Here is a 51,798-nt window from a genome sequence, read left to right as displayed (position 1 = left end):
GCCACGCAATCCGTCTTCCACCTGCACCTGCATCTGGTGCCGCGCGCCGAGAATGACGGGCTCGCGCTGCCCTGGTACTCCGGCCGGTCGAAGGCGGGCACCCGGTGAGCGTCTACGGCACCACCTGCGGCCACAGCAACTACGACCACGCCGACACCGAGGAGCAGCCGTGACCAACCCGCCCGGAGGTACAGGGGAGCTGCTCCCCGTCCTCGTGCGCGCCGCAATCCGGCCGCACCTGACCGGCTACACCTCCACCGCCTGCCAGACCGCACACGCCCTCGCTGAGGCCACCGCCGACAAGCTTGAGCGGGCCGCCGAACTCCAGCCGTGGCGCGAACGCATGCACCGCCGCTGCCGGCTCAACCACAAGTTCACCGGGCAGCCGTGCGACTGCCGATGCCACACCACCACCAAGGAGCCGTCATGACCGGAACCGTGGCCCTCGGCCTCCTCCTTGCCCACCTCGTCGGCGACTACCTGCTGCAATCCGACTGGATGGCCAACGAGAAGACGAAGCGGTGGTGGCCCGCATGGGCGCACGCGCTCACTTACGGCCTGCCGTTCCTCCTCGTCACCCAGTCCCCGGCCGCGCTCGCCGTCATCGTCGGAACCCACGCCGTCATTGACCACTACCGGCTCGCCCGGCACGTGGTGTGGGCGAAGAACCTGCTGGCACCGAAGGCGTACCGGCATCCGTGGTCGGAGTGCACTGCGACCGGCTATCACCAGGACCGGCCGCCCTGGATGGCGGTCTGGCTGATGATCATCGCTGACAACACCATCCACCTCGCCATCAACGCCGCCGCCGTCACCTGGCTCTGACACGCGTCGGGGGCGTCCCATGGCCCGGCAGTCGAACACCTGGCGGAGCCAAAACAATCCGTCGGCCAACGCCCCCGCACCCCCGCAGCACCTACCAGGAGAACCCGATGAGCTACGACATCAGCCTCCACCTCACCGTCGACACCGGCGGACCCCAACCCCACGAAGCCGGTTTCGACGTCGGGAACTACACCAGCAACGTCGCCCGCATGTGGAACCGCGCCCTCGGCTACCGGCTCGCCGACCTCCACGACCGCATCGCAGGCGACGCCCTCCGCGACCTTCAGCGGGCCGTCGCTGCGATGGAGGCCGACCCCGACGTGTACCGGCGGATGGAACCCTCGAACGGCTGGGGCGACTACGAAGGCGCGCTCGCCTGCCTCACCCGCCTGCGCAACCAGTGCGCCACCGTGCCCAAGGCCCGCATCTACATCAGCCACTGACCCCGGGCAGCATCGTGCCCCCTGCCAACACCCGGCAGGGGGCACACGTGCGCGCGGGCTACTGGCGCCGCGCAGCGCCCACCAACTCCGCGTCCAGATACTCCTGCACCGGCCCGAACAGGCCGTACGGCACGTACTCCGGGATGTCGCCGTGCGCGACCCACGCCACCTCAGCCAGCTCGTCAGCGTCGGCGACATGCGCCTCGCCCTCCACGACCGAGCACGCCGTGTACGACATGAGCCGGCCCGTCTTCGGATGCACCCGCTCCCCAAGCACCTTCACCGCCTCCACCGTCAGCCCGGTCTCCTCTGCGGTCTCGCGCACCGCCGCCTGCTCCGGCGTCTCACCCGCCTCGATGCCGCCCGCGGGGAACTGCCACATCAACTCGCCCTCGCTGATACGGCGGCGCACCATCAGCACGCGGCCCGCCTCCACGATGACGGCGGCAGCAATGCCGGGCAGTTCGGTGGTCTCGGTCATGCCAGCGCCTCCAAGATGGGCGGGTAGATGCTCTGTTCAGGGATGAAGCGGGTGAGCGCGGTCCGCGGCACCCATGCCACGTCCGCGTTCTCGATCTGGTCCCGGTTGACCGCCTCGCCCATCAGGTATTCGCAGGCGTGGTACTCGGCGACCACCCCTGTCACCGGGTGGACGCGGGACCCCAGGTGGTCGCGGACCGTGCAGCGCACGCCCGTCTCCGCGTGGGTCTCCTCGACCGCGACGACGGCCGGTGTCGCGTCCGGCTTGACCACGCCCGCGGGGAACTGCCACGTCAGCGACGACGAGCCGCGACGGCACACCAGCAGCACGTCATCGCCGCGGGTGACGACAGCGATGGCAACCCGAAGCGCCTGAGTCTCAGCCGTGCCAGCCGTGGGCCGGGTCAGGGCGGCGAATCTGCGGAGCACGGTCGGGTCGGCCCTTCCGTAGGCGGTGTCGAGGAGCTGCTGGGAGTCCATGCGGGGGACGATGGTCGGGTCGGCGTGCCAGCCCGCGACGGTGCGCACGGCGATGTCGAGGTGTTCGGCGTACTGCTCGTTGGTCATGCGGAGCGCGGCTTGTAGGGCGGTTGCGGTGCGGCCGGTCCATGTGCCGATGACGTCCACTATCGGCCCTCTGCTTGGTCGTTTCGGGCGGTCTGCATTGTGGGTGCATTGCCGCTGCATCGTGGCCGCATCAGGGGTTCATGGTGGGCGGTTCGTGGCGCGGCTTGACTCGGCGGCATGGAGAAAACTTCATCGCCCTCTGGCGATTTGCTCCGCGCGGGAGCCGGACATGCCGAGGGCTTCGCCGACTTCCCGCCAGGGTCTGCCTTCCTTCAAGTCGTTGACGGCAGCTCGTTCGAGGGCCTTGACGGCGCGGTCGCCGGCGGCGAGGGCTTCGCGGATTTCGCGGGCTGCGTGGAAGCGCTCGGCGGGGTCGGGGATTGTGGCGAGCCGCCCCGTTTCGGTCTCGATGGCGGAGGTGAGCGCTTCTGTCATGGACGTAGCGTAGGGCCGGTTTGTCGCCACTTCAAGAGTCCCCTTGACAGCGGGGGGTGGGCGGCTACAGGATGTACCTCAGCGGCTACAAGGACCCCCTTGAAGTCGTCACGGCTGTCCACTCCACCGGACCCAGTCCGCGGACAACCACCACAACCGAAAACGGGCCGACCTGCGACTCCACATCGCTGGCCGGCCCTCACCACCAGGCCTTTCGAGAGGACCCCTGATGGCTACCGCCAATCGTAGCGGCATGATCGACCGCGCCGTACCCCAGCCGGGCAACGGCGACTGGGACGACAACGGCCCCGTGATCCCCCGCATCCCCCGACCCCGCCCCGCCACGCCCGCCTCGGTCGTCGGCCCGTTCGGGCCGCAGACCCGGGCCGCGCTCATCGCCGAGTTCCGCACCGCCCGCGACACCCACAACGTCATCCACGGCCGCGCCGTCTACCGGGCCGCCGCCGCCCACGACGACGCGTACCCGGGCGAGCCGTCCCTCGTGGACGAGCTGATCGGCCACCACATCGACGCGCTCACGGCGGTGGCGTGATGCTGCCGACCCGGAACGCGGACGCTCCGAACCCCTACAGCGAGCAGCAGCGCGGCGACAACACGGTGCAGCGCATCGTCGAACGCCTCGACACCGGCCAGCCCGTGCAGCAGTGGCAGGCCGCGGCGCGTGACGCCTACACCAACGCCGCCCACGGCACCACCCAGCCCAAGGCGGTGGCGTGATGGGACGCCTCGCCCGATACGCAGGCGACCGGTTCGCCCGGCAGCGCGCCAACCGCGAAGCCCTCCGCTACCAGAACACCGTCGAGGTCGGCGACGTCCACTACGCGGTCGTCGTCTGCGCCTCCCCGGTCGGCGGCGAAGAGCTGCGAGTCCAGGAGTACCGGTACAACCGGCGCGCCTGGCTCGGCAACACCCCGATGTGCGGCCCGCACTCCGCCGCCTACCTGTGGCTCAACCACGGCCCGCTCCTCACCAGCCCGCCGCCCGGCCTGCGGGACCTGTTCGACCAGTCCGGCGGCGACAGCCTCCCCGTGGACGACGCGACCGGGAAGCGGCTGCTGGACCAGTTCGCCCGTGAGGCGGCCCGGCAGTTGGAGCGTGCCCGATGACCGCCACCGTGCTGGACCTGTCTCCGGCGGATGTGGCCCGGCTGCACGAGGAGATCGGGCAGTACCTCGCCCAGCAGGGCACGCCCACCGCGCACCGGCTCGTCACCCGCACCACCGCCGACCTGGTCGCCGAAGCGCTCGCCAGTGTCCCGGCCCCGGCGCCCGTACTGGACGTGCCGCCGTCGTACCTGCGCTGGCTCCCCGACCGGGTATGGCGGACGGCAGGTCACGCCCGCGCCGTCCGCCCCGTGTCGGTGCCCGAGTACCTGGCGTTGACCGCCCGCGTGTTGGAGCGGCACGGCTGGACGCAGGGCGCGTACCGCACCCGGTCCGGTCGGCGCTGTATCGCCGGCGACTTCCAGCTCCTGCACTGGCTGGGCTACGGGGATGAGGCGACGGCGGACGGTGCGGCCCGCGCGGTCGCCGTGGTCCTTGCCTCCCGGGGGGTGACGGTGCCGTTCGCGGAGTGGCAGGACCGGTCCGGCATCCGCCGTGAGCACGTGCTGAACGTGCTGAACGACGCGCAGGCGGTGGCGTCATGAAGTTTCTCAGCCGCTGGCGCCGCCAGCGACGGGCCTGGGACTGCGACGGCTGCCCGACCATCCCGACCACCGTACTCAAGGACGCTGCCAAGGAACTGGACGGCGGTGACGACCGGAAGGCGCAAGCCCTCGTCGCGAAGGCCGGGCCCGACCACGAGCAGTGCGTGGCCTTCGCGATCCTCGGCCACTGCCAGGTGCTGCCGCCGGACTGACGGCTGCCTGTCCGCCCCCGCACACCACGGGGACGGGCGGGGAGCCGGGACAGCCCCGGGCCACCACGACAAGGAGACGCCGCATGTTCGGACGGACCACCGCCAAGAAGCTCGACGCCGCCGCCGAGAGGCTGCACGACGCCGGGAAGCGCGTCGCCGGTGACCGCGGCGGCCGGGTCGGCGACGCCATCGCCACCGCCACTCTCGGCCCCCTCCGCGACCGCTGCAACACCCCCTGCACCCGCACCGACTGCACCCACGACTGACCCGAGAGGACGTCATGGACAAGCAGACCGCCATCACCCGAGCCCGATACGCATCCGAGCGCGCCGACAAGGCCGTCCGCGACTACGGCCTCAACTCGCCCGTAGCCGTCCGAGCCATCAAGGACGAGGACGACGCCATCGGCCTCGCCCTCAAGCACGGCGCGACCCGGCGCGAGATCAGCCTCGTCGCCGCCCACCGCTGACCCAAGGAGCCCCGGTGCACGCCTACCAGATCACCTCGCAACCGTCGTGGCTGCGGCGTGCGGCCCGCCGGGTGTGGGCGTGCACCCTCCACACCCTCACCGTCGCCCTGTGCCTGCTGCTCGGCGTCGTCGTCCTCACCATCCGCATCACCCGGCCGGTGGTGGAGCTGCTGGCCCGTGCGGCGGTGAGGGCGGAGATCGAGGCCAGCATCCGCACAGGGATGCCGCCCCTCGCCTCCATCATCGGCCGCCGCCTCGCCGAGGAACTGGCCAAGGAATTCCGCACCGGCTGGCGATCCGCCACCGCCCGACCCACCGAAGGAGCACCCCGATGACCCACCCCATCGGCTCCGCCGCCGACAAGGCCGCCACGACCCGCGACCTCCAGGCCGACATCCAGGCCGCCCGAGCCGCGCAGCGCGACCACACCGCTGCCGGACGACACGCCGCCGCCGACCGCACCGCCACCACGGTCAACACCCTGCTCGACGAACTGTCCCGGTGGACCTGACCCCCGACCGAGAGGAGTACGACATGCCGAAGGAACTCCACCACGCGCCCGACCGCAGCAGCCAGACCTGCGGATACCAGATCCAGATCGGTAGCTGGCACAACTCCGGCAACCGCTTCTGCGGCGAGCCCAAGGCGCCCGGCCGGTACTTCTGCCGCCCGCACCACGACTGGGTCCTCGGTGAGTACGGCGAGATCCGTATGGCGCCCGGCAACGCCCCCGGCCGCTAACCCACCAACAGACCACCCCCGCCGAGAGGACCCCGATGAACACCTACGACACCTGGAACGGCAAGCCCCTCCCCGTCCGCCGACAGGCCATCACCCCCGAGATCCACTACCGCATCCACGACCAGACCGGCCAACTCCTCTCCTTCAACTCCACCAACAGCCTCGACATGCTCGCCGCCGACGTACTCCACACGCAGCGCGCACACCCCACCGCCCGACTCCGCATCACCACCTACGACGGCCCCGCCTACTAACCGTCACCCCACCCCGACCAGGAAGGAGACCCGCGATGAGCGGCTGGACCGTCACCGACCGCCCCCGACTTCTCAACAAGGGCTGCACCACCACCTGGTGGGCCCTCAACGGTTCCGGGTTCGCCGCCTCCGCGATCACCCTCGGCATCGCGTTCGGCTCCCTGCCGCTGTACCCCGCCGCGCTGGTCGCCGCCGTCGGCTACGGCCACGCGGCGTGGCGCACCGGCCTGGTCGTCGCTCACAACGGCTGGTGTCGGGGCTGGTGGTGGTGCGACACCCACCACCGGTGCGACGACGGGCCCGGCGACGACGAGGACGACCCGCATCCGCACCCCGACTGCCCGGACGACCAGCTCGCCGCCGAAGTCGAGCAGTGGCTCCGCACCCACAGCACCCACACGACCACCGTCTGACCAGGAAGGACACTCCGATGGGTACCGCTACCGGACACGCCAACGGCACCGAGGTGCCGGGGGCTTCGCACGCGGAGTCGTGGGCGCGGGCCGGTGTCGTCGACGCCGAAGCCGACGCGATCCGCGCCCGCACCGCCGCCGAGGTCGAGGCCAAGCGCATCGCCGCCGAGGCCGCCGCCGAAGCTGTCCGTATCAAGGCCCGCGAGGAAGCCGAACGCCTCCGCATCGCCAACGAGCGGGCCGCGATGCGACTGGAGAAGGAGAAGGCCGACAACGCCGCGAAGATCGCTGAGGCGAACCGCCGCGAGCAGGCAGCCAACCGTGCCGCCGCCGAAGAGCAGGAAGCCGCCGAAGCCGAGAAGGCCGAGAAGGCCGACGCCGAGCAGGCCGTCGACACCGCGACCACCAGGTGGCGCCGGACCGCGAAGAGCTTCTACGGGCTGTGTGCCGCTGTCGCCCTGCCCGTCCAGATGGCCGCGTTCTACCGGCCCGAAGCGAAGTACCTGCTCGTCGCCCCGATCTTCATCGAGGTGATCGCGCTCGTCGCCCTCATCGGCGCCGCCGCCGCAGTCACCGCCGGGCGCCCGCACTGGCACTACCGCGCGGTCGCCTGGGCCGGCGCCCTCACCGCCGCCACGATCAACATCGTCCACGGTCTCGCTGCGTTCGATGTCGCGACCGCGTTCGGCACCGCCCTCGCCTCCGTCGCCGGGCCGGGCATGTGGGACCTGCACGAGCATGGACGGATCGCACGCCGCGACGGCAAGCCCACCTGGCGGCAGCGCCGCGCCGACCGCAAGACGGCCAAGGCCGAGGCCGAGCGACAGGCCGCCGACAAGCTGCTGGCCGCCGAGCGCGAGGCGTACCAGGAGAAGGCCCTGCGCGAAGCCACCGAGCAGCTCGCGGCGCAGCGCGCCGAGCTGTTCCCGAAGGTGTGGCCTCACGCCGTCGTGCTCGCCGCGGCGCTCGGTCAGACGACCGTCACCGACGCGATCTGGAATCGCGCGCACATCGACATTGAGGGCTGCCCGCCCGGCGAGACCGTCGACACGATCCGCACCCGCAACAGCGCGCAGCGGCGCCTCGTCGCGGCCCGCTCCGAAGCCCCCGGAAGCACGCCCAGCAAGGTCACGAACGCGCAGCGTGCAAACCAAATGCCCCGTGCCCAGCGAGGCCCCGCCAGGAAGCCCCCGATCCGCCGCAAGGGCGACACCCAGAAGTACGTGAACGCCGCCCGTATCGCCGCCGCCGAGACCGCCCGCAAGACCGCCCCGAGCGGTAGCTGACACACCGCCGAGGAGACCACCGTGAGCACCGACGTGCAGACCCCCCGCGACACCGACGACGCCGACCACATCGACGACGAGCTCTGGGCCCTCGCCCAGCGCGTCGGTGACCGCATCCCCGTCCCCGCCAAGAACGGCCTACCCCCCGGCGACATCGTGGTCGTCCACGCGAAGCAGCACGCCGCCGACGAGTGGCGCGTCCGGCTCCGTGAAGCCGGACCGGCCATGGTCGTCCTCACCTACACCGGGCGGGCCGTCGGCCTCACCGCGCGCGGCATCGGCACCGTCTGCGGCTGGACCGCCACCGGGGCCGGCGCCGTCACCGTCCTCGCCTGGGAATACCTGCGGGCCCGCGACGAATGGGTACGCGAAGGCGGCCACATCGACAAAGACGGCAAGCGGCGCATCGAAGCCGCCGGCCACCGCAAGGTCATCGCCATGCGCCGCCAGCGGTGGAGGTTCCTCGCCTGGGCCGCCCCGTCCAGCCTCACCGGCGTCGTCGCCGCGGGCTGGTCGGCGTTGGTGTTCGGCGCGAAGATGACCGCCGCCGAATCCATGTGGATCACCCCCACAGTCATGACCGCCGGACTCCTCGCCACGCTCACCGTCTACGGCCGCTACCGACGCCAGTACCGGGTCACCGCCGGCGACGTGTTCGCCCCCGAGCACCACAGCGAACTGGAGGCCGGCGCAGCCGAGGAGGAGGACGACGGCGAGCCGTACCCGCTCAAGCACGCCACCGACACGGCAGACATCGAAGAGTGCGTCCATCGCGCCCTCACCGCCGAAGGCATCGGCGTCCGCACCCTCAGCCTGCGCGGCCAGCACGCATGGGGCTGCGAAGTCGACGTCACCCTCAAGGGCAAAGGCTCCACCCCCGCCAAGGTCAACTCCCTCACCGGCAGCATCGACACCCACCTCGGACTCCCCAAGGGCGGCACCCTCGTCGAGCCCGACATGGACGAGTCCGACCACATCACGCTCCGCCTCGTCCAGTCCGACCCGTTCGCCGGCATGCCCGACCCCGTAGTGCACGTGCCCGGGTCGCTGTCCGTGCGGGACCTCGTCGCCTACGGGCGAGGCATGGACGGCGCACCGCTGGAGTTCCGCCTGCGCGGCATGTCGATGCTCGTCATCGGCTCCTCCGGGTCGGCGAAGACGAAGGGCGCCCTGCGGTCCCTGCTGGAGGCCATCACCGCGAGCAGGGACGCGGTCGCCGTCGAGATGGACCCCGTCAAGGACGGCCTGACCGAGTTCTCCGGCGTCATGGCGGCCCCGCCCATCCGCGGCGGCGAAGCCTGCACCGAGTGGCTGCGGCACCTGCGCGACATGGCGTCCGCCCGCAACCGGGTCAAGAACCGGCTGGACATGGGCGACCTGTGGGAGCCCAGCCCCGAGCACCCGAGCATCTACGCCGTCGTGGACGAGTTCATCTACCTGCCGCAGGAAGCCAAGGACCTGGCGATCGAGCTGCTGCGTGTCGGTCGTGAGACCGGCGTGCACCTGATCTTCGCCGCGCAGGAGGCCACCGAGGACGCGCTGGGTGACGCCGTCGCGTCGGCCGTGACCTACCGGATCATGCTGGCGTCCCGCTCCGAGGACGTCCGCCTCGTCTTCGGCCAGGGGGCCAGCGGCGACGGATACCGGCCGGACCGGCTGCGCCCGGCCGTGGACGACGTGCGGGTGTACGACGCCGGGAAGTTCTACATCAAGGGGCCCGGCTTCGAGCGGCCGATCCTGTGGCGCTGGCACCGCATCAGCCGCGACCAGGTGCAGCGGGCGGTCGCTGACCGCACCGCCCAGGGTCGGCCGTGGTTCGACCACGACACCCTCGCCGCGGCCGGGCTGCTGCACCTGGAGAAGCTCCGGCCGGGCGCCGGCCCCGCCTCCGGCCGGTCGGTTGTCGCCGACGCGATCGAGGCCATGGCCGAGCTGGACGTCGACCGGATGCAGACCGACGCGCTCGCCGCGGCCCTCGCCGACGCGTGGCCCGACGCCTACGACGGGCTGGACGCGGAGGGATTGAAGACGGCGATGAAGGGGGCCAGCGCCGGTGCGCCGATCCCGCTCGGAGTGAAGGGCGAGGACGGCAAGTGGCAGCGCGGATACAAGCGCGAAGCCCTGGCCGCTTTGCCCCGATAAGTCTGCCGATCAGTGGCCGATCGGCGCCGATCAGTGCAGGTCACAGCCGTTCAGGCCACTGATCAGGCGCCGATCAGCCCCACCCCTGATCACCCGCTGATCGGCGCCCCGAACAGCTGTGACCTGCGGTGATCACCCGCCGATCGGCCGCTGATCACCGCCCATACCGCCACAAAATCCGCACCGCCTGGAAGGGGGCCGACATGGCCGGCAAGACCGTCGCCAAGCGCGCCAGCACCCGCAAGACCCGCACCGCCCCGGCGAAGCGCCGCACCACCGCCGCCAAGCGCGCCGCCACCCGCAAGACCCGCAAGGCCAGCCTCACCGGGCGGCTCGCACGGAAGGCCGGCACCTGGGCCGCCCGCGCCCACACCCGCCGCCGCACCGACCGGCACGCCCGTGTCGACGCCGCGATCCTCCGCCGCACCCACGCCGGCTGCGCTAAGTGCGGCGGCCGCGGCGTCATCACCAAGCAGAAGAAGGACGGCACCCTCGCAGGGTCGAAGCCCTGCCCCGCCAAGCCGACCACCACCCGCGCGCCCCGGCTCAAGGTCGCCATCGAAGCCCGCTACGGGCAGGACAAACGCTCCGGCCTCCACGGCTGGTCCTGCCCCTGCGGGAAGCGGGACCGCCCCCGGTACCGCACCCCGAAGGACGCCACCAAGGTGCTCCGCGAGCACGAGAAGAAGCGCCACGGCGGCCAGTCCATCGGCGGCACCTGGTACGTGCAGATCCCCGCCACCGCCACCACCCCACCCACCAAACGCCCGGCACTCGCCGCCGCCTGACGAAGGAGAACGACATGGCCTACACGCGCACCAGCAGGATCTCCGAGACCCCAGACGGCCAGTGGGTCTACGCCGAAACCGATGAGCACACCAACACCCACCGCGTCGTCTGCTCCGGCTGCCCCGACCTCAAGGACGTGCCTCACAACTCCCGCGCCGGAGCGATCCTCGCCGCCTCCTACCACGCCGAACACGACCCCAACCAGCAGCACGTCCCCACCCGCAAGCAGTAACCCGCCACCTGACGAAGGAGACCGAACCATGAGGCGCAAGCACGTCCAGCAGGAGTGGAAGGACGCCCGCACCCTGCACGACCTCGGGCAGCTCATGGCCCGCTGGCTGGAGGGCCGCATCCGCTGGTGCCCCGGCTACTGCGGCGACCGCATCGACGCGGAGACGCTGCCGCTCGTCCGGCACCTCGCCGCCTACAACCGCAGCGGGTGGCTCACCGTCGACTCCCAGCCCGGCGACACCTCCGGCCAGTGGCGGCAGCGCGCCGCCGTCCAGGGCTACGCGCCTGCTCCCGTCGCTGACCGCATCGCGCGCACCGCCCAGCAGGCCGGGCTCCTCGTCTCCCTCGGGCAGCCGCTCGACGCCACCACCCGCAACGGGCGCACCGTCGCCTGGTACGGCGAGCCCCTGCCCGACCGGGACCTGCGCGCCCAGTGGGGCAAGGTCGGTGCCGGCGCCTACGACGAGCTGCGCCGCGCCCGCCACATCACCGTCGCCGCACCCGAGTTCGGGCCCGCCGGCAACCGGATGTGGCCGCTCCTCACGGACGCGCTCCGCTGACCGCACACCCGACCGGCCCCGCCCGACCACTCCCCGGGCGGGGCCCAACCGCGAGAGGATGAACCCATGAGCTACCGCCCGTACCCGAACCCCGACCGTGCGCTCCGGCAGCTCCAACGGGGCCGCGTACGCCAGCCCGCCGCCCTCGGCGTCGCCTTGAACGACTTCCAAGCGGGCATGCGATCACTCTGTGAAGCCGTAGCCCGCGCCGCCCAGTCGAGGCAGGACGACTTCCGCCTGCTCCACTGACCCCGCCGCCGCTACGCTGGATCTGCGCGTCGGGACACCGGCCGGAACCAGGCAACTGGATCCCTCCCGCCACCGAGCGGGTTGAGGCCCCCACGCACAGCACGACCCCGCCACCGATACCCCCCGGGCGGCGGGGTCGACTGCTGTCTGCGGTCAGGCGGGGTCGGCGGTTCGGCGGGGCCGGCCGCCCTTCCGTGCCCGACGTTCGGCGAGTTCACGCTCCGAGGCTTCGAGTTGGGCGAGGGCTTCGGCGTCGCCGTGGTCCTTGATGTAGGCGCGGACGTGGTCGACCAGGTCCGCGGTGCGGTTGGTGCCCTGCTGTTCGGTGACTTGGCCGTAGGCGTCCCACATGCGTTTGGGGATGCGGAAGCGGGTGCTGAAGGTGTGGTCGTCGGTGGCTGCCATGGTCCTCATGTTCCCACACGGATTACTTGGCGCCACCCCTTGTGTACCCACATAGTTTCTGGTTACTGTGTACCCACAAGGTTCGCAACGAGGGGGCACACCATGAAGCACACCAACCGCCAGACCACCACCCACTGCCTCCGCTGCGGACGCCCCCTCCGCGCCGCCCGCTCCATCGCCAACGGCTACGGCCGCACCTGCAAGGCCAAGGTCGCCGCCGCCGCCAAGGCCGAGATCGTCGCCCAGTACAAGGCGCACCTCGTCGCCAAGGCCGAGGAACTGATCGAGCAGGGCGGCATCGTCGCCATCCGCGCCCGCCGCGTCTTCCGCACCGTCAGCAGCGACGGCACCCGCACCTACCTCAGCGCCCCCCAGGGCTGCACCTGCAAGGCCGGCCTCAAGGGCCGGCACGCCTGCTTCCACCGGATCGCCGCCCACATCCTCAGCCTCGCCGCCTGAAACCGCCCAAGCGCCACACCCTGAAGGAGCACCCCATGCAGGTCATCACCCTCACCGACGACGGCACCCTCCGCATCGAGTTCACCGCCGAGGAAGCCAAGCAGATCCGTGAAGACATCGAGGCCAACTGGACCCACGCGACCGCTGCGGGCAAGGAACTGATCCGCTACATCGACACCCTGTACGGCGCGCGCCGCCCGCGCCACCACCGTCCGACCTTCCCCGGCGGCGGCTTCTGACCCGTCAGCCCACCACCCGCACCGCCCTCGCCGCCTGATCGGAGACCCGCCGTGCCCACCGCCACTCAGTCCCTGCCCGCGTGGGAGGAGACGCTGGCCGAGGCCGCCGCCCGGGACCGCGCCTACTACGACAGCGACGACGACTTCGAGCCCGACGACAACGACGACTGAGGAGCACCCGTGCCCGACACCAACCTCCCCGACCCCGCCCCCCGCTACCTGGTCGAGCACTCCCGCGCCAGCCGCAAACTGTTCACCCTGCCCGGCGACGCCCGCGAGTGGGCCGAGAAGCAGACCCACTTCCACTACCCCCGGTGGTCGACCCGCTGGGTGTCCGGCGGCGAGCACGGGTGGGAGCAGCTGCGCCTCGGCGACGGGACCACGGCCGCCACCGTGTACACGCTCCTCCTCGACGAGACGCTGGAGGACTCCCGCTTCGCCAGCTACTGGGACGAGGGCTGACCACCCGTCGACCGCCGCGCGCCGGTGAGGGGCCTGCACCTGCCACACGGCAGGTCGGGCCCCTCACGCACGTCACCATCCCGTCACGACCCGCCCACACACCCACACCCCGCGCTCCACGGCTGATATCCACTCACCACCACACCCAGCCACGGAGTACACGATGAGCCACTACCCGCCGCCACAACCACTGCCCCCGCAGCGGCCGAAGAAGAAGGCCGGGAAGATCGCCGGGTTCAGCTGCCTCGGCATCCTCGGCGTCTTCATCTTCTTCGCCATCCTCGGCAACATCATCGGCGACGACACCCAAGAGACCGCCAAACCCGCCGCCACCCCCACCGCAACCAGCAGCCCCGACCCAGAACCCAGCTTGCCCGCGCCCGAGGAGAGCGAACCGCAGAAGACCCCGGAGCCCAGCGAGACGCCACAGCAGGAGCCGACCAAAAAGCCCGACCCCGAAAAGCAGCTCGCCGCCTCCATCAAGAAAGCCCTGGGCAAGAGCAACCGCGATGCCGAACGCTTCGGTGGAATCGACTACAACCGCGACGGCGCCACCGAGATCACGCTCGCCGCCAACAACAACCTCACCGAGAACTTCATCAAGACCGCCGCTCGTCGGGACGTCGTCACCGTCATCGACGAGGTGAAGAAGTCCAAGCTGGCCGTCACCAACGTCGTCATCAGCGTCACCTTCTTGATGACCGACGCGTACGGCAACAGCGAGGAGTCGCAGGTGATGCGTCTCGGATACTCAGCCGACGTCATCGACAGGATCAACACTGGCGCTGTCGACCGGGAGAAGATCGAACACCTTGCTGACGGCGCCAACCTCGTCGTCCCCGCCTTCCGCTACTAGCCCCACGCCTGGGGCGCTCTACCGCAGCGGTAGGCATCAGCGCTGTAAGGCCGCTGGTTGGTGCACAATTGGGATCACCGGATCGGTTGATCGAAAGCGAGCCCGTGATGCAGCAAGCCCCCGCCCGACGCCGAGGCCGCCCCCGCCCCGCCAACGTGATCGCCCGCGACGAGGAGGTCTACGGGCTCATCGCGGGCGGCACAGGATCCCGCGCCGCGCTCGCCCGCGCCACGGGCCTGGACCGGCCGACCGTCGCCCTGTGCGTGCAGCGACTGAAGAAGGCGGGGCGGATCCGTACGTGTGCGGACGGCGGGGCGATGGTGTGGATCGTCGACAACGGCGCACCCTGCCCCTGAGGAGCCCGCCGTGCCCCACCCACAACTCGGCCTCCTCGAAGCCGTACGCACACGTGACCCAGAACGCTTCCGGTACACCGATGTCGGGACGTTCGCCCGCCCGGATCAAGTCATCGTCGAATGCCTGCATCGCGACACGACCCCCGTGGAGTCCGCAGTGCTCGGCACGCCCGTTGCCGAGCTGTGCGTGACCTGCGATCAGCAGCTGCCCGTCCCGTGGCCGGAGGACACCCTGTGAGCACCGTTGAGTTCTTCTCAGTCGACGACGTCGCCTGGCAAACGGGCGCCCCCTGCGCGACCGCCAACTTCGACTTCATCCCCGACGAAGAGACCGACGCCGGCCTCGCCGCGGCCCAGCGCTGGTGCCACGCCTGCCCCGTGCGTACACGCTGCCTATCCTGGGCCATGCTGCACGGCGCGGAGGGCTACTGGGGTGGGACAACCACCTACCAGCGCAACCAGCTCCGCCGTGTCCGTACGCGGGCGAAGTGCCCGCTGTGCCTGGCCACCCAGCTGGTGTACGCCGACCCGCACGAACTGTGCCTTGCCTGCGGGGTGTCGTGGGTGCGGGACGTGCGCGAGCAGCCGATCGCCGCTACGCCACTACCCGCGAACGCGGCGTAGCCTGCTGGATCTCGTACGCCCGCTCCCATGCCTCCCGCCAACGCCACGTGTGGTGAGACAGCCGTAGCCCCTCGGCCACCGCGCGACCCATCCCCGACATCTCCTGCCGCAGCGCAGCCGACTCCCGCAACCGCTTCAACTCCCGATACCAGACCCGAGGCCGGTCAGCGAGCACACCCGCGCCCATCGCATGCAGCCTGCGGTACTCCGCCCGGGGCGACGCCACCCACGGCACGCCAGCCGCCGACATCTCCAACGGCTTCAACCAGGACTTGCTGGCGTTGAAGCGGGTGTCCGCCAGCGGCGCGATCCCGATCCCAAGCTCGGCGACCGCCCGCGGCCACTGATCGATCGCTACCCCGCCACCCGGAGGATCCTCGCTCAGGCCGAACGCCCGCCCCGCACCCTGCGGATCGCCCCGCATCACGAACGCGGCGCCCTCATCCACCAGCCGGGCCACCGCACCGCCCACCACCTCCGGATCATTCGGATGCGAGTGATACGACCCCGGCCAGCCGACCACATCCGAGTCCGTACGCGGCAGCCCGTAGTACATGTCCGGCAGGTAGTTGTGCAGCACCTGGCCGCGCCCATGCCGCGCATACACCCCCAGCAGTGCCGGAGTCGACACCGTCACCAGCGTCGCGTCCCGGCACGCCGCCGCCAGGTTCCGCCACGAATGCCGCCGCGGCGCCCGACCCACACCCGGCCGCATCTCGTTGGTCGGATGCATGTCCGTCCACGCCGGGTTCGCCGGGTGGATCGCGCTCAGGTCGTCGTCCACATCGACGACCACGGCGATGCCTTTCGCTCGCATCACCGCGACCGCCTGCGCCATCCACCGGTGCGTGGTCCGCTGCAGCACCACCACATCGGCATCGACGAGGACGTCCTTGACGGTCTCGTCCTCCATCACCAGCTGCACCCGGCGCCGGTCCGTGCGCACAACATCCACGTCGTGCCCGGCCGCCGCCAGCATGTCCCCGACCCAGATCATGCGGAAGTGCCCGCACCCGTACCTGTCCGCCGGGTACAGGACGACCCTCACGACTCGGTCGGCTTCCGCCGCCCGCCGGCACGCCGCGACACCGGGCCCGACTCGGACTCAGGCGGCGCCGTCGTCGCAGCCGCCTCCAGTGCCGTCACCCGGCCGGTGAGCTGCTCGACTCGGGTGAGCGCCCGGTGCAGATGGTCGTGCAGATCCTTCAGCTGCGCCTGCTGATCGGCGACCAGCCTCTCCAGCTCGGCGCGGCCCGCCGTCGAGGCACCGTCACCGCCGCCGCCACCCGCCGCCGCGACGGCTTCCTCCGCGATCTTCCGGATTCGCGCATCAAGGGACATGTCGTTCTCCGCTTCCGCTCGTACTCGGTGGCTGTCAGATGTCCCGACGCGCCAGTTCCTCTACCCCGCCACCCGGTGCCTCGCCGGGCCGGTTGGGCACTACGTAGGTGATGCCGAGAGCGGAGAGCACCGCGAGAGCGATGCCCACCCACTCCGACCCGGTGACCACCATGTCGTCGTTCATGGCGGTGGCCAGCGTCCCGAAGAACGCGGCGCCCGCCGCCGCGACCGCCTTCCAATACCGGCTTATCTTCACCGTGTGCCTCCGTGCTCGCTGATGCGCAGCTCATCGCCTGGATGGATGAGCTGCGGGTTGAGATCGATGAGCTGCGCCAGTGTCAGGCCGTGCGCGGTCGCGATGCGGTACAGGCCGTCGCCGCGCTTCACCACGTACGCGCCACCCGCCGGCCCGCTGCCCCCCGGGTTCCACCCGGCCGGATGCTCCAGCCGCTCGGCCACCCGCGCCCGCAGCTCCGGCATCGCCACATCCGACCCACCCGGCGCCGGACGCGGATCGACCTTCCCCTTCTGCCACTCCAGATGCCCGACGACGGACTTCGCGCCCCATGCCGTCTCGCTGGTGGTGTGGGCCCGGCAGATCGCCGTCGATGCCCGCACCATCGCCTCCACCTGCGCCTCCGGCCACGGGTCGCGGCCGTCGCCGAGGTTCTCGCACTCGAAGCCGTAGAAGTGCCTGTTCCCATCGACGCCGTTGGCGTTGGTGCGGGTCGACGCGGACGGGCGGACACCGTAGGACTCCGCCCGCACCTGGGCGAGGACCCGCGGGTCTCCGCCCCCGGCGTGATTCGTCCGCCCGGAGCCCACCATGTGCACGCGCCCGGCCTTGTCGATGACGCCGTGGCACAGCGGCCCCGGCAGCCCTGCGTAGCCGTCACGGCAGATCCGCACCGTGGCCGCAGTGCCCTGGGTGACGGTGTGGTGCAGCATCACCCCGTGCACCTCGCCCCACGGGCGGGACTCCGCCGTGCGGGTGTGGGTGCGCCACTGGCCGACCTCGACCACAGTCAGGCCCTCTGCCTCCAGTGCGGCCAGGATCCTGGTGGGCGTCAGCGGGGGAGCCATCACAGCCCCCCGGGAGTAGGGGGGACTGCCACGTCGTCGTTGACGACCAGCTTGAACTGGGCGTGGGTCACCGTCGCCGCCGAGGTGCCGTTGTGCCGCACCCGAACCCCCAGCGACGTGACCGGGTTGACGAAGATGCCCCAGCTCTTCGACCGGAACTGCCCGCCCACATTCGCGTGATGATCCTCCGTGCACGTCGTGTCCGGCCCAGCGGCCAGACCCAGCGGGTCGCGGATGAGCTGGGAACGGACCTCCGTGTAGCCGCCACCAGCGGCCCAGTGGATCGTCGCCTTCAGCTCGCCCCAGCCCTTCACCGCGGGCCAGATCAGCGCCGACCGCACATCCGGATGGATCGACACCAGCCCGTCGGGCTGCTCCGCCGGATGCATGTTCCACGCGTCGTACGACTCGTCCTCCCCGTAGGGGAACCGCAGCAGGTGGTACTGGCCGTCGGCCGGAATGACCTGCTCGGCGTTGGAGATGAGAGAGCACACATACAGGGACACCACGGCCTCCTACAGGGGGAACACGAGAATCCGGCGGGCCGAGAACGTCCCCGTCCCCGACGACACCCGATACTGGGAAGTGAATGTGTTGGAGCCGGGCGTGAGGCCGACATGCAGGACTGTGGTCCCCGCAACGACCGTCCCGCCGGCCAGTCCGAAGAACCCGATGCCGCGGTTATCGGCCGGGGTGGACGAGGTAGCGCCAGAAATTTCGTAGCCCATCCGGGATGATCCGCCGCCGGAATTGGACAGGGTGCAGTGGACCACGATCAGCGCCCGGGGCCCGGTGGTGACGGTGACCGCAGGACCAGCCGCAGCGGGCGCATCCAGGTTGCCGTAGGAGGTGGAGGTGGTGGTACCTGAGCCCAGGTCGGCGTTGGTGTCAGAGGTGCGTTCGGCGATCTCATTCACGTCGGACACGGCGAAATGTGAGCCTGCGGTCGCCGCTTTGGCGGGCGCGGTCTCGACCAGGTTGTCGCGCAGGAACGTGTTGAACTGGGCGGCCGTGAACACCGAAGTGGCGACCGCGGTCATGGGCGCTGACCAAGCGATTTTGATGCACCCCCTTTCAGAATGGCAGGACGATGAGGCGGCGATTCGAGAACGTGCCCGTCCCCGAGCTGACCCGGTATTTCGCCGTGAACGTGTTGGAGCCGGGCGTCAGTGAGAGGCCGCCGGTGTACAACACCGCGTCGCCGACTTCGATCGTCGTGCCCGCACTGCCGAAAATGCCGATGCTGCGGTTGAGGGCCGTAGCGATAGACGAGGCGCCGGAAACCTCCACGCCCATCCGCGACGATCCGGCGCCGCTGTTTTCGAGCTGGCAGTGGTAGAAGAGGATTGCTCGCGGCCCGGTCGTCAACGTCACCGAGGGGCCCGCGCTGGCGGGGGCGTCGAGATCCGTGAAGGCGGTCGCCGTGGTGGTGCCGGATCCCAGATCCGCGGCGCCGGAGGTGACCCGTTCGGCGATCGAGTTGACCCCGGTCCCGGCGAAGTGCGTACCGGCCGTTGTGGCCTTGGCGGGCGCGGTCTCGTTGAGGTTGTCGCGCACGTACTGGTTGAACTGCGCGGCGGCGAACACTGTGTTGGCGACCGCGGTCATGGGCGCTGACCACGCCATCTCAGGCACCCCCTGTGGGTACGTTGTGGTCGGCGTTCTCGGCGCGCAGTTCGGTGATGCTCTGCCCGTGCGGCACCCGGTGGCGCACGGCAGTGTCATGGCCGGCCGGGTACCAGTTGCGGGTGTGAGGGACCGGGCGCAGCGCGAGGACGGCGGTGATGTCGGTGAGGTTCGGCGGCCAGTCGATCGGGGCGGTCTGGTGGCAGTAGGAGCAGCGGAATTCGGGGAGTGGCACCGTGCGTGGACTCGCGGGGTTGCGCGGGTTGGCGTGGGCGTAGAGGTGCTCGACGTTGCCGCAGGCGCGCGGGCAGTCGGCAACCCAGTCTCCGCAGTAGACGTAGGCGCGAGCCTTGGGCACGATCAGCTGGACCATGCTGCGGACGGTAGACACCCCCACGCCATGATCATTCCGGAGGTCAGGTGCCGAACCGTCCGACGCCGAACTGGCCCTGCGTCGGGTGGTCGAAGATGAACACCTCGGCCGGGTTGTCGGCGGCCGTCGGGTCGAACACGCCGTCGTCGAAGCCCGCACCCGTCTTGTCGAAAATGAACGGGTTCGCCGGGATGTCCTGGCCGCTGCTCTCGCAACCCAGCTCCGCATAGTGCACCGGCCCCGGACACGCCTCCACGTCCCGCATCCGCCGGATCGTCTGACTGATCCGCTCCACGAAGAAGTCCCGGTCCAGGCCCAGCTCGCCGTTGCGGATCGTGATCCGGTCCGACAGTGTCCGCGTCACGATCTGCAGCAGATGCGACAGATCCGACGACACCAGCCTGAGCTGCACCGTCGGACTGCGCTGCGCGTAATGGGCCAACAGCAGCTGCCCGATCGCGAACGCATCATGCTGCCCCGCCTGCCCCGCACCCTCCCCGTAGGACCGCCGCCCGTGCCGGGCGATCGACACCGAATCGTCCGAGGTCACCTGGACCGTGCGCGCCACCGGCACCGGCCGCGCCCGCACCTGCAGCCTGGTGATCGACACTGCGCCGCCGGCCGCCGTGATGTTGATGATCAAAGACTGGCCCGAGCGGCGCGACAGCGACGTCACCGCCACCCCCGCACCGGAGACGACGATGTCCACCCCCAGCACCAGATCCTGGGCATCGAAGAACGGGTCCTCAGCCTGCGCGTGGATCTGCGTGGACTGCCCCTGAGACAGGGAGATCGTCGACTCCGACTCCCAGACCACCTGCACCCTGGACGGCCGCCGCTCCTCGACCTCGAACGTGACCGCGTTGACGATGTCTTTCCAGCCGATGCTGTAGTCGAACGGGGGCAGGTAGCTGTGGCTGCCCGTGACGGCGGGCGCGTCGCAGGTGATCGCCCTCGCCGCGAACGACGCCTGCGAGGTGACCGACGCTGGGCGCAGCAGCCGGTGATGCCGGTCCCGGAACGTGAAGGTGCCATCCGGGGCCACGTACGCGATGCTCGGCGGGCCCTCCGCCTGCAACAACTCCACGACCTTCGAGAACGCGTCGTCGCCCTCTGCCCACCACCACGGGACATGCGTCGCACCCACATCGATGTCCCGTGGCCCGTCCCAGCCGACACGGTCCAGCACCACGTGCATCAGCTCGCCCGTGCGCCGCCACTCGTACAGCCCGGTGTAGATCCGCGCACCCTCCAGCAGCGACAGGTCATCCAGCACACCGATGTCCACCGACTGCTGGTCGCGGTCCGGGTGCACCGTGAACTCGTTGATGCGCCCCGCGAACAGCGGATACAGCGTGTCGTTGATGGCCACCTCGACCCTGACCGGCGACGCCGGGGACACCTCGTCCGAGATCGGGGAGTCCGGATTCTCCGGGGAGTAGATGCGCTGCGCGTTGCACAGCCCGAACTCGCCACTGCCCACCATCGGCGGCGACAACTGCCGCGTCTGATCCCGGCCGTAGGCGAACGTCACCGGCCCCCGGTCGAGGACGTCGGTGGTCACATTGTCATCGGCGCCGTCGAAGTCCCCTGACCCGGCCCAGTCCACGGCCACCAGGTACCCGCTGGCGAGGACCGGGGTGATGTTGAAGTCGTCGAACTCGGCGAAGTTGTCGCCGCCCGCGTCGCGGTGGGCCAGCAGCTGCAGTTGCAGGTCGGTGTCGGCGACCCATCCGGGGGATACGTCTGTGTGCAGGACGGTCCACGCGCGGCCGTCGGGGGATGCCTCCCAGTACAGAGTGCCGGCCTCTTCGCGGATCCTCGCCCAGGCGTGCGCTTCCGGGTCGTAGGGCACCGTCCGCCCGCCCTCGTCGATGAATCCGACGTGAACGGTGAGGAGCACGATGTTGAGGGCGGTGTTGATCTCCCACACGATCTGTGTGCCGACAGTGCTGGACAGCACCAGTAGCTGGGAGAAGCTCTCGTTGGTGGCGCCGTTGCGGGCGGCTGGGAACATCCGCACCCGCGCCTGCGACCCGGCGAGGGTGTAGATGTTGGCGGAGGCGTATGCGGCGAACCCAGTGCTGCAGGGGACGCGGGCGCGCCCGGCGGGCTGGTCCGGCAGTGGCCCGGCGGTGTTGTAGTTGCTCGGCCACCGGGCTGCGTCAACCGCGGGGGCGTCGAAGTTGTCCTGGAGGGTTTCGGTCAGCGGCATCAGCGGCCCCCGAGTCCGGCGGGCAGCCGCCGCTGCTGCGCCGCCCGGCTCAGCATCCCAGTGAACCAGTCGTCCAGCTCGCGCTGCGACCCGATCACGCCGTGGTTTTCCAGGGTGATGGCGACGTTGGTGACGGCCGGGGCGCCGCTCCCTCCGCTGCCGCTCATGATCCGGTCTAGGGAGCGGCTGGTCTCGATCCCCTCAGCGGCCCGGCCCGCCAGTACCGACAAGGTGCGCCACTGGGGCGGAGTGAGGACCGCCTCCGGGCTGCTCAGGCCGTTGTACGCCATCCGGCCCGGCATCAGCCAGCCCCCGGTGTCGAACAGCGACTCGGGGTTGATCAGCTTGCCGCCGCGACGGGCCTCAAAGTGCAGGTGCGGACCCGTGGAGTTGCCCGTCGATCCGACCGAGCCGATCCGGCGTCCGCCCGTCACGCTCTGCCCTGCATCGACCGCCATCCTCGACAGGTGCGCGTACAGGGTCGTCAGGCCGCCCGCATGCGACATGCGGATGTGGTTGCCGTACGGGCCGGCTGAGCTGGTCGAGGTGACGCGGCCGGTCAGCGCCGCCCGCACCGCCGTACCCACCGCCGCGGGGAAGTCGGTGCCGGTGTGGAATCCGGAGGCCCACATCTTCCCGGGCACCCCGTACCGGGTGCCGATCGCGGCGTTCACCGGCTTCACGAATTTGCCGACGACCTTGTCGCCCTTATCGCCGGCGCCCAGCAGCCGGTCCACCATGCCGCGGGCGCCGCCCTTCAGCGCGGTCGAGAATCCCGACTTGCCGGGGATGAGGCTGATCATCGGGTCGATGAGCGCCTTGACGCCGGCCTTGATGGCGCCACCGAAGGTGTCCTTCAGCCAGGACGCGCCTTGCTTGGCCTTGTCCCAGGCTGCGGATGCGGCGTTGCCGATGCCGTCGAAGATGCCGCCCAGCGCGAAACCGCCGCCGTGCCCGCGGCCGTCGCCCTCCATGTGGTGGAACGGTGCCAGGCTGCGGCCTGCCATGGCGGCCCGGTTGACGGCGTGCAACCTGGCCCGCTCGTAGGGGTCGCGCATCGCCTCGGACACGTAGACGCCCTCACCGCGGCGCATCGGCACGAGCTGGTCGTCACCGCCCCGCCACGACGACATCCCAGGGAGGATGCCGCCTCGGGCCAGGCCGTCGATCGGGTCCAGCTTCTTGCCGCCGAACGCATCGACCACGGCGTTCCAGACGGCGCGAATCCCCTTGTTGTACACCGTGTTGATGATGAAGTTGACGGGGCGCCGGGTGATGCCGCGCAGCTGCTCCCAGGCCTTCCTGATCCCGTCTCGTGCCGAGCGGAAGGCGACAGCGACGGCGGCGACGGCGGCTCGCACCGCGGTGAACGCGGGCCGGATGCGGCGCTGCCACGTGCTGGTGATCGCCGATCCGATGACGCGGAATACGGGCCGGATCACGCTGTCCCGCAGCCACCGGAACACGCTACCCAGTGGGCCGCGGATGAACGACGTGACCGCTGCGAAGATCGCGCGGGATGCTGTCCACCATGTGCGGATCGCGCCGCCGATACCACGGAACACGGGGCGTACGACGGTGGTCCACAGCCACCGGAACACGGCCGCCAGTACACGGGTCTGCGCCTGGACCGCCGTGAACACCGGGCGGATCGCGGCCTGCCACAGCCACCTGGCGGCAGCGCCGATGCCCTGGAACGCTGGGCGGATCGCGGTACGCCACAGCCAGCCGAAGATCGCACCGAGGGTCCGCACCGCAATGACGATCGGAGCGATCACCACGACCAGCAGCACCGTCGCCAGCAGCCGGGCGGCCTGCCCGATGAATTTGAACGCGGGTGCGATTGCCGTGGTCCACAGCCACGACACCCACCGGCCCAGCGTCACGAACGCCCGCCCGGCGGTGACGAGCCAGCCGATCAGCGTGCCGATGAATCCGATCGCCATCCCGATCGCCCGGAACAACGCCGTGAATATCGGCCCCGCCAGGCGGATCAGGATCGGGACGACGGTGCCGATGATCCGACCCGCCATCTGCGCCAGCCACGTCACGATCGCCGCGATCACCTGAATCACCGGGCGCGCCTTGGTGATCAGCTCGGACAGCCGGTCGCCGATCATCTGGACCGCAGGTATCACCCGCTGCCGCACGAAGTTCGCCAGGGCCTGGAAGACGGGGACCAAGGCGCCGACGATCGCCGCATAAACTTTCATGATCGCCGGGATGACGATGCTGGTGAAGATGCTGGAAATCTGGCGGGCGATCGGGATCACCCTGCTCGCGACCGCCTGAATCAGCGCGCGGAAGGCGGGCAGCAGATCCTGCATCACCACCTGCCCCAAGCGCTGCAGGGCAGGCAGGAGCGTCGTCACGAACGAGGCGCGCAGCTGCTGGAACGCGGCGACGGCGCCCGAGCGAACGGTGTCGGCCAGCGCCCGCACGCCGTCCCGGAACGTGCTGCTGTAGCGCCAGGCCACCACGAACGCGATGCCGAGCGCGGCGACGGCGGCGACCACCAGCGCGACGGGGGAGAGCAGCACGGCCAGCGCAGTGGAGATGCCGGTGATCGCGAAGCCGAGCGCGGCCAGGGCGGGCCCGGCGACAGCAGCGACGATCGCGACGATCGACCCGATCCGCATCAACTCCGGGCTGGTCCGCGCCAGACCGGACAACAGACCGGTGATGCGCTGGGCGAAGTCGGTGGCCCAGTCGAGGAGCCCAGCATCACCGATCTCGATCATCAGGCCCTGGAACGCGGACTGCAGGGACTTGACCTGCCCGACGAAGCCCTCCATGCGGATGTCCGCCATCTCCTTGGCGGCACCCTCACTGTTCTTCAGGTCCTTCGCGAACTCCTCCAGACCCTTCGAGCCCTGCCCGATCAGCGCCTGCAGCTTCGGCCCGGCCTCCAGGCCGAAGATGGAGATGACGTCGGCGACATCGGCGCCCTTCGTCGACAGGTCCTCGATGATGTCCACCAGCGGACGCGTCTGCCCGTCGGCGCCCTGCGCGGCGACGCCGAACTCCTTCAGCCTCCGGCCGCCGACGGACGAGGTGTCGGCGAGGGTGGCGAGGATGGAGTTCAGGCCGGTGCCCGCCATCGACCCCTGGATGCCTGCGTTGCCGAGGAAGCCGACCGCCGCCGCAGTGTCCTCGAAGCTCCAGCCGGCGGCCCGCGCCAAGGGGGCGGCGTACTTCATGGACTCGCCGAGCATCCGCATGTCGACGTTCGCGCCGGCCGCCGTAGCGGCCATGACGTCGGCGACCCGGCCCATCTCGCTGGCCTCGATACCGAAACCGGACATGATGTTGCTCGCGATGTCGGCGGTGGTCGCGAGGTCGGTGTTGCCTGCGGCGGCGAGGCTCAGGACATCGGGCAGGGCGGCCATGATGTCCGTGGTCTTGAACCCGGCCATGCCCAGAAACTCCATGGCGTTGGCCGCCTCCACCGCAGAGAACTGCGTGGTGGAGCCCATGCGCTTGGCCAGGTTCCGCAGGTTGGTGAAGTCCTTACCCGCCGCTCCGGACACGGCGCGCACGCCGTTCATCGCCGCCTGGAAGTCACCGGCCACCGTGATCGAAGTGGCCCCGATCGCCCCCAGCGGCGCCGTGACGGACTTCGTCATCGTCTGGCCTGCGGTCGCCATGGTCTGGCCGGTGGCCTGGAAGGACTGCGTCACCCCCTGCATCGCGCCGGTGAATCCGCGGGCGGCGGCGTCTCCGGCGCGCTGCATGTCGCCCTGCATCTGGCGGGTGATCTGCTGCCCCGCCGCAGCGAACCGTCCCTGGGCGTCTCGCAGTCGGCCGTCGGCACCGCGGACGAAGCCGTCGCCGAGGGTGCGGCCCATGGTGGTGCCGGTGGCGCGCATGCTCCGGGTCATGCCGGAGGTGGCGCTGCGCATCTGCGCCCGCATCTGCGCGGCGAACCGCCGCATGTCCGGCATGATCCGGACCGCCGCATCACCGATGACTGTTGCCATCAGACCAGTCCTCGCTGCTGCAGGAGCGGCATCATCGACCTGCTCGCTTCCTCATCGCTCTGCCACCAGTCGGGGAGTCCGGGGATGGCGTCCTTCGGTCGGCGTACGGAGGTGCGGCTGGGTGGGCGCCACGATGCGACGGCCAGCGCACGGTCCAACTCCTTGCGCGGGTCGCGTTTCTCGTCGTGGGGCAGCCGGGCGACCATGGCCTGGTAGACGATGTTGAGGAAGCGGTCTACGGGGAGGGCGCGGAGGTCGACGCCTGTGCGGGAGCATTCGCCGTCGAGCTCGTGCCAGGTTCCGGGCTGGCTGGCCCAGTTGGCGAGTCCGAGGACGGCTCGGTAGGGCGCATCCCGTACTGCTCCAGCAGCCACGGCATGATGTCTTTGAGCTGCTGGGCACTGATCGGGTTGTCCGGGTTGGACATGCGGGCCTTGAAGAGGGCCGCGGACTCCTGGGTGAGGAGGATGTCGACGACTTTGACCATGGCCCGGATGGCCTGGTCGGGGCTGTCGCCTGCGTGCTCCATCTCCATGGCGAAGTCCAGGAGGGTCTGAGCGGGGATGTCGGGGACCGCGTCGAAGACGTCGCTGTCGACGCGGAAGCGGATGGACTTCCGGGCGGTCGTGAAGTCGCGGATGTCGTCGGTGATGTCGACGGTCTGCGCAGTCATGGTGGTACCTCCTGCGCTGACCGTAGGTTCGCCACCTACAAGATCATTCCGGAGTGTTTGCGCACCTCACACTGCCTCCCGCAACGCCTTGCTGAGGAAGTCATTCGGCTTCGTGCCCGGATGGTTGACCACCCGCGCGAACACCGTGCGGCCACCGACCCGGAACCTCAACGCCTTCGCCCGCCTCGGGCGGATGACGTGCGGACGCGTCCCCTTGATCACGTAGATGCTTGCCGGATGCGTGGAGGTCACCACACCGCGGTAGCCCTCCGGGCCGCGCTCGACCCGGCCCTTGATCCGCTGCCCCTGCCCCATGCTGCCCGGCGCCATCCGCCGCGCCGCAGTCTCCACCCGCCGTACCCGGCGCCGCACGTCCCGCTCGACCAGACCCAGCGGCTGTAGCAGGATCCGCCGCACCCGGGACGGCTGCACGTTGAACGTCACCTGCATCGACACGTCAGTTCCTCCACAGTCCGATAAGGAACACGACCTCGACGCCGACGCAGCCGCCCTCGGGGCCCTGCGAGGTGAGCGGGAGCAGCTGGAAGTCGGAGATGTCGCGGGCGTCGTGCATTCGGCACAGCGTCTCCGACATCGCCTTCAACACCTCGTAGGTATCCCGCATCACTTCCTGCGCGGAGGCGTCCAGCGCCACCACCTCCGGCGCCAGCGACTGGCCCTGCGGGTTGGGGGCGCAGCGGATGAGTTGGAGGACGTACTCGCCGACTTCCCAGGCTGCGTCACACCGCGCCCCGGCCGGGGCCGTGGACGGCTCGGGGAAAGCGTCGGACAGGTACACACGGTTCTGTGCGACGGCGAGCATGCCGCAGTCGCACTCGTCCCACGCGATCGCGCCGGGCACCACACCCGAACGCTGCGGGGTCACGGTCAGGTCTGCGTGCACCGCCGCCCGGATGGTCTCGGCGACGGTGTACCACTTAAGCGGCCCGGTGATCACGTTCCGGCCCTCCGCACAGTGGGCTGATCCACCCGGTACACCCGCGACCTGTTGCGCAGCCTGCCCGGATTCCAGGCGGCGATGAACATGTCCACCAGATAGAGCCCGGTCCGGCCGTCACGGAACAGCTCCCCGACGTCCGGGTACTGGATCGTCACGCCCTGCCGAGCCAGCTGCTGCACCCCCGCCGGCAGCGGGCACTCCCCGCCGTTGCCGGCCGCCTCCACGATCGCGCACGCCAACTGCCCCATCGCGAGCGCCGCACCCTCGGGCAGCTCCTCGCCGTAGACCGCCGTGACAGACCACGTGCCGGGCTCGGTGTCGTCCAGCGACAGGTCGTTGCAGCGCGGCCACTGGCCGCCGTCGGTGCGCACCAGCAGCCGGTTGTTGTCCAGCCGGTACGAGCCCGTCGCCATCGGCGTGCCATCGATCAGCACCTCGACGATCCGGTTCACCGGCGCCGGGAGCCGCACCTCCGACACGTCCGTGCAAGAGCAACCTGACGTGCAGCCGCCGCACGTCAGGTTGAACCACAGGCCGCCGATCAGCGCGGGCTGCGGATACGAGCGGCCCCCCGTCCACGGCGGCCCGAAGTCGTCGAAGAACCGGCCGTCGAAGCAGTCCCTCGCGCACGGCCGCAACGTCACCTCGCACGTGCCGAACCGCATCCCGGTCAGAGCCCACAGCACCTCCGTCGCCGACGACACCGCGATCCCGGTCACGGCAGGGTTCAGCGTTTCCAGGTCGCACGTCCAGTGCACGGGCCAGTCAGCGCACGGGCCGGTGAGGTCCGCGGCCATCAGGTCAGCTCAGGACGAGTTCGGCCGTGTCGCACGCTTGTGTCGGCGGCGGGTTCGTGGTCACGTTCAGCGCCCAGTGCTCATCCGTCTGAAGCACCTCGCCCGCTGGGAGCCACGACTCGCCGAGTCCGGACAGCCACTGCGGCGACGCCGCCCGGGTCTCGGCCATGATCTGCAGCGTGGAGCGGTCGTTCTCGATCGTGTAGTCCCCGAACCGCGAGGCGCCGACGTTGGGGAAGGCGTTGTAGATGAACCGCTGCTGTCCGGACGGGTCGCAGGCGCCGGCACCGGCGACCTCCTGCCACACCTCCAGCGAGAACCGGTTCGGGGCGCTGCCCTCGGCGACGGCGAAGCCGGTGCCGGTTGCCGGGCTGCCCAGCGTGAGGGAGCGGGCGGAGGTGATGAAGGCGATGCCGAGCATGTTGACTTCGCAGAAGTCGATGGTCAGTTCGTAGCGCTTGAGGACGGGGTCGTCCTTCTGGTTGACGCACACCGAGCCGTCGGCGGTGCGCTCGAAGAACTCGACGCCGTCCTCGTAGTCCGGCGACATCTGCACCTGGACGAAGCCCTTGGTGACGAGGACGAGACTGGACGATCCGGTGACGGGGTTGCCGCACACGTCCAGGGCGACGATCCGCAGGTGCGTGCCCTTGATCGGCGTCACGCAGGTTGATGTGGCCACGGTTTGCTCCTATTCGGTGGGCACGCCGAGCGTGATGTGGGCGGCGAGCAGGCAACATTCGAACCCGAGGACGTAGGTGCGCTCGGCGATCATGCGGACCGTGTTCTCAGCCCGGTCCAGGGAGTCCCGCACCCGGGTCACGAACACGTCGGACCGGTAGGCGAACACGGCGCCGGTGGCGTAGATCCACGTCGTGCCGTCACCCGGATCGGCACCGCCAGGGTCGGTGCCGGTGTAGCCGCCACCGACCACGATCAGGTTCCCTGCCGGGGTGTACAGCCGCCCGTCGTCGCCCCGCTTGGCGAGCTTCCAAGCCGCGAGGGTGGGCAGGGCGCTGCGCGGGACATGGATGACGCCCTGCCCGGCATAACAGGTGGCGAGGCACTGCTCCAGCTCGCCGAGACCGTGAGCGATGTCCGCGCCCGTGACGCACACACTCGCGGCGGTCTGCAGCGTGATGCCCTGCGGATCAGCCACCACAGCATCGGCGGCCAGGTGAGGGAAGACCACGGGCTGGCCGCCGGCTGCGCCGGTCCAGAACGCCGTCTCGACCTGCTGCTGCTCCACGCGGGCCAGTGCCTGCTCGGCGACGGTCGCGGCGTCACCGAGACCGACCGGTGAGCAGTCGAACTCGGCGTACACCGTGAACGGGGTCGCGCCCCGGTTGGTCTGATCGACGTTGCTGGTCTTGGTGGCGGGTTCGGGGACGGCGCCGACGCCGGTGACGGCGAGGCACTCGTCGTAGGTGGTGGCGCCGGTAGGGCAACGCTCGACCCAGGTGACGCCCTGCTGCCACTGGGGCCCTGCCGGGGTGGGGGTGTGGGCGGCTTCCCACAGCCCGTAGGGCAGGGTGGTGAACGCTGGCGGGTCGACGATCTGGCGTGCTCCGGCCACCGGCGCTCACCACCCTCCTGTACTCGTAGTGGACACCGGTCAGACGCGGACGGTGCCGGTGAGCAGCGCCGACGTGGACCCGTTGACGTTGAAGCCGACGGTGTACCGGCGCGACTCGTGTCCGACGCGGGCGACGAGGTGGCACTCCTCCGACCAGGCCGCGGTGTGGTCGTTCTCCGAGTTGAGGACGGAGTCGCGGATCACGCCGAGGTCCAGGCTCATGCCGTTGCCGTGGAGGAACGTGCCGGCGGCGTAGATCAGGAAGTCGGCCGTGGTCGGCCAGGCCGCCATCGGGGTCGCGTTGCCGAACTGCGAGGCGCCGCGCACCTGCCAGTCGTTGACCCACTGCGGGCGCACGTTCCGGTCGACGAAGTAGCCGTTGATCTGCGAGTCGGGAACGGCCTGGAGCTCCACGCCCGCCTTCCAGGCGAGGTCGCCTCGAATGACCTCACGCACCCAGTACGGCAGCACAACTTCGAGGACGTCGGTGATGCACATGCCGTAGCGGGCCCGGTAGTCGGCTGCCGCCAGGCCGACCGCGTTGTAGATGCGGGGGGCTGCCGCGTCGGTCACCGCGCCACCGGAGATGGTGATCGGGGCGGTCGACAGGTTGAGCATCAGCGCGAGGAGCCGGGCGTTGATGACGTGCGCGTGCGCCGACATGAGGAGCTGCAGCATGTGCTGCGTCGCCTCCGGGTACGCGTCGTCGGTGAGGTTGCCTGCGGTGAGGCAGTAGCCGTAGCACTCCAGCCGCTCCTCGGAGAACTCCGGGCAGGGGACGCGGATGCAGGGCTTGTTGGGGCTGCCGGTGACGGTGGCGACGTCGTCGGCTTCGGTCCACAGCCACGGCTGGGAGGTGTTGTCGAACTCGGCCGCGAAGCCGGCGAAGGCGGTGCCGCCGCCGAGGGCGTCCGCGAGGGACGGGGAGACGGGGAACTGGACGCCGCCGCGGGTGACGCCGAAGGTCGGCAGGTCGATCATGCCGTCTTCGCAGGCGACGTTGAAGAAGTCGTAGCGGGTCTCGGACGGTGCGCACCATCCGCCGCCGGCGACGAGGGCCTGCTGCTTGTCCGGCGAGGTGAGGTACTGGACCAGCTCGTTGACCTGCGCCGGGGAGGTGCGGTCGTCGAGGGTGTGCTCGAAGTCGTTGCGAATGCTGGCGACGAGCTGGTGGTTGGGGTTGCCGGTGGTGACCGGCATGCTCTTGGCCTTGCGGGCGACGACGTCCGACAGTGCGGACAGCGACGGCAGTTCACCGCCGTGCGCCACGCCGGGGATGTCGACGGAGGCGGTGACCGCGAGGCGCCGCTCGGAAACCTTGGGCTTCGGGGCGTGCCGGGCGGTCTCCGCCAGGGACGCGGTGGCGCGGCGCGCGAGGGCCTCGGGGTCGACGCCGCCACGGCGTTCACCCATGAGGGCGACCATGCCGGCGGTGACGCCGCGCGCGGCGGCGGCGGCGATGGCCTCGGGGTCGACGGTGGCGGGTGCTGCTCCGGTGCCGGGCTGGGTGTCGCCGTGGACGCGCTGCTGGAGCGCGGTGAGCTGCTCGGCGGTGCGGGTGCGGGCGAGTTCGGCGTTGCGCTGGGCGCGGACCTCTCGGACGGACAGTTCGGCGCGCAGCCGGTCGAGGTCGTCGGTGAGGCGCATGGCGTACTGGAGCGTCTCGGGGTCGACGTCGTCGATCGCGCTGACGCGGTCGAACTCCTGCGTGCCGCGGGCTTCGAGTTCGGTGAGTTCGTCGTCGCCGACGAGGGTGAGGTCTGAGGGGGCGCTGAACAGTTCTTCGGCTGGCACGGTGACCTCCGGATGAAGGGTTGTGCGCCTACTGTTGGCGCTCCTTATTCGCGAAGGCTATCGCATAGCACACGCACCGGCAAAGGTCAATTCCCTTTGCCGGTGCGCTGAATATAAAGGTCAGGGGCTCGGCGGGGGCGGGGGCGGAGGTACCGGACGACGTCTCTTGTTGCATCCGCACACAGCTATTCACCTCCCCCCGGGGTGGACCCGACGCGACAGCATCCGCATCACAAGCCGCACCGCCTGACGCTCCGACTCCTCCTCCGACAGCCCCCACGCCACCGTCGGCCGTCCGGCCGCCAACAGCGCCTGCGGCTGACCGCTCGCGACCCTCGCCCGCATCTTCGGCACCGGGAAGCCCGGGACGTTGACCGCCAACAGCCCGACCAGCCGCAGCGCACCGCCGATCCGCCGCCAGTCACCGCTGACTTGACCCGCAGCCTGGAGCTCGTACACCTTCAACGGGTCCACCCCGGGCCGCACCGCGCCCGCGACCCAGATGCCGTGCCGGTCGTTGCCCACCGCCACATCGGCGACGGCCGCGCCCGTGTTGTCGTAGTGCTCGGCGGCCGGAGACGCGCCCAGGTGCAGTGGTGCATGCCCGGTGCCGACCGTGACCTGGCCGACCGCCACCCGACTCCCGTCATCGCACGCGACCTCGCCGGTCATGTAGTACGGGTGGGCGTCCTCGCGCGGCGGCTGGATGCACGTGTCGTCCTGCCCGATGTGGCAGGAGCCCCACTGCGCGGCGTGCCCGTACAGGCGACCGTCGTCGGTGATGGTGATCCCCGTCGGCACCGAGAGCTCCGGGTCGGCGAACCATGCCGCCGGGGGACGCCAGTCGCCGCCTGCCGCGGTCACCGCCGGCTTGGCCACTGCCTGCGGCTGTGCGGTCTCCGGTCCTCCCCGCAGTGCCTTGCGCTCCTCGTCGGTCAGCGGCTGCCCGCCGGCGACGACCGCGCCGGCTTCGTCGAGGAGCGCGATGAACGCCTCGGCGAAGGCGGGGATGTCGACCAGCGTGGCGGCTCGGATCCGCCCACCATGGAAGATCATCTTTTCGGGCTGGGCGAACAGCATCTCGAACAGGTCGCCGTCCTCCTCCATGCCCTCGTTCGCGTCGTCCGGCCACACGAGTTCGATGTCGGCCTCGGCGATGGAGTCGGCGTCGATGCTGACGCCGCGCAGGTACTCGCCCTTGATCAGGTCGTGTGCCCGCTGCCCGTCCGGCTCGGCGAGGTTGAGGACGCCCGCCCCCATGATCTTGCCGCCGTCGCGCCAGATCCGGTCGATCCGGCCGACGTTGACCGCCACAGTGTGCGGCTCCCCGCCGTGGGAGTCTTCCTTGTTCCAGCGCAGCGGCACCGGCAGGTCAGCCCAGCTCAGGGCGCCTTCCGCGAACTCGCGGCCGTCGCCGGTGGTGACGCCCTCAACGGCGAGGACACCTTCCCATGCTGCCGTCTGCTCCTCGACGGCCAGGGTCTGTGCGGGGGTGACAGTCGGCGTTTCGGCTGCGGAGTCGGCCATCGCGCCCGGTGGGGCCTCGCCGTCTTCGGCGTACAGGGCGCGCTGCTGCTCCTCGGCCTCGGCCTGGGTGGTGTGGCAGCCCATCAGGTCCTGGGTGTCATCCTTGACGACGGCCCACGGCGTATCGGCCGCACAGTCGGCGTGGTGTTGTACGACGCTGTACGGCATCGTGCCTCCCTGCTCGGTGGTCTGTTGCGGCATTGTGTGAGCACTCGCAGCCAAGATCATTCCGGTAGTGGTTTGCCCCCCACTCTGCGGCCAGACCGTCACGAGCATCCCCCGGCACCGGGACCCGCCGAGGCAGCCGTTGTATCCGCCTGCCGGGTAGGCGCGGCGCGCGGCGTCGAGGTCGGCGAAGCGGGTGCCGTCGATCGCCCGGCAAGGGACGCAGCTGTTGCGGTCGAGCGCCTCACTGGCCACATACGTCGCGGGCGGCGTGACGGCGAGGACGGCCATGCGGCCCTCGTTCTGCGCGGCAGTCATCGCCGCCGCAATGTTCTCCCGGGGGAACGCCTCGGACAGCTCCCGCAGATGCACATCCACCTCGGCCGCCACCTCCTGCGCCGGGCGCCCGGCGCCGATGAGCCGCATCACCTGCCGCACCGCGGACTGCACCAGCGACCCGCCGAGCAGGTTGGCTGTCGCGCGGGCGAGCTGCCGCAGCAGCGCCAGGCCGGCCGCGGCCGTCACCACGCTGGCGTCGCCTAGGTCCCATGGCGGTACGGTCACGCCTTGGTCGCGGGCTTCGCGTTCCTGCTCGCGCCCGGCGGTCTCGGCGAGGCGCCGCATGTGGGAGTAGAGGAGCGCAGTTCCCGGGGCGGTGTCGACGGTGAGCGTGTTCAGCTGGTCGATGTCGTCCCCGGCGACGGCGGTGGTGACGGCGGCGGTGATCTGGTGGCGTTGCGCGGCCTGGATGTGGGGCCAGGCGGCGGTGACGGTGTCGACGGCGGTCTGCCAGGCGTCGTCGATGGCGGTGAAGTCGACGCGGCTGGCCGTCTCCGTCTCGGTGGGTTTGCGGCGCAGCGGGCCGTCAGCGGCGGCGGCGGTGACCGGATTGGTGCGGACCCGTTCTGTCACTTGGTGCGGGACGTGAAGGCTACGTTCCAGGGCGGACCGGATCGCGCCGAGCGCGAGCTTGCCGCCTCGGTTCGTCTCCACTTCGATGCGGAGTGGGGGTGCTTGGCCGCGAGCCGATGCGGTCGCGCTCTCGCCAAGGGCGATGTCGGCGTGGTCCCCAGCGAATGCCACCCTCACCCTGTCGAAGGTGATCGGGCCCAGTCGTTCCTCCAGCGCGATGATGAGATCCAGCTCGTCTGAATACGCTGCACGCACATGCGCGACCCACGGCGTGTGCGGCGCCGGAAGCTCCACATCCGCCGGTGCCATGAGGAGCGCCTCTTCCGCCATGCCCTGCGCGGCCTCCAGCGACCGCCCGTGCTCCGGGTCGTCGCCGACGGACCACACCCACGACGGCTCATCGCTGTTGCCGTTCCAGTGCGCGGCACCGAAGATCTTCGACGTGATCGGCGGCATCCCCTCGGCCAGCATGCGCACCGAGTCCACGATCGCGGAGCGCGCGGTGTCGTCGAAATCCGCGCCTTTGCCGAGGTAGCGCAGCGTCAGGTGCAGTTGGTCGGCCGGCTCGCCGCCCTCGATCGCCAGCCGTGCGGCGTCTTCCGCCGTGGGCATGAGGGCGATCATCGCGCCGGTATGGGGGCCGTCAGCGGCGGCTGTGAGCGAGACCATTGAGGCTCCGTGTGGTGATGAGACCGGTCGTGTCCAGGTACGGCGTCGGCTTGCCGATGGTCAGGCGACCGAAGGCGTCCAGGCGCGCCTCATACGTGCCGGACGTACCAGGGCGCGGGGCCTTCTGGTCGAGGCGCTGAGCGGCATGCGTGTACGGGCACGAGTAGGCGTGCTTGGTACACGCAGGCGGGTGCAGGATCTCCCCGGGGCTGCCGACCGCGAACCTCACCGCGTGGGGCGTCTTGGCCTGGCGCAGCATGCGATCCGCCCGCTGCTCCGCCACAGCAGCGGCGGGCGGCGGCTGGTCGCGGGTGGCCGGCGGCCCCTGCTGGGCGGGTTCGGGTTCCGGCGCAGCGGGGGCCGCGCTCGGCGCAGTGCCTTCGGGTGGGCTTTCGGTGAGCTGGACGCCGGTGAGGCGGCCGAGCGCGTCCAGCGCCCCGGACGGCAGGCTGCGGATGATGGACTTGAGTGCCTGCTGCTCAATCTCGTCCGAGGTGGGCTTGTCGGCCTCGTTGAAGCCGGTCTCGCGGCGCAGTGCGGTCCCGGACAGTTCCATGCGGTCGTATGCCAGGACGGCGTTGGCGGACCGGTCGGGGCGCATGGTCAGCTCGGACATGTCGTACCAGACGACCCACCGTTCGGCATCTTCCACGCCGGAGGCTTTGAGGCGGGGCTGGAGGTAGCCGGTGGTGACGGCCTGGCAGATCAGCTCAGCGTCCGGGGCGATGTTGGTCTTGAGGGCGGATTCGTCGAGGAGCCAGCCGGTCCAGTGGTTGGCGTCGCCCATGCCGAGGAGGATCTCGGGGGGGATGTTGACCTGGGTGGCGAGGCGTTTGATGGTGCTGTCCCGCTTCTCGATGATCTTGTCGTCGAGCTTCAGCGTGAAGTCCAAGTGCTTGATCTTGTCGACGTACTCCCCGGGGACCCGCATCGGCACCGGCACCGTCGCCGACGCGGTACCCGGCGTGCGGATCGCCTCGGCGGCGATCTCAATCCACTCGGCCATGAACGGGTCGGCTGCCTCAGCGAACTCCTCCCGCACGGGGAAGCTGACCTCATCGGGGAAGATCACCACACCCGCCGACGCGAGCCGCGACAGGTACTGCGCGGTGATGTGCCGGTTGACCAGCTCCAGCTCCCGCATCGTCGACCTGGCCGCGCGGGCCGGGGAGTCAGCCATGTAGTGCCACCGCTTGTGCGGCCGGTACACGCGGGTCACCAGCGAATCCGCACCGAGGGCCCGCCACTTCGTGCCGGAGGTGGCCGCTTCGTCGATCACTTCGAAGTGGCCGCGCGCCGCCCGCACCTCGTCGATGGAACGCACCGACCACTGCTCGACACCGTTGATGGTTTCGCCGACGAGGTACCCCTCACCGGGGACGGAGAGCTGCACGGCGAGGTTGGCCATGAGCTGGGCCTGCCCGGCGACACCTCCGGCGAGGGTGGTCATGAAGTCGACGCCGGCCCCCGCATCCGCGCGCACGGGCTCGTCCACGCCGGGTTCAAGTTTCGCGGCGAAGAGGCGGACGCGGGAGAGCATGTGGCTCTCCCAGGTGACGGCGTAGTTGTACTCGCCGAGGCCGTCGAAGAACTGCCAGGCCTCTTCTTGCCAGGTGTCGGTGGTGCGGATGAGTTCGGTGCGGGGGTGCTTCACGGGGGTGGCGGCGGCGGTGACGGTCTGGGGTGTGGGCTCGGGCGTGGGCAGCGTGGCGCGTCGGGTGAAGGCGTGATACCAGGCCATGTGCCGCTCCGCTGCTCCCGTGGGCTGAGTCTGCGAGGCACGGTAAGGGCCGACCGGTGAAGATCATTCCGGGGCGTGGAGAAGGGCCGCCCGCGACACCCATCGCGGGCGGCCCTCACCCTCCACCACGAGACCCCAGAGACACGGGCCCACACCCATCACCATGGCACAGCTGCAGCTACGCCCATTCCTGTGCCGAGATCAGCGCACCCACCGCCCACACCGCAAGCCACACCAGGACAGGCATCGCCAGGCCTGCCACCGCCCACACCCCGGCCGTCACTGCGAGCGCCACCCAACCGCCAGCGCACCACGGGCACGAGAGAAGCTCGGCCAGCCAGAACGGCACCCAACGCTGCCGGTTCACGTACCGGTGCATCCGCCCATCGATCATGGTGACGCTACCGAGTCGCGCAACGTCGACAGCAGGATCGTGATCGTCCAAGACGGGCAGCGGGTTCTTCTCCATCTCCGGCAGCGTCAGTTCACGCCAGCCCCCGACGAGCCGGTCACGCAGCCACAACACCGGAGGAAACGTGTCAGCAACAACGAGCCGGGTGAGCCGGTACGTCGCCAACGCCATCACGATGAGCAGCAGCCACATGTCCATGCCCGTCACCGTAGCCGTCCCCCAGTGATCTGCTTTCTGGCCAGATCGCCACCCAACGAGCCCTGCCCGGCAACTGCGGTACGCACCAGCTTGAGCTGCCACGCGGTCCATACGGCTGCGTCGATCCGGTCAGGCGACCAGCCGATCTCCGGGTACCAGGTGCACATCTGACTTTCCAGCTCCTCGAACACCCCGGCGTGATGCCACCGCCCCTGCGCGGTCAGCGCACTCACCGGCTGCGCCCGCACCGCCTTACCTCGCGTCGCGGTCACCGTACGGATCGGGATCTGCACGCCCAACGCGTCGGCTGCTGTGCGCAGCGTCGCCACGGCCATGTCCCCGCCGTAGTTGCGCTCCACCACCAGCTCGTCGGCCTCCCAGTCGATCGCGGCCTGCACCGCGCGCCGACCCCAGCCGTCCGGGGGAAGGTGGCATGTGCGGTCATCGAGGACGTAGCCGTGATGCTGCGGCCGGACGGCGCCGCGCTGGTGCGCACCGTGAGCCTGCTGGATCAGCAGCTCGGTCATGGCGGGAGACGCGTTCGCCTGGCCCGACCGGAGGATCTCCTCGGCGCTCAAGTCCCCTCCGGGGAGGATCAGCCCCGACTTGCCTGCGACGACGATGCCCTGCTCGCCGGCCCCACCGGACGGGTCGACACCGACGACGGTGCGCACCAGCTCAGGCATGTCATCTGGCCTCACCCGCGCGGCGTCAAGCATGGCGCGGGTCCACAGGGAGTTTTCGTCCTCGTCCATGATGAGGCCGAGGAGCTCCTGCTGGCCGAGCTGTGTGCCGTTGTAGGAGTCTTCCAGCGCTTGGCGGATGTGCTCAGGCAGGTGCGGGTTGTCGTAGGTGGTGGCCGTGGTGAGCACGGAGTTGGGGATCTCTCCGGCGACCAGCTTCTTGATGATGGGCTTCGGCTTCGGGGTGGTGGAAGCGATCCAGTGGGGCCGGGGCCCGGAGCGGAGGCCGAACCGCATCTGGTCCCATGCGGCGTCGAGGTGGCGCCAGGCCGCCAACTCCTCGGCCCAAATGAGACAGGTGTTCCCACCTGCGCGCAGGCGTTCCACGTCGCCCGGACTGTCCGTACCGAAGAGTTTCGCCTGCGCCCCATTCGGCCACCGCACCACGGAACCGCCTGGTGCTGCGATGGGGCCCTTGGCGGAAGGGTCGTGAGCGCGGATCCCGGACGGGCCCTCCACGCATGCAGTCGCCGCGTCACCGAGGGTCGGGGCGATGATGCCGATCCAGTGCGGCACCGGGCCCGGTATGCAGGGTGGCCCGTTGACGTGCCGGACGACGTACTCGGCACAGGCGTCCGTCTTGCCCGCGCCTCGGCCGGCGATCATTGCCCAGCCGTACCAGTCGCCGGGGGGCGGTACCTGGTGGGGCAGTGGCTTCCAGGGGGGTTTCTGGAGTCGGGTGTCGAGCAGCGTGGCTGCGCGCTGCGCGATCTGGGCCCGGTCTCCGGTGGTCATGTCTGGATTGTGGCCGCTGCTCATGGTGGCGCGGTCCGGCGGTCAGCGGGCGCGGGCGTCGCCTCGGGTGGGGAGGCCTGAGGAGTTGGCGCCGTGGTGGTGCCAGGTCCAGCTGCGCACGGGCAGGTGGACGATGTGCGCCCCTGCTGTCACGCAGCCCTTGGTGAACGCGAAGTCTTCGCCTTGGCCGTGGAAGCCGACGAGTTTAGCGAGGCCGGTCCGGACGAGGATGGTGATGGTGGTGGCGTGGGGGTGGTCGTCGTCCCAGGGGCGGCCGAAGAACATGGGGAACGGGTCACGCCCGCCGCGCACCCGGAACCACGGGTACGCGTAGTCCGCGCCAGTCTCGCGGGCGCAGGCGAGGAGCTGCTCCAGATGGGTGGGGTCCATCTCGTCATCGCTGTCGAGGAACGCGACCCACGGCGTGGTGGCCTCGTCGAGGCCGCGCTGCCTCGTGGCTGCTGCGCCCTGCTTCTCCGTGTCCTCCACAGTGATGAGGTGGTGGGGCACGGTCTGCTTGTTGATCGATGTGAGGGCCCGCGCCAGCATCCCGTTCCGGGCCCGCGCAGGGTGGTACGGGACGACCACCGACACCTCCGGGATCACCGAGGGGTGCCCTTCCACAGGATCTCGTTGTCGCCCTGGATGCGGAGCTCCAGCGTCTTCCACGGGCGGATGCCGTAGTCGGCGTGGGCGGCCTTCGTGCCGTCGAGGTAGTGGAACGACTCGACGCACCAGAACGAGACGTGGGTGGGGTCGGCGAAGGCGTGCCACGTCCCGCTGAGGGCGTTGGGTACGCGGATCTCGAACACGGCGCCGGGGAGCAGCACGCGGTGCGCCTCATTCATCACCGCCAGTCGCGGGTCGCCGGCGGGGATGTGCTCCATGACGTGGCTCGCGCGCATGGCGCCCACGGTGCGGTCGCCGGTGGGCCAGGGTGTCTGCTGCGCGGGGCGCCGCCAGTCGCCGGCGCCGTGCTGCGGGTCGAGGTTGATCCAGCCGGCCTGGACGAGCCTGCCGCCGCCGATCTCGATGCTCGTCATCCGGCAACCTCCCAAGCGGTAGATCCCGCCGACCGGACGCCCGTATCCACGGGTTCCACAGACGCGCAATACGGTCTGGCGTCTGTACTCAAGCTCAAACCGCCGAGTGCTGCCTCGACCTCGATGCCTGCGGCGCCCAGCTCATTGAGCAGTGCCGCAAGTCGCCCTGCTGCTTCGTTGATCTCGATGCTGGGCATCACACACGCTCCGGCCAGTGCCACGTGCCGACGACGGGCGACGCCTCGGCCCAGCCGCAGGCGCAGTAGCGGAAGGGGCTGCCGTGCGCTCCGACGTCCGGGCAGTCCGGTGAACCTGCGGTTTCAGCGCCATCGTGATGCGGGACCGTGCGATGGAAATCGGGGCCGGTCGGGTTGAGCACGGCGAGTCCCACATGCTTCGGGTGGTCGGGGTCGCCGGTCAGCTCTGTGACGATCGCGGCTCGGCACTCTTTGTCGTCGTGGCTGACGTAGTGGACGATGCGGCCCACGCTCGGTGTCTGCTCGCTCATCAGTGCCTTCCGCTTCCCTCGTAGGCCAGCCACGCGTTGGTGAAGTGCGTCCCCGGCAGGGTCGTGGGGCGCAGCCGCGCCTCGCGCAGGACGTGCGGCTGCGACACCTGATCCCGTGCCGACCCGGACGCCACCTCGCGCGCCCACGCCGCCCCCATCCGCTTCACTGCGGCCGTGTGCTTGCGGGCGATGACGCCGGATGCCCACAGGCCCCAGCGCTCGGGGTGCCCTGCCTCGCGGTAGCGGCGGGTCTGCCACGCGGCGACACCGTCGGGGTCCATGCCCAGCTTGGTGATCTCGGCGGCCTCGTCGTAGAGGCAGTCGCGCCAGGGGTGTTCGAACTGGGCGATCGGCTTCGCGTGCTCCATGACGGCGGCGGCGAAACCAGGCGAGGTGACCCGGAACGAGGCGTCGACCCAGATGCTGGCCGGGGCGTCGGTGTACTTCCACGGCTCGAACTTCGGGGCCTTCGCCGCGCGGCGCGGCGGCACATCCGGCTGCGGCTCAACCACCACCCGCCAGCCGCGCGCATCGGCTGGTTCGTGGTCGGTGACGAGAACCCAGTCGACCTCCAGCCCGGCCTGCTCCAGTACAGGCTTCACCGAGTCGTACCCGTCGTACACCGCACTGAGGATCGCTACATCGGCGCTCATGCTTCCGCCTTCACTTTGCACTCGGGGTGTGGGTGGACTTCCTCGCCCTGCTCCTCGTAACACCAGCCGCAGCCGAGTGGGCGGTCGATGTGCTGGCGGTAAGTCTCGGCGAGGCCGCAGAGGAGGCATCCGCCTGTGGGCTCGTCGAGGACGAAGCGGTGCCGGATGTCTTGGGCGTCGCCTGCGGTGCCGTCGATTCCGGCGGCCCGGCGAGCGGCTTCACCCCGGTCCTGGAAGTCGCTCACCGGTACCACCTGACGGTCTCCGCGATCCGATCCCAATCCAACTCCGGCTTCCAGTCCAACCGATCCCAGCCCTCACCCTCCGCCGTGATCTGCACCGGTACTTCACCCGCCCGCATCGGCAAATGCACGACGCCCGCCTTCGACCCGGTCACCTCCAGCACAAACGCCGCCAGCTCGTTCACCGTCACCGGCGTCCCCGTGCCCGCGTCGAACGTCGCATCATCGCCGTGACTGACGGCTTCGACGAGCATCCGCCCCACATCGTCCGCATGCACCAGATCCATGGCCTGTTCGCCGTCACCCCAGATCGGCAACGGCCGGCCCTCCCACGCCGCGCGCGCGAACGTCGGCACGATCTTCTGCGGATGACCCGGCCCGTAGTGCTGATGCGGGCCGTAGCCGTTGAACGCGCGGACGGTGGAGACGCGGAGCCCGTAGGCGTGGTGCCAGGCGGTCGTCAGCCTGCGCGCGGCCACCTTCGTCGCCGTGTACACGCTGGGGAACGGGTCCGGCATCGACACCCCGACGTACGACGCCCGATGATCCCGGCACCACTGCAACACCCGCAGCGTGCCCTTGATGTTCACGTCCAGCGCCGTCTCCGGCATGTCGAACAACTCCGACGTGCCCAGCACGCCGGCCAAATGGATGACGACGTCCGCACCTTCGAGCGCGTCCAGCGACCCGAGGACGTCCAGGCCCTGAGTGCGGTCGAACGCCCACACCTCATGCCCGGCGGCTTCGGCGGCGGCGATGGTGGCGCGGCCGAAAAACCCGGCACCGCCCGTGACTGCGATACGCATGCGCTGCTCCTGATTCACCATGGGGTGCGCCCCCACTTCTGACGGAAGGTCTCCCGGTCCCGGCCTGCCTGCTCCTGGAGCTCGGGGCGTTCGTACATCGAGCCGTTCGGGCAGCGGTGCTCCACCGCCAGGCCGGGCACCAGGAGAGCCCCACCCCGCTCGCGGGCCGTCCAGTCGAGGCTGTCGTCGCCGTACCACCAGGCGAGACCCTCATCCAGGCGCAGGCCCGTCTCGCCGCGCAGCAGGTAGGCGTAGCCGGTGATCCGCTGCCGCAGGTCGACCGGCTGCGCCTTCGTGTGGAGGACCTGCCGTCGGCCGCCGTGCTGGTCGGGGTAGGCGAGCACCGCCGCAGTGGCACGCATCGCCGAGGAGAGGCCAGCCACCCAGCCTCCGGGGACGGTGACGTCGCTGTTGAGAACCGCGATGTCCCACCGATCCGCACCGTGCCGGTAGGCGGCCGAGTCGGCGAGAGCGAGGCCGATGTTCCACAACGTCGAGATGTTCGGCGGGTCGAGCGGGACAGCGACCACCGCAGCCTTGCCATGCCACGGCTCCGGACAGATCGGCGGGTCAGACCCGTTGTCGAGCACGATCACGGTGTCGACCTGGTCCACCACGGAGTTGATGCAGTCGGACACCATGTCGTGCCGGTTGTGGGTCGGAATCACCGCAGCCCGGTACAGGTCACTCATCGGCCGACTCCTGAAGGCCAGCCCGAAGCACATCGCCGATCTCAAGCAGCGCCTGGGCAATGGCGATGGTGGCGAGAGCTTGCGCCTGAGCCGCGTTGATCTTCGCGTCTTCTACCTGCGGCCGTTCCGGCAGTGCGTTCATAACTGCCGCTGCTTGGTCGAGGGTGCGCCCAGCAATCTGCCGGTAGGGCCGCGGCTGCGGGGCGCTCATGCGGCCAGCCACTGCGGGTTGTCGGCGTACCACTTCACGATGTCCGCCAGCGTCTCGTCCAACGGCCGCGGACCGGGCCAGCCCAGCTCGGCGAGCTTCGACCCGTCGAGGGCGTACCGGTGGTCGTGACCTGCCCGCTGCGAGTGGTAGTCGACCAGCTCGAAGCTGAGGGGGCGCCCCGCCGCTGCGGCCATGCGTTCCGCGACGTCGAGGTTCGACGCTTCCTCGCCGACGACGTTGTACCTGAGCGGGCCGGCGGGCATGGTCGGGTAGTACGTCAGTCGCTCGTCGCCGTCGAAGTGCTGGGTGAGCCACAGCCAGGCGGCGGCGAAGTCGCGGGCGTCCACCCAGCAGCGCGACCCGGACACGCCGTCAGGGCTGGCGTGGACGGTGAGCTTCTCGCCGCCGTAGATGGCGCGGGCGATCTTCGGAATGAACTTCTCGCTGGCCTGCGGGGCGGGCGCGAGGAGGTTCATCGTGTTGGTGACGATCAAAGGAATGCCCATGGCGCGCCAGTAGGAGTAGGCGAGAGCCTCCTGCGCGGCCTTCGACGCGGCGTACGGGTTCGAGGGGCGGATGCTGTCCCACTCGTGATGCCGGTAGCCCTCCGCGGCCGGGCCGAACACCTCGTCCGTGGACATGTGGAGGAACAGCCGGGGCTTCGCCAGGCGGGCGTACTCCAGCATGTTCAGCTGGAGCTCGACGTTGTTCCGCACGAACGACACCGGGTCCGTCAGCGACCGGTCGACGTGCGACTCGGAGGCGATGTTCCACACGTAGTCGACGGACCCGATCTGCTCGGCAAGGAGCGGCGTGATGGGCAGCGCCAGGTCGTGCGGGATGACGTCGACCCGCCGGCGGACGTCGATGAACCGGTTGAGAACATCGTTGATGCGGGCGCCGTCGCCGCGGTGCCGGTAGGACACGGGGCAGGCCACGTCCCAGTCCGTGTGGGCGAGGACGTGGGCGAGGACGGTGGACCCGACGAACCCGGACGCTCCGGTGAGCAGCAGTCTCATGCGCGGCAGGGTGCCACCGAGCCCGGGATGATCATTCCGAAGCTGCTTCGGCGAGCTTCTGCTGCGCGGCGGCGAGCGCGATCGTGCGCTGCTCCTCCGACAGTTCGAGGGCGTTCAGCGCCGCGGCGAGCGCATCCGCGACGAGCTCACTGTCGAGATCGATGCGCTGTTCCTGAACGATGTCCAGCTGCTGGGGTGCGTCCAGGCCGAGGAGTTTGGCGCGGCGTTCCTGGACGCGCAGGAGGCGGTCGATCGCGGCGAGCACGGTCCCGTCTTCCTGTTCGAGGATCTCGGTGGCGGCGAAGGTCAGGCGGTCGAGGCGTTCGAGTTCGAGTTGTCGGAGTTCGGTTGCTAGTGGCTGCGTGGTCGCGGTGATCAGTTCGGTGAGGCGGTTGGCGACGCCTTGGTGGGAGAGCCCGACGCGTTTGCCGATCTCGCGGAGTGGCATGCCGGAGATCCGTAGACGGAGGATCTCTTCGTTCTGTGCTGCTTTGACCACTGAGGTCTCCTGTGGCATGGCGTCTACCTCCCTGTGGCAATGGTGTCGTGTGGGTGGTGTTGTGCGTTCCGGGTGCTCGGGTTGGTGTGGTGTAGGGCGGTGCCACACTGGCGTGTGGGTGGGGAGGTGGTGGTGTCCGTGACGGAGCTGGTTGGGATCAGCGTCGTGGACTTGGGCGCTACCGCTCTGCTCGGCCTGTGCGTGTGGATGGTGCTGACTGGCCGGCTGGTGCCGCGGCGTACGTATGAGGATCTGCGGGCCGAGCGGGACACGTGGCGCACGGCACACAGGGTGTCGGAGGAGGCGCGGCGGACGGCGCAGCAGCAGAACGGTGAGCTGTTGGAGCTGGCCCGAACTGGAGTGCGGGCGCTGGACTCTCTACCTCGTGGTGGGGAGGTGAGGGGTGATGGTGTGGAGGATGAGGCTGCGTCGTCGTCGGGGTGAGTCTGCGGGGCAGGCTGCTGCGGATGCGGCGTTGGCTCGGGCGGTGCGGGCGCGGCGGGAGGTAGAGGGGGCGCGCTCGGAAGTGGCCCGGCTGGCGGCGAGGTTGCGCCAGTTGCGGGTTGAGAACCATTTCGCGGAGTCGATTGAGGCTGCGCTGCGGGGAGGTCAGTGATGGATCTGGACTGGGCCCGGTGGATGAACGTCAGCGCGTCGACGGCGTTGGCTCTGTCCGCGCTGGTGTTCGTGGTGGTGTACCACGTGCTGGCGCCGTGGTGGCGGTCTGCGGCGGGCCGGCACCTGATGGCGGTGGCGGTGACGTTGGGGTTGTTGGGCGCGTACACGGTGGTGATCACGGCGTGGCCGGAGTGTGGGTGGCTGCGGGTTGCGCGGTCGGTGGTCGTGGTGGTGATGGCGGGGTTGTTGGTGCAGCGGACGGTGATGGTGGTGCGGGCTCAGCGCGAGCCGTGATGGCCCAGCCGTGCGGCGCCCGGCTGCATCACGTGCATGGTGTCGCGGTGTGCGACCAGCCCCCGAGGCACGGCGAGGAGCACAGTGCCTGGTGCGACCTGTGCCGTGAGGAGTACGGCTACGACGACCCGTCCGACCGCCTCGACTGGGAGCACGACGGGGAACGCTGGACGGGCCCGAGCAGCGGTCAGCGCCAGGGCTGAACGCCGAGCACGATCACGGCGACGTAGAGCGCACCCACGGCAGGGAAGGTGATCTTCTTGTGTCGCATCAGCCAGTACCAGAGCGGGCCGAACGCCAGACGGTTGTGGGGCAGGCTCATGTACCAGTCGGCGGCGCGCCTGGCGGGCGGGTTGGTGAGGCGGTCGAGGTCCCGCTGGGCCTCGTGGATGTAAGCGGTGACGGCGGCGTTGAGTGCGGGGTTGTCACCCTGGGGCGCGAGGTGGCGCGCGGTCTCCAGGAGCTTGTCGGAACGACGGCGAGGGCGCATGGTCAGGTCTCCTTGTGGTGTCGGTTGGTGTGGTTGCGGATGCTGGCGGGGGCGCCGACGTAGCCGCAGCCAGCCTCCCTCAGACGAGTTCGCGCGCTCGCTTCTCGGCGCGATCCAGCAGCTCACGCTCCCCGTCGCGGAGGTCGCCGAGCGCGCGGGCCGACAGGCCAGCGAGGAAGACGTGAGCCTGGGCCGAGGTGTCACGGATGCCGAGCGCCTGGAGCAGCATCTCCTGACCCTGTTGGCTGGTGTCGCGGCGAACCAGGGTGTAGATGGCGTCGTTGAAGAGGGAGCGGTCGGCCTGCTCCTGCATCCACTTGTCGAGGGTGGGCCGGCTGATGCCGAGGCTCTTGGCGATGCCGTCCTTGGTGGCGCCGTTTTCCTTGGCGCGCGCGATGAGGGCGTCGCGGCTGTGGAGTGCGAGGCGCTCGTGCCGGGCCTGGGCGGCGGCGTGTGCGCGGAGACCAGCGAGCGCGTTGGTGGCGGCGTCCTCGGCGCGCTGCTCGGCGGCGACCTCCAGCTCCCAGCCAATCCAGGTGAGGAGGTCGGCGCGGGTGGCGGTCTTTCCGGTCTCGACGGCGACGAGGTTGGTCCAGTCGAGGTCTTCCATGTAGCGGTCGGCGATGAGGCCGTGGGGCAGGGTGCCGTCGAGGAGCTGGTTGAGTTCGTCGGCGGTGACGTAGTCCTGAAGGCCAGGGCCTTCCATGTTGAGCAGGTCGACGATCGTGGGGTAGGTGCGCATCGGGCTCCCTCATCGCGTGGCGTTGACGTAAAGACACTTTACGTCGAGCGGGGTTGAATGTAAAGCGTCTTTACGTTGCTCGTCGCGAGTGTCCCTCAGCGCTGACCCTCCATAACCTGACTTATAGACGGTCAGAAACGGTACAATGAGGCATGTCTGACGACGCCCTCACCGAGCCCTACGACCCGCTGCCCGATCTCATCGACCGCGCCGAGCGGCGCCGAGACGGAATCACGCAGCTCAAAGACGTTGCCCGCCTCGCCCTCCACTGGCACCGATCTGAAGTCGGCTGGGCCACGGACGGGGTGACGAAAGACCCGGAGAGCGGCGAACTGATGTACAGGCTCGCAACCGGATGCGCCTGCGGCTCCGGAGAGTTCCCCTGCCGCTGGCGACGGCAGATCACCGCCATCTTCGGCATCGAGGAAGAGGAGCGCTGGTGACCGACCTCGAACCGCGCCCGGCCGACGTCACCCCGCACGACCCGAACACGGCGCTTTCCCCAGCCGCCCTCGACCGCCTCGACCGGTCCGTCCCCGAGAACACCAAGACCGCCTACCGCCGCCAAGCCGCACTCTTCATCGACTGGTGCGAGCAGCACGGCCGCGCCACTCTCCCCGCCAGCCCGCAGACCCTCGCCGCCTACGTCTCCCACCTCTGTGACCTCGACCGGGCACCCGCCACCATCGAGCAGGCCATCGCCACCATCCGCGTCGCCCACCGCGAAGCCGGACACGACGGCCAACCCGACACCCGCGCCGCCCTCCGCATCCTCAAGACCCACAAGCGAGACCGCGCCGAGCAGGGCAAGCGCAAGCGCAAGGCGCCACCCGTCACCCTCAACATCCTCCGCGCCATGATCGACACCACCGACCCCGCCACCCCCGCCGGACAACGAGACCGCGCACTCCTCATCCTCGGCTTCGCCATGATGGCCCGCCGCTCCGAACTCGCCGCCCTCCGCACCGACGACGTGACGTTCACCGACGACGGCCTCACCGTCTTCATCCGCGCATCGAAGACCGATCAGGAAGCCGCCGGAGCGGAAGTCCACATCCCCAACGGCGTCCACCCCGACACCGACCCCGTCCGCGTCACCCGCGCCTGGCTCGACACTCTCACCGCCCACGGCATCCACGACGGGCCCCTCCTGCGGCGGATCAACCGCTGGGGCCACCTCCTGCCCGGCGGCATGTCCGGCGCCGCCATCAACGAACGCGTCCGCAAGCTCGCCGTCGACGCCGATGTACCCAACGCCGTCGCGTTCACCGCGCACGGCCTCCGCGCCGGCGGCCCGACCGAGGCGGCGAAGGCGGGTCAGCCGGTGAGCTTCATCGCCGAGCACGGCCGCTGGTCCAAGACCAGCCCGCAGGTGCTGGAGTACATCCGGCCCGTCGACAAGTGGCGCGACAACCCGATGAGAGGGATCGGCCTGTGACCACGACGGACAGCGCAGGAGAGCGCATCGCCTTCTCGTCCCTGTTCGGCCCCGGCGCACGCACGCGCCCAGAAGCCCCGACGTGCGGGCGAACCACCAAGCGCGGCACGGTTTGCAGGCAGAGCCCCCTGAGCTACTGGCGGCTCCCCAACGGGCCCGTCCGCCCGCACTCCTGCCTGCGCCACCTGACGGATGCGGAGCGCGCCGACTACGACCGAGAGATGGCCGCGGCTGACGCGGCGGACGCAGAGGCGCGTCAGCGCATCGAGCAGATGGCGCCCGCCTGCTGGGGATGGGCCGTCCCCGACAACCCTTCGCCCCGCGACCCCGCCGAGACGTTCCCGGCCGGAGAGGTGCACGAAGGGACGCTGGAGGCTCTGCGCGCCGCGCTGGAAGACCCGGACACCGCGGGACTGGCCGTCATCGAGGAGTGGCAGGCCGGCAGGTGCGGAATCTGCGCATCGCACGGGCACCTCGTAACGGACCACGATCACGAGACTGGTCTGGTGCGGGGGATGCTGTGCGGCAGGTGCAACACAGCCGAGGCGTTCCGGGCGGCGGGCCCTTACAGGCGCTACCGGGAGCGTCCCCCGGCTGTAATCCTCGGCGTCAGGGCCCGGTACTGGGACCCGCTCGCCAAGGACTTCGCGCGGCCGGCGCCGCGGGGCCGCGAAGCCGACAAGTGGACCGACGCGGCCAGTGAGGACATTGGACTGTGACGATAACGGGAGCCGCCGTGAGCGATGCGGAGGAACCGCGTGCCTGCTGGACGTGCAAAGAGGTCAAGGCGGCTGAAGACTTCCCGCGCCACCAAGGTGGCAGGCGTCGACACTGCAAGGAGTGCATGCGGGCTCAATATCGGGCGCGGTACCGTGCGACCAACGGCAAGGACCGCGTGTTCGATCAGAGCCTCCGCCGCCTCTACGGGATCACGCTCGTCCGCTACAACGAGATGCTGGCGGAGCAGGAGCACCTCTGCGCCCTGTGCGGCGAACGCCCTGACACCGATCGCCGGATGCACGTGGACCACGACCATGCCACTGGACAGATCCGCGCCCTGCTGTGCCACCACTGCAACCTGCTCCTGGGGAACGCGAGGGACTCGATACCCCGACTTCGGCAGGCGATCGATTATCTGGAGCGGCACAGCCAACCCCTCGACAACCACCCCGCCTACGCGCTCGCCGCCCGGCTCGGCGAACGGCTCCCGGCGGTCGACACCGCGAGCGACGGCACCGGCCGGTGACCGGCCCGCGCTGCACAGCCCGGGTACAGCGCCCCGGGCACGCACAACGCCCCCCGGCCTCAACGGAGGCTGGGGGGCGCTTTGCTGTCCCACCGAGTGGCACCGGGGGTACCGTCACGAGTGCGACCAGATGACGGAGGGACCAGTATGCCCGAGCACACTGACATCGGCACCACCTTCGGCCAGCGCGTCCGCGGACTGCGTGAGCGGCGAGGCATGACCCGGCCCGTCCTCGGCGGCCTCGTCGGACGCTCCGCAGAGTGGGTCAAGGCGATCGAGACCGGCCGGCTCGCCACCCCGCGCCTGCCACTCCTGCTGAGGCTGGCCGATGTCCTCGCCGTGGAAGACCTTGCCGAACTCACCGGCGAGGAGCGGCTGGCCGCGGCCACGTACACGAAGGCCGCCCACCCGGCGCTGCCCGCAGTCACCGGCGCCCTCACCTCCTACCACCTGGACCACGGTCGTGACGAGGAGCCTGCCCCGGTCGGGGAACTGCTGACGCGGGTGGCGGAGGCGTGGCGATCGTGGCACAGCCGGGGGGCGCACCGAACCCGGATCGCCGCTCTACTGCCGGACCTGCTGGCCGACGTCCAGTACGCGGCCCGGACCCTGGACGGTGGGGAGCGCAGGCAGGCGCAGGCCGCGCTGGCTGAGGTGTACCACCTGACGCAGTTGTTCCTGTCGTTCCAGCCGGTACCGGAGCTGGTGATACTGACCGGGGATCGGGCGATGAGCGCGGCGCAGGACGCGGACTCGCCGCGGGCCATCGCTGGGGCCGCGTGGTACATGAACCACGTGTTCCGGGATGCCGGGGAGCGGCACGAGGCGCGTGTGGAGTTGGCGATGCGCGCCGCTGATTTGCTGGCGCAGGATCGGGACGCGGACGCGGTTGCCCGCTGGGGTCTGCTCCAGTTGGCGGCGGCGTTGTCCTACGCGAAGGTCGGCAGGAAGGGTGACGCGGAGCGGTTCTGGGATCACGCGGACGATGCGGCCCGCCGTCTGGGGGACGACTACACGCACCCGTATCTGATCTTCGGGCGGGGGATGGTGGACGCCTATGCGATCACGATGCGTGCGGACCTGGTGCAGGGTCGGGCGGCGGTGGAGGCTGCGGAGGGGGTGGACGTGTCGGGGGTGCCGTCGGTGACGCGGCGGGCGTTTCATCTGGTGGAGTCGGCGCGGGCGTACAGCATGGAGCGGGAGCCGGTGGCGGTGGTGCATCTGCTGGGGAGGGCGTGGGAGTTGTCGCCGGAGACTGTGCGGTTCAACCTTTTTGCGCGGGGTGCGGTGGCGGATCTGTCGGTGCGGGGCGGGGGGTTGGTTCGGCCGGATGCGGAGGTGTTGCGTCGGCGGATGGGGGTGCCTGTGTCGGCGTAGGTACACCTTGTACCTGTCGGGGTGGGGGTAGGGGTTGTACCTGCTGCCCCCACCTGACGGGGTGACAGTGCGTGTATGACGTGCGACACATCGACATCACATGTCCCGCCGCCCGCCCACCTGCGGCCCGCCCGCGCCCTGCGGAAGTGCAGCTCGTGCGGGCGCCTCGTCACCGCAGGGCGCCCCGGACCCGGGGGCGACTGGCTGTGTGACCGGCCCGCATGCGCCGAGGCCGCACAGTGACCGCGGACCCGCTGGAGCGCTGCCACTGCTGCGACGAGCTGCGCGGCGACGTGCGGCCGATCCGCCTCATTGAGTCCGCGTCCGGCCCCGGGTGGACGGTCCGCGAGTGTCGCACCTGCACCCCCCACTGCGACCTCGACACCATCCTCGCGCAGATCGCCGGGGCCCTGCGGTGACGACCCGCCCCGCGGTCCTGGCGGCTGAGTGCCGTCTCGCGGCGACCCCCGGGTACGAGATGGTGCACGAGTACTGCGACGGCCCGCAGACCCTGCACATCCCCGGGGAGCGGCCCATGGTCATGGCGCGCTGCGACTGCACCTGCCACGCCTCAGGGCAGCAGCGACGACGGGGCGATGTCGAGGGCGCGGGCGATGGCGAAGACGCGGTCCAGGGGCGGGCTGGTGATGCCCAGTTCGATGCGGACGATCGTGCGCCGCTCCACGCCGATCAGCTCGGCGAGTGCCTCTTGGGTGAGGTTGTTGTGCATGCGCGCGTCGCGGATGCGGGTGCCTGCGTCGAGGCGTGCGGCGTACAGCCAGTCGGGGAGCGGATCGGACACCCGCCCACGCTGTAGTGATCATGGTCGCATGTCTGTGCCATCATGTGCGACAGTTTCCGATCATGGAATCTGGGTACACGGACACGACGTCCCCATAGACGGCCGCACCGGCCTGCCCCCCGGCTACCGGTTCGGCCCCTGAGCCCCGGCCTGATCAGCCGGGGCTCAGTGCTGCATAGGTGCCCGCTTCGCGGTGACGTCGTTTGCTACTCACCCCTGGCCTGGCCGCAGGAGCGATCACGGAGGCGTTTGGCCGTGGCCCAACCGTCCATCAACCGGCATCCCTGGACGGCATTGAGCGTCATCGAACGTCACGCATATGTCCCGAATTTCGGCATCGTCGCAGGTCACAGTATGTTCACGAAACAGGTTCAAGTCCCGTCACTCACCCTGAAAAGCAGGGCCTCCGACCTGGGGAAACCCGGGAACGG

Annotated in this window: 76 protein-coding genes (1 of these 76 only partly in view); 37 read left to right on the top strand and 39 right to left on the bottom strand. The window is 70.1% G+C overall.

Annotated elements, in window-relative coordinates:
• From QNO07_RS09500 to QNO07_RS09485, 4 genes are all read left to right on the top strand, one after another.
• On the top strand, positions 1–108 hold the end of the coding sequence (locus tag QNO07_RS09500) for an HIT family protein (RefSeq protein WP_283991286.1). It extends 255 nt beyond the left edge of the window; only the last 108 of its 363 coding nucleotides appear in the window; the start codon falls outside the window, past its left edge; its stop codon occupies positions 106–108.
• A 61-nt stretch (positions 109–169) separates the two neighbouring features.
• Positions 170–430: a hypothetical protein gene (locus tag QNO07_RS09495; RefSeq protein ID WP_283991285.1), complete on the top strand. Its 261-nt coding sequence runs from the start codon at positions 170–172 to the stop codon at positions 428–430.
• Positions 427–825, top strand: a complete 399-nt coding sequence (locus QNO07_RS09490) for a DUF3307 domain-containing protein (RefSeq protein WP_283991284.1) — start codon at positions 427–429, stop codon at positions 823–825. The genes QNO07_RS09495 and QNO07_RS09490 overlap by 4 nt, the downstream gene beginning before the upstream one ends.
• A gap of 107 nt (positions 826–932) precedes the next feature.
• Positions 933–1,268 carry a hypothetical protein gene (locus QNO07_RS09485; RefSeq protein ID WP_283991283.1) on the top strand — a complete coding sequence of 112 codons (336 nt, stop codon included), beginning with the start codon at positions 933–935 and terminating at the stop codon, positions 1,266–1,268.
• 58 nt (positions 1,269–1,326) lie between these two features.
• On the opposite strand, the gene QNO07_RS09480 is transcribed toward QNO07_RS09485, so the two are convergent.
• The 3 genes from QNO07_RS09480 to QNO07_RS09470 all read right to left on the bottom strand — a co-directional run bounded on the left by QNO07_RS09480 (position 1,327) and on the right by QNO07_RS09470 (position 2,750).
• A complete protein-coding gene (locus tag QNO07_RS09480; protein WP_283991282.1) occupies positions 1,327–1,749 on the bottom strand; it encodes an NUDIX hydrolase in 423 nt (140 codons plus the stop codon).
• Positions 1,746–2,375, bottom strand: a complete 630-nt coding sequence (locus QNO07_RS09475) for an NUDIX hydrolase (protein ID WP_283991281.1) — start codon at positions 2,373–2,375, stop codon at positions 1,746–1,748. The genes QNO07_RS09480 and QNO07_RS09475 overlap by 4 nt, the downstream gene beginning before the upstream one ends.
• A 129-nt stretch (positions 2,376–2,504) precedes the next feature.
• Positions 2,505–2,750, bottom strand: a complete 246-nt coding sequence (locus tag QNO07_RS09470) for a hypothetical protein (protein ID WP_283991280.1) — start codon at positions 2,748–2,750, stop codon at positions 2,505–2,507.
• A 229-nt stretch (positions 2,751–2,979) separates the two neighbouring features.
• Here QNO07_RS09470 and QNO07_RS09465 point away from each other — a divergent pair, with 229 nt between their 5' ends.
• From QNO07_RS09465 to QNO07_RS09385, 17 genes are all read left to right on the top strand, one after another.
• Complete coding sequence (locus tag QNO07_RS09465; RefSeq protein ID WP_283991279.1) at positions 2,980–3,303, top strand: hypothetical protein; 324 nt, start codon at positions 2,980–2,982, stop codon at positions 3,301–3,303.
• A complete protein-coding gene (locus QNO07_RS09460; protein WP_283991278.1) occupies positions 3,303–3,488 on the top strand; it encodes a hypothetical protein in 186 nt (61 codons plus the stop codon). The genes QNO07_RS09465 and QNO07_RS09460 overlap by 1 nt, the downstream gene beginning before the upstream one ends.
• Entirely contained in the window at positions 3,488–3,877 is a 390-nt protein-coding gene (locus tag QNO07_RS09455; RefSeq protein WP_283991277.1) for a hypothetical protein, read from the top strand. Before QNO07_RS09460 ends, QNO07_RS09455 begins: the two co-directional genes overlap by 1 nt.
• Positions 3,874–4,419 (top strand): DUF6197 family protein, encoded by a 546-nt coding sequence (locus tag QNO07_RS09450; RefSeq protein ID WP_283991276.1) that lies wholly within the window; start codon positions 3,874–3,876, stop codon positions 4,417–4,419. Before QNO07_RS09455 ends, QNO07_RS09450 begins: the two co-directional genes overlap by 4 nt.
• Positions 4,416–4,631, top strand: coding sequence for a hypothetical protein (locus QNO07_RS09445; RefSeq protein WP_283991275.1), 216 nt, complete (start codon positions 4,416–4,418; stop codon positions 4,629–4,631). Before QNO07_RS09450 ends, QNO07_RS09445 begins: the two co-directional genes overlap by 4 nt.
• A gap of 83 nt (positions 4,632–4,714) precedes the next feature.
• Positions 4,715–4,897: a hypothetical protein gene (locus QNO07_RS09440; protein WP_283991274.1), complete on the top strand. Its 183-nt coding sequence runs from the start codon at positions 4,715–4,717 to the stop codon at positions 4,895–4,897.
• Between the two features lie 14 nt (positions 4,898–4,911).
• The gene (locus QNO07_RS09435) at positions 4,912–5,100 is read left to right on the top strand and encodes a hypothetical protein (protein WP_283991273.1); all 189 of its coding nucleotides are present in this window, start codon (positions 4,912–4,914) and stop codon (positions 5,098–5,100) included.
• A gap of 14 nt (positions 5,101–5,114) precedes the next feature.
• Positions 5,115–5,435, top strand: a complete 321-nt coding sequence (locus tag QNO07_RS09430) for a hypothetical protein (protein ID WP_283991272.1) — start codon at positions 5,115–5,117, stop codon at positions 5,433–5,435.
• Positions 5,432–5,611: a hypothetical protein gene (locus QNO07_RS09425; RefSeq protein ID WP_283991271.1), complete on the top strand. Its 180-nt coding sequence runs from the start codon at positions 5,432–5,434 to the stop codon at positions 5,609–5,611. The genes QNO07_RS09430 and QNO07_RS09425 overlap by 4 nt, the downstream gene beginning before the upstream one ends.
• 23 nt (positions 5,612–5,634) lie before the next feature.
• Complete coding sequence (locus tag QNO07_RS09420) at positions 5,635–5,841, top strand: hypothetical protein (RefSeq protein ID WP_283991270.1); 207 nt, start codon at positions 5,635–5,637, stop codon at positions 5,839–5,841.
• Between the two features lie 35 nt (positions 5,842–5,876).
• Positions 5,877–6,095, top strand: a complete 219-nt coding sequence (locus QNO07_RS09415; RefSeq protein WP_283991269.1) for a hypothetical protein — start codon at positions 5,877–5,879, stop codon at positions 6,093–6,095.
• Positions 6,096–6,130: 35 nt separating this feature from the next.
• Positions 6,131–6,508 carry a hypothetical protein gene (locus QNO07_RS09410; protein ID WP_283991268.1) on the top strand — a complete coding sequence of 126 codons (378 nt, stop codon included), beginning with the start codon at positions 6,131–6,133 and terminating at the stop codon, positions 6,506–6,508.
• A 17-nt stretch (positions 6,509–6,525) separates the two neighbouring features.
• On the top strand, positions 6,526–7,794 hold the full coding sequence (locus QNO07_RS09405; protein WP_283991267.1) for a hypothetical protein: 1,269 nt from the start codon (positions 6,526–6,528) through the stop codon (positions 7,792–7,794).
• Positions 7,795–7,815: 21 nt separating this feature from the next.
• Positions 7,816–9,936, top strand: a complete 2,121-nt coding sequence (locus QNO07_RS09400) for a hypothetical protein (protein WP_283991266.1) — start codon at positions 7,816–7,818, stop codon at positions 9,934–9,936.
• A gap of 203 nt (positions 9,937–10,139) precedes the next feature.
• The gene (locus QNO07_RS09395) at positions 10,140–10,724 is read left to right on the top strand and encodes a hypothetical protein (RefSeq protein WP_283991265.1); all 585 of its coding nucleotides are present in this window, start codon (positions 10,140–10,142) and stop codon (positions 10,722–10,724) included.
• A gap of 14 nt (positions 10,725–10,738) precedes the next feature.
• A complete protein-coding gene (locus QNO07_RS09390; protein ID WP_283991264.1) occupies positions 10,739–10,957 on the top strand; it encodes a hypothetical protein in 219 nt (72 codons plus the stop codon).
• Positions 10,958–10,985: 28 nt separating this feature from the next.
• Entirely contained in the window at positions 10,986–11,516 is a 531-nt protein-coding gene (locus tag QNO07_RS09385) for a DUF6919 domain-containing protein (RefSeq protein WP_283991263.1), read from the top strand.
• Between the two features lie 402 nt (positions 11,517–11,918).
• Here the strand turns inward: QNO07_RS09385 and QNO07_RS09380 are convergent, their stop codons facing one another.
• On the bottom strand, positions 11,919–12,170 hold the full coding sequence (locus tag QNO07_RS09380; RefSeq protein ID WP_283991262.1) for a hypothetical protein: 252 nt from the start codon (positions 12,168–12,170) through the stop codon (positions 11,919–11,921).
• Between the two features lie 102 nt (positions 12,171–12,272).
• Here QNO07_RS09380 and QNO07_RS09375 point away from each other — a divergent pair, with 102 nt between their 5' ends.
• The 7 genes from QNO07_RS09375 (at position 12,273) to QNO07_RS09345 (ending at position 15,166) form a co-directional block, all read left to right on the top strand.
• The gene (locus tag QNO07_RS09375; protein ID WP_283991261.1) at positions 12,273–12,629 is read left to right on the top strand and encodes a DUF6011 domain-containing protein; all 357 of its coding nucleotides are present in this window, start codon (positions 12,273–12,275) and stop codon (positions 12,627–12,629) included.
• A 35-nt stretch (positions 12,630–12,664) separates the two neighbouring features.
• On the top strand, positions 12,665–12,868 hold the full coding sequence (locus QNO07_RS09370) for a hypothetical protein (RefSeq protein ID WP_283991260.1): 204 nt from the start codon (positions 12,665–12,667) through the stop codon (positions 12,866–12,868).
• Between the two features lie 180 nt (positions 12,869–13,048).
• Entirely contained in the window at positions 13,049–13,330 is a 282-nt protein-coding gene (locus tag QNO07_RS09365) for a hypothetical protein (RefSeq protein WP_283991259.1), read from the top strand.
• 163 nt (positions 13,331–13,493) lie between these two features.
• Positions 13,494–14,186 carry a procyclic acidic repetitive family protein gene (locus QNO07_RS09360; protein ID WP_283991257.1) on the top strand — a complete coding sequence of 231 codons (693 nt, stop codon included), beginning with the start codon at positions 13,494–13,496 and terminating at the stop codon, positions 14,184–14,186.
• Positions 14,187–14,293: 107 nt separating this feature from the next.
• Positions 14,294–14,542: a winged helix-turn-helix domain-containing protein gene (locus QNO07_RS09355; RefSeq protein WP_283991256.1), complete on the top strand. Its 249-nt coding sequence runs from the start codon at positions 14,294–14,296 to the stop codon at positions 14,540–14,542.
• 10 nt (positions 14,543–14,552) lie between these two features.
• Positions 14,553–14,780, top strand: a complete 228-nt coding sequence (locus tag QNO07_RS09350) for a hypothetical protein (protein ID WP_283991255.1) — start codon at positions 14,553–14,555, stop codon at positions 14,778–14,780.
• Entirely contained in the window at positions 14,777–15,166 is a 390-nt protein-coding gene (locus QNO07_RS09345) for a WhiB family transcriptional regulator (protein WP_283991254.1), read from the top strand. Before QNO07_RS09350 ends, QNO07_RS09345 begins: the two co-directional genes overlap by 4 nt.
• Here the strand turns inward: QNO07_RS09345 and QNO07_RS09340 are convergent.
• The 32 genes from QNO07_RS09340 to QNO07_RS09185 form a co-directional block, all read right to left on the bottom strand.
• Complete coding sequence (locus QNO07_RS09340; protein ID WP_283991253.1) at positions 15,138–16,163, bottom strand: glycosyltransferase family protein; 1,026 nt, start codon at positions 16,161–16,163, stop codon at positions 15,138–15,140. The two genes, QNO07_RS09345 and QNO07_RS09340, sit on opposite strands and share 29 nt — an antisense overlap.
• 47 nt (positions 16,164–16,210) lie before the next feature.
• The gene (locus QNO07_RS09335; RefSeq protein ID WP_283991252.1) at positions 16,211–16,507 is read right to left on the bottom strand and encodes a hypothetical protein; all 297 of its coding nucleotides are present in this window, start codon (positions 16,505–16,507) and stop codon (positions 16,211–16,213) included.
• A gap of 34 nt (positions 16,508–16,541) precedes the next feature.
• Positions 16,542–16,763, bottom strand: a complete 222-nt coding sequence (locus QNO07_RS09330; protein ID WP_283991251.1) for a hypothetical protein — start codon at positions 16,761–16,763, stop codon at positions 16,542–16,544.
• Complete coding sequence (locus QNO07_RS09325) at positions 16,760–17,590, bottom strand: N-acetylmuramoyl-L-alanine amidase (RefSeq protein ID WP_283991250.1); 831 nt, start codon at positions 17,588–17,590, stop codon at positions 16,760–16,762. The genes QNO07_RS09330 and QNO07_RS09325 overlap by 4 nt, the downstream gene beginning before the upstream one ends.
• Positions 17,590–18,096, bottom strand: a complete 507-nt coding sequence (locus QNO07_RS09320) for a hypothetical protein (RefSeq protein ID WP_283991249.1) — start codon at positions 18,094–18,096, stop codon at positions 17,590–17,592. Before QNO07_RS09320 ends, QNO07_RS09325 begins: the two co-directional genes overlap by 1 nt.
• Positions 18,097–18,105: 9 nt before the next feature.
• Positions 18,106–18,630: a hypothetical protein gene (locus QNO07_RS09315; RefSeq protein ID WP_283991248.1), complete on the bottom strand. Its 525-nt coding sequence runs from the start codon at positions 18,628–18,630 to the stop codon at positions 18,106–18,108.
• Between the two features lie 34 nt (positions 18,631–18,664).
• Positions 18,665–19,198, bottom strand: coding sequence for a hypothetical protein (locus tag QNO07_RS09310; protein WP_283991247.1), 534 nt, complete (start codon positions 19,196–19,198; stop codon positions 18,665–18,667).
• Between the two features lie 19 nt (positions 19,199–19,217).
• Positions 19,218–19,589 carry a hypothetical protein gene (locus QNO07_RS09305; RefSeq protein WP_283991246.1) on the bottom strand — a complete coding sequence of 124 codons (372 nt, stop codon included), beginning with the start codon at positions 19,587–19,589 and terminating at the stop codon, positions 19,218–19,220.
• Between the two features lie 43 nt (positions 19,590–19,632).
• Positions 19,633–21,804 carry a hypothetical protein gene (locus QNO07_RS09300; protein WP_283991245.1) on the bottom strand — a complete coding sequence of 724 codons (2,172 nt, stop codon included), beginning with the start codon at positions 21,802–21,804 and terminating at the stop codon, positions 19,633–19,635.
• A complete protein-coding gene (locus QNO07_RS09295; RefSeq protein ID WP_283991244.1) occupies positions 21,804–25,784 on the bottom strand; it encodes a phage tail tape measure protein in 3,981 nt (1,326 codons plus the stop codon). Before QNO07_RS09295 ends, QNO07_RS09300 begins: the two co-directional genes overlap by 1 nt.
• Positions 25,784–25,990: a hypothetical protein gene (locus QNO07_RS09290; RefSeq protein ID WP_283991243.1), complete on the bottom strand. Its 207-nt coding sequence runs from the start codon at positions 25,988–25,990 to the stop codon at positions 25,784–25,786. The genes QNO07_RS09295 and QNO07_RS09290 overlap by 1 nt, the downstream gene beginning before the upstream one ends.
• A 29-nt stretch (positions 25,991–26,019) precedes the next feature.
• Entirely contained in the window at positions 26,020–26,457 is a 438-nt protein-coding gene (locus QNO07_RS09285; RefSeq protein WP_283991242.1) for a hypothetical protein, read from the bottom strand.
• Between the two features lie 66 nt (positions 26,458–26,523).
• Entirely contained in the window at positions 26,524–26,907 is a 384-nt protein-coding gene (locus QNO07_RS09280) for a hypothetical protein (RefSeq protein WP_283991520.1), read from the bottom strand.
• A 7-nt stretch (positions 26,908–26,914) separates the two neighbouring features.
• Positions 26,915–27,415 (bottom strand): hypothetical protein, encoded by a 501-nt coding sequence (locus QNO07_RS09275; protein ID WP_283991241.1) that lies wholly within the window; start codon positions 27,413–27,415, stop codon positions 26,915–26,917.
• On the bottom strand, positions 27,412–28,215 hold the full coding sequence (locus QNO07_RS09270) for a hypothetical protein (protein WP_283991239.1): 804 nt from the start codon (positions 28,213–28,215) through the stop codon (positions 27,412–27,414). Before QNO07_RS09270 ends, QNO07_RS09275 begins: the two co-directional genes overlap by 4 nt.
• Positions 28,216–28,219: 4 nt before the next feature.
• Positions 28,220–28,897, bottom strand: a complete 678-nt coding sequence (locus QNO07_RS09265) for a hypothetical protein (RefSeq protein ID WP_283991238.1) — start codon at positions 28,895–28,897, stop codon at positions 28,220–28,222.
• Positions 28,898–28,906: 9 nt separating this feature from the next.
• Entirely contained in the window at positions 28,907–29,791 is an 885-nt protein-coding gene (locus tag QNO07_RS09260) for a hypothetical protein (RefSeq protein ID WP_283991237.1), read from the bottom strand.
• A 39-nt stretch (positions 29,792–29,830) separates the two neighbouring features.
• Entirely contained in the window at positions 29,831–31,585 is a 1,755-nt protein-coding gene (locus QNO07_RS09255; RefSeq protein ID WP_283991236.1) for a major capsid protein, read from the bottom strand.
• Positions 31,586–31,774: 189 nt separating this feature from the next.
• The gene (locus QNO07_RS09250; protein WP_283991235.1) at positions 31,775–34,801 is read right to left on the bottom strand and encodes a hypothetical protein; all 3,027 of its coding nucleotides are present in this window, start codon (positions 34,799–34,801) and stop codon (positions 31,775–31,777) included.
• Between the two features lie 31 nt (positions 34,802–34,832).
• Positions 34,833–36,599, bottom strand: coding sequence for a hypothetical protein (locus tag QNO07_RS09245; RefSeq protein ID WP_283991234.1), 1,767 nt, complete (start codon positions 36,597–36,599; stop codon positions 34,833–34,835).
• Between the two features lie 178 nt (positions 36,600–36,777).
• A complete protein-coding gene (locus QNO07_RS09240; protein ID WP_283991233.1) occupies positions 36,778–37,209 on the bottom strand; it encodes a DUF1360 domain-containing protein in 432 nt (143 codons plus the stop codon).
• 5 nt (positions 37,210–37,214) lie between these two features.
• Entirely contained in the window at positions 37,215–38,687 is a 1,473-nt protein-coding gene (locus QNO07_RS09235) for a terminase large subunit domain-containing protein (RefSeq protein ID WP_283991232.1), read from the bottom strand.
• A gap of 42 nt (positions 38,688–38,729) precedes the next feature.
• Positions 38,730–39,311, bottom strand: a complete 582-nt coding sequence (locus QNO07_RS09230; protein WP_283991231.1) for a glycosyltransferase family 2 protein — start codon at positions 39,309–39,311, stop codon at positions 38,730–38,732.
• Positions 39,290–39,730, bottom strand: a complete 441-nt coding sequence (locus tag QNO07_RS09225; protein ID WP_283991230.1) for a class I SAM-dependent methyltransferase — start codon at positions 39,728–39,730, stop codon at positions 39,290–39,292. The genes QNO07_RS09230 and QNO07_RS09225 overlap by 22 nt, the downstream gene beginning before the upstream one ends.
• A gap of 196 nt (positions 39,731–39,926) precedes the next feature.
• Positions 39,927–40,238: a hypothetical protein gene (locus QNO07_RS09220; RefSeq protein ID WP_283991229.1), complete on the bottom strand. Its 312-nt coding sequence runs from the start codon at positions 40,236–40,238 to the stop codon at positions 39,927–39,929.
• The gene (locus QNO07_RS09215) at positions 40,238–40,891 is read right to left on the bottom strand and encodes a glycosyltransferase domain-containing protein (protein ID WP_283991228.1); all 654 of its coding nucleotides are present in this window, start codon (positions 40,889–40,891) and stop codon (positions 40,238–40,240) included. The genes QNO07_RS09220 and QNO07_RS09215 overlap by 1 nt, the downstream gene beginning before the upstream one ends.
• Positions 40,888–41,136, bottom strand: a complete 249-nt coding sequence (locus tag QNO07_RS09210; protein ID WP_283991227.1) for a hypothetical protein — start codon at positions 41,134–41,136, stop codon at positions 40,888–40,890. Before QNO07_RS09210 ends, QNO07_RS09215 begins: the two co-directional genes overlap by 4 nt.
• Positions 41,133–41,939 carry an NAD-dependent epimerase/dehydratase family protein gene (locus QNO07_RS09205; RefSeq protein ID WP_283991226.1) on the bottom strand — a complete coding sequence of 269 codons (807 nt, stop codon included), beginning with the start codon at positions 41,937–41,939 and terminating at the stop codon, positions 41,133–41,135. Before QNO07_RS09205 ends, QNO07_RS09210 begins: the two co-directional genes overlap by 4 nt.
• A gap of 14 nt (positions 41,940–41,953) precedes the next feature.
• Positions 41,954–42,631 carry a glycosyltransferase family 2 protein gene (locus QNO07_RS09200; protein ID WP_283991225.1) on the bottom strand — a complete coding sequence of 226 codons (678 nt, stop codon included), beginning with the start codon at positions 42,629–42,631 and terminating at the stop codon, positions 41,954–41,956.
• Positions 42,624–42,773 (bottom strand): hypothetical protein, encoded by a 150-nt coding sequence (locus QNO07_RS09195; protein WP_283991224.1) that lies wholly within the window; start codon positions 42,771–42,773, stop codon positions 42,624–42,626. Before QNO07_RS09195 ends, QNO07_RS09200 begins: the two co-directional genes overlap by 8 nt.
• 65 nt (positions 42,774–42,838) lie before the next feature.
• Positions 42,839–43,861 (bottom strand): NAD-dependent epimerase/dehydratase family protein, encoded by a 1,023-nt coding sequence (locus QNO07_RS09190; protein ID WP_283991223.1) that lies wholly within the window; start codon positions 43,859–43,861, stop codon positions 42,839–42,841.
• A 31-nt stretch (positions 43,862–43,892) separates the two neighbouring features.
• Positions 43,893–44,360: a hypothetical protein gene (locus tag QNO07_RS09185; RefSeq protein WP_283991222.1), complete on the bottom strand. Its 468-nt coding sequence runs from the start codon at positions 44,358–44,360 to the stop codon at positions 43,893–43,895.
• A gap of 406 nt (positions 44,361–44,766) precedes the next feature.
• Here QNO07_RS09185 and QNO07_RS27665 point away from each other — a divergent pair, with 406 nt between their 5' ends.
• From QNO07_RS27665 to QNO07_RS09175, 3 genes are read left to right on the top strand one after another with little or no spacing between them, the layout of a single operon-like run.
• Complete coding sequence (locus tag QNO07_RS27665; RefSeq protein WP_502961806.1) at positions 44,767–44,976, top strand: DUF7620 family protein; 210 nt, start codon at positions 44,767–44,769, stop codon at positions 44,974–44,976.
• On the top strand, positions 44,976–45,272 hold the full coding sequence (locus QNO07_RS09180) for a putative phage holin (protein ID WP_283991221.1): 297 nt from the start codon (positions 44,976–44,978) through the stop codon (positions 45,270–45,272). The genes QNO07_RS27665 and QNO07_RS09180 overlap by 1 nt, the downstream gene beginning before the upstream one ends.
• Positions 45,273–45,319: 47 nt before the next feature.
• The gene (locus tag QNO07_RS09175) at positions 45,320–45,475 is read left to right on the top strand and encodes a hypothetical protein (RefSeq protein ID WP_283991220.1); all 156 of its coding nucleotides are present in this window, start codon (positions 45,320–45,322) and stop codon (positions 45,473–45,475) included.
• Here the strand turns inward: QNO07_RS09175 and QNO07_RS09170 are convergent.
• Together QNO07_RS09170 and QNO07_RS09165 are read right to left on the bottom strand one after the other, a co-directional pair.
• The gene (locus tag QNO07_RS09170; protein ID WP_283991219.1) at positions 45,460–45,762 is read right to left on the bottom strand and encodes a hypothetical protein; all 303 of its coding nucleotides are present in this window, start codon (positions 45,760–45,762) and stop codon (positions 45,460–45,462) included. The genes QNO07_RS09175 and QNO07_RS09170 overlap by 16 nt on opposite strands.
• Positions 45,763–45,841: 79 nt before the next feature.
• Positions 45,842–46,504, bottom strand: coding sequence for a transposase (locus tag QNO07_RS09165; RefSeq protein ID WP_283991218.1), 663 nt, complete (start codon positions 46,502–46,504; stop codon positions 45,842–45,844).
• 152 nt (positions 46,505–46,656) lie between these two features.
• Between QNO07_RS09165 and QNO07_RS09160 the strand changes: the two genes are divergently transcribed.
• The 6 genes from QNO07_RS09160 to QNO07_RS09135 all read left to right on the top strand — a co-directional run bounded on the left by QNO07_RS09160 (position 46,657) and on the right by QNO07_RS09135 (position 50,984).
• Positions 46,657–46,947, top strand: a complete 291-nt coding sequence (locus QNO07_RS09160) for a hypothetical protein (protein WP_283991217.1) — start codon at positions 46,657–46,659, stop codon at positions 46,945–46,947.
• Positions 46,944–47,942, top strand: a complete 999-nt coding sequence (locus tag QNO07_RS09155) for a site-specific integrase (protein WP_283991216.1) — start codon at positions 46,944–46,946, stop codon at positions 47,940–47,942. Before QNO07_RS09160 ends, QNO07_RS09155 begins: the two co-directional genes overlap by 4 nt.
• Positions 47,939–48,661, top strand: a complete 723-nt coding sequence (locus QNO07_RS09150) for an endonuclease domain-containing protein (RefSeq protein ID WP_283991215.1) — start codon at positions 47,939–47,941, stop codon at positions 48,659–48,661. The genes QNO07_RS09155 and QNO07_RS09150 overlap by 4 nt, the downstream gene beginning before the upstream one ends.
• Positions 48,662–48,837: 176 nt before the next feature.
• Positions 48,838–49,188, top strand: a complete 351-nt coding sequence (locus QNO07_RS09145; RefSeq protein ID WP_283991214.1) for an endonuclease VII domain-containing protein — start codon at positions 48,838–48,840, stop codon at positions 49,186–49,188.
• A gap of 147 nt (positions 49,189–49,335) precedes the next feature.
• Entirely contained in the window at positions 49,336–50,565 is a 1,230-nt protein-coding gene (locus QNO07_RS09140) for a helix-turn-helix domain-containing protein (RefSeq protein WP_283991213.1), read from the top strand.
• A 239-nt stretch (positions 50,566–50,804) separates the two neighbouring features.
• Entirely contained in the window at positions 50,805–50,984 is a 180-nt protein-coding gene (locus QNO07_RS09135) for a hypothetical protein (protein WP_283991212.1), read from the top strand.
• A 152-nt stretch (positions 50,985–51,136) separates the two neighbouring features.
• Here the strand turns inward: QNO07_RS09135 and QNO07_RS09130 are convergent, their stop codons facing one another.
• Entirely contained in the window at positions 51,137–51,367 is a 231-nt protein-coding gene (locus tag QNO07_RS09130; protein WP_283991211.1) for a helix-turn-helix transcriptional regulator, read from the bottom strand.
• Positions 51,368–51,798 lie beyond the last annotated feature (431 nt).

It is taken from the genome of Streptomyces sp. 549, from assembly GCF_030124175.1.
GTDB lineage: Bacteria > Actinomycetota > Actinomycetes > Streptomycetales > Streptomycetaceae > Streptomyces.
This window is presented reverse-complemented; position numbering and strand designations above follow the sequence as displayed.

What these genes read in the sequence shown, in the direction of transcription:
- QNO07_RS09490 (WP_283991284.1), top strand. Translation starts at nt 427, where the DNA reads ATGACCGGAACCGTGGCCCTCGGCCTCCTCCTTGCCCACCTCGTCGGC.
- QNO07_RS09485 (WP_283991283.1), top strand. Translation starts at nt 933, where the DNA reads ATGAGCTACGACATCAGCCTCCACCTCACCGTCGACACCGGCGGACCC.
- QNO07_RS09480 (WP_283991282.1), bottom strand. Translation starts at nt 1,749, where the DNA reads ATGACCGAGACCACCGAACTGCCCGGCATTGCTGCCGCCGTCATCGTG.
- QNO07_RS09470 (WP_283991280.1), bottom strand. Translation starts at nt 2,750, where the DNA reads ATGACAGAAGCGCTCACCTCCGCCATCGAGACCGAAACGGGGCGGCTC.
- QNO07_RS09465 (WP_283991279.1), top strand. Translation starts at nt 2,980, where the DNA reads ATGGCTACCGCCAATCGTAGCGGCATGATCGACCGCGCCGTACCCCAG.
- QNO07_RS09460 (WP_283991278.1), top strand. Translation starts at nt 3,303, where the DNA reads ATGCTGCCGACCCGGAACGCGGACGCTCCGAACCCCTACAGCGAGCAG.
- QNO07_RS09455 (WP_283991277.1), top strand. Translation starts at nt 3,488, where the DNA reads ATGGGACGCCTCGCCCGATACGCAGGCGACCGGTTCGCCCGGCAGCGC.
- QNO07_RS09450 (WP_283991276.1), top strand. Translation starts at nt 3,874, where the DNA reads ATGACCGCCACCGTGCTGGACCTGTCTCCGGCGGATGTGGCCCGGCTG.
- QNO07_RS09445 (WP_283991275.1), top strand. Translation starts at nt 4,416, where the DNA reads ATGAAGTTTCTCAGCCGCTGGCGCCGCCAGCGACGGGCCTGGGACTGC.
- QNO07_RS09440 (WP_283991274.1), top strand. Translation starts at nt 4,715, where the DNA reads ATGTTCGGACGGACCACCGCCAAGAAGCTCGACGCCGCCGCCGAGAGG.
- QNO07_RS09435 (WP_283991273.1), top strand. Translation starts at nt 4,912, where the DNA reads ATGGACAAGCAGACCGCCATCACCCGAGCCCGATACGCATCCGAGCGC.
- QNO07_RS09425 (WP_283991271.1), top strand. Translation starts at nt 5,432, where the DNA reads ATGACCCACCCCATCGGCTCCGCCGCCGACAAGGCCGCCACGACCCGC.
- QNO07_RS09420 (WP_283991270.1), top strand. Translation starts at nt 5,635, where the DNA reads ATGCCGAAGGAACTCCACCACGCGCCCGACCGCAGCAGCCAGACCTGC.
- QNO07_RS09415 (WP_283991269.1), top strand. Translation starts at nt 5,877, where the DNA reads ATGAACACCTACGACACCTGGAACGGCAAGCCCCTCCCCGTCCGCCGA.
- QNO07_RS09410 (WP_283991268.1), top strand. Translation starts at nt 6,131, where the DNA reads ATGAGCGGCTGGACCGTCACCGACCGCCCCCGACTTCTCAACAAGGGC.
- QNO07_RS09405 (WP_283991267.1), top strand. Translation starts at nt 6,526, where the DNA reads ATGGGTACCGCTACCGGACACGCCAACGGCACCGAGGTGCCGGGGGCT.
- QNO07_RS09395 (WP_283991265.1), top strand. Translation starts at nt 10,140, where the DNA reads ATGGCCGGCAAGACCGTCGCCAAGCGCGCCAGCACCCGCAAGACCCGC.
- QNO07_RS09390 (WP_283991264.1), top strand. Translation starts at nt 10,739, where the DNA reads ATGGCCTACACGCGCACCAGCAGGATCTCCGAGACCCCAGACGGCCAG.
- QNO07_RS09385 (WP_283991263.1), top strand. Translation starts at nt 10,986, where the DNA reads ATGAGGCGCAAGCACGTCCAGCAGGAGTGGAAGGACGCCCGCACCCTG.
- QNO07_RS09380 (WP_283991262.1), bottom strand. Translation starts at nt 12,170, where the DNA reads ATGGCAGCCACCGACGACCACACCTTCAGCACCCGCTTCCGCATCCCC.
- QNO07_RS09375 (WP_283991261.1), top strand. Translation starts at nt 12,273, where the DNA reads ATGAAGCACACCAACCGCCAGACCACCACCCACTGCCTCCGCTGCGGA.
- QNO07_RS09370 (WP_283991260.1), top strand. Translation starts at nt 12,665, where the DNA reads ATGCAGGTCATCACCCTCACCGACGACGGCACCCTCCGCATCGAGTTC.
- QNO07_RS09360 (WP_283991257.1), top strand. Translation starts at nt 13,494, where the DNA reads ATGAGCCACTACCCGCCGCCACAACCACTGCCCCCGCAGCGGCCGAAG.
- QNO07_RS09355 (WP_283991256.1), top strand. Translation starts at nt 14,294, where the DNA reads ATGCAGCAAGCCCCCGCCCGACGCCGAGGCCGCCCCCGCCCCGCCAAC.
- QNO07_RS09340 (WP_283991253.1), bottom strand. Translation starts at nt 16,163, where the DNA reads ATGATCTGGGTCGGGGACATGCTGGCGGCGGCCGGGCACGACGTGGAT.
- QNO07_RS09335 (WP_283991252.1), bottom strand. Translation starts at nt 16,507, where the DNA reads ATGTCCCTTGATGCGCGAATCCGGAAGATCGCGGAGGAAGCCGTCGCG.
- QNO07_RS09325 (WP_283991250.1), bottom strand. Translation starts at nt 17,590, where the DNA reads ATGGCTCCCCCGCTGACGCCCACCAGGATCCTGGCCGCACTGGAGGCA.
- QNO07_RS09315 (WP_283991248.1), bottom strand. Translation starts at nt 18,630, where the DNA reads ATGACCGCGGTCGCCACTTCGGTGTTCACGGCCGCCCAGTTCAACACG.
- QNO07_RS09310 (WP_283991247.1), bottom strand. Translation starts at nt 19,198, where the DNA reads ATGACCGCGGTCGCCAACACAGTGTTCGCCGCCGCGCAGTTCAACCAG.
- QNO07_RS09305 (WP_283991246.1), bottom strand. Translation starts at nt 19,589, where the DNA reads ATGGTCCAGCTGATCGTGCCCAAGGCTCGCGCCTACGTCTACTGCGGA.
- QNO07_RS09300 (WP_283991245.1), bottom strand. Translation starts at nt 21,804, where the DNA reads ATGCCGCTGACCGAAACCCTCCAGGACAACTTCGACGCCCCCGCGGTT.
- QNO07_RS09295 (WP_283991244.1), bottom strand. Translation starts at nt 25,784, where the DNA reads ATGGCAACAGTCATCGGTGATGCGGCGGTCCGGATCATGCCGGACATG.
- QNO07_RS09290 (WP_283991243.1), bottom strand. Translation starts at nt 25,990, where the DNA reads ATGGTCGCCCGGCTGCCCCACGACGAGAAACGCGACCCGCGCAAGGAG.
- QNO07_RS09285 (WP_283991242.1), bottom strand. Translation starts at nt 26,457, where the DNA reads ATGACTGCGCAGACCGTCGACATCACCGACGACATCCGCGACTTCACG.
- QNO07_RS09280 (WP_283991520.1), bottom strand. Translation starts at nt 26,907, where the DNA reads ATGCAGGTGACGTTCAACGTGCAGCCGTCCCGGGTGCGGCGGATCCTG.
- QNO07_RS09270 (WP_283991239.1), bottom strand. Translation starts at nt 28,215, where the DNA reads ATGGCCGCGGACCTCACCGGCCCGTGCGCTGACTGGCCCGTGCACTGG.
- QNO07_RS09250 (WP_283991235.1), bottom strand. Translation starts at nt 34,801, where the DNA reads ATGCCCACGGCGGAAGACGCCGCACGGCTGGCGATCGAGGGCGGCGAG.
- QNO07_RS09245 (WP_283991234.1), bottom strand. Translation starts at nt 36,599, where the DNA reads ATGGCCTGGTATCACGCCTTCACCCGACGCGCCACGCTGCCCACGCCC.
- QNO07_RS09240 (WP_283991233.1), bottom strand. Translation starts at nt 37,209, where the DNA reads ATGGACATGTGGCTGCTGCTCATCGTGATGGCGTTGGCGACGTACCGG.
- QNO07_RS09235 (WP_283991232.1), bottom strand. Translation starts at nt 38,687, where the DNA reads ATGACCACCGGAGACCGGGCCCAGATCGCGCAGCGCGCAGCCACGCTG.
- QNO07_RS09225 (WP_283991230.1), bottom strand. Translation starts at nt 39,730, where the DNA reads ATGACGAGCATCGAGATCGGCGGCGGCAGGCTCGTCCAGGCCGGCTGG.
- QNO07_RS09220 (WP_283991229.1), bottom strand. Translation starts at nt 40,238, where the DNA reads ATGAGCGAGCAGACACCGAGCGTGGGCCGCATCGTCCACTACGTCAGC.
- QNO07_RS09215 (WP_283991228.1), bottom strand. Translation starts at nt 40,891, where the DNA reads ATGAGCGCCGATGTAGCGATCCTCAGTGCGGTGTACGACGGGTACGAC.
- QNO07_RS09205 (WP_283991226.1), bottom strand. Translation starts at nt 41,939, where the DNA reads ATGCGTATCGCAGTCACGGGCGGTGCCGGGTTTTTCGGCCGCGCCACC.
- QNO07_RS09200 (WP_283991225.1), bottom strand. Translation starts at nt 42,631, where the DNA reads ATGAGTGACCTGTACCGGGCTGCGGTGATTCCGACCCACAACCGGCAC.
- QNO07_RS09195 (WP_283991224.1), bottom strand. Translation starts at nt 42,773, where the DNA reads ATGAACGCACTGCCGGAACGGCCGCAGGTAGAAGACGCGAAGATCAAC.
- QNO07_RS09190 (WP_283991223.1), bottom strand. Translation starts at nt 43,861, where the DNA reads ATGAGACTGCTGCTCACCGGAGCGTCCGGGTTCGTCGGGTCCACCGTC.
- QNO07_RS27665 (WP_502961806.1), top strand. Translation starts at nt 44,767, where the DNA reads ATGGTGTGGAGGATGAGGCTGCGTCGTCGTCGGGGTGAGTCTGCGGGG.
- QNO07_RS09180 (WP_283991221.1), top strand. Translation starts at nt 44,976, where the DNA reads ATGGATCTGGACTGGGCCCGGTGGATGAACGTCAGCGCGTCGACGGCG.
- QNO07_RS09170 (WP_283991219.1), bottom strand. Translation starts at nt 45,762, where the DNA reads ATGCGCCCTCGCCGTCGTTCCGACAAGCTCCTGGAGACCGCGCGCCAC.
- QNO07_RS09165 (WP_283991218.1), bottom strand. Translation starts at nt 46,504, where the DNA reads ATGCGCACCTACCCCACGATCGTCGACCTGCTCAACATGGAAGGCCCT.
- QNO07_RS09160 (WP_283991217.1), top strand. Translation starts at nt 46,657, where the DNA reads ATGTCTGACGACGCCCTCACCGAGCCCTACGACCCGCTGCCCGATCTC.
- QNO07_RS09140 (WP_283991213.1), top strand. Translation starts at nt 49,336, where the DNA reads ATGCCCGAGCACACTGACATCGGCACCACCTTCGGCCAGCGCGTCCGC.